A 45,634-nucleotide genomic window follows, 5' to 3' on the forward strand; every position below is an offset into this window, starting at 1 on the left:
GATGCGGTCGGTGCGCGGCTTGGGCTTCGGGGCCGGGGCGGCGGTGGCGGCCGGCTTCGGCTGCGCGGCCTGCTTCACGCCCTTGCGGATGGCCTGCTGGCGGAAGACCACCACCGGCTCCGGCAGCTCGACGGTCTCGGGAACCCGGCCGGAGATGAAGACCACCAGCCCCAACAGCCCCGCGTGCACGCCGATGGAGACCCATGCGCCCGTGCCGAACCGTCCCGAGCGCAACCCTCGCTGTTCGATGACCGACTCAAACATCTGCCCGCCTCCTGGTTGGGATGGACGCTCCAGGCGTCCTGCCCCCACAGGAAGCAACCTACGGAGTCGCCACCCCCGAAGGGCGGCCGTGGCTCCATGCCTTCGTCATGGTTGCGTCATGACGGGCCGGCACCCGGCACCTCCATGCGGTAGCCCACGCCGCGCAGGGTGTGGATGGTGAAGCCGGAGGTGCTCGTCCACCCGAGCTTCTTCTTCAGGTTCGACACGAAGTTGTCCACCGTGCGCGGATCCACGATGACGTCGCGGCCCCACACCGCGTCCAATATCTCTCCCCGGGGCAGGGCGCGGTCGCGGTGGCGCAGCAGGAAGGCCAGCAGGTCGAACTCCGTGCGCGTCAGGTCCACCTCGCTGCCATCCGCGCGCAGCACCGCGCGCCGGCCCAGGTCCAGCGTGAAGGCGCCGAAGGTCATCACCTGCGGCGGCGCCGTGCCGGCCCTGCGCACCAGCGCCCGCACGCGCGCGAGCAGCTCTCGCAGGCGGTACGGCTTGGTGAGGTAGTCCTGCGCGCCGGCCTCGAAGCCGCGCACCAGGTCGTCCTCCAGCGAGCGCGCGGTGAGCATCAGCACCATGCTCTTGACGCCCTCCGAGCGGAGCCTGCGGCAGAAGCTGTAGCCGTCCTCGCCCGGCAGCATCACGTCCAGGATGAGCAGGTCGAACGCGCGCTGCTGCAGGTGCGGCCCGGCCTCCTTCGCGGACGGGGCCTCCGTCACGTCGTAGCCCTCGTCGCGCAGGTTGTCGCGCAGGCCCAGGCGCAGGTTGGCGTCGTCCTCGACGATGAGGATGGAGGGGCGGGTGGAGGGGGGCGTCGTCGTCGTCGTCATCGGCGCGGCTCGGAGAAGGTCAGGGCGAAGGTGGTGCCCTCCGGGCTGGAGGAGGCGATCTGGATGCTGCCCTGGTGCATGCCCATGATTCTGCGGCACAGCGCCAGCCCCAGGCCACTTCCGTGCACCTCCGGGCCGGACGTCGTCAGCCGGTAGAAGTCGTCGAAGACGCGCTCCCACTCCTCCGGGGGGATGCCCATGCCGTTGTCGCTGAAGAGCACCGTGACGCCGAAGCCCGGCTGCGGGTACGCGCGCACGGTGAGCACCACGGGGCTGCGCTGGTTGTAGAGGCACGCGTTGCGGCCCAGGTTGGCGAACAGCATCCGCACGAGCGACGCGTCCGCGTCCAGCTCCACGTCGTCCACCTCCGAGCGCAGCTCCACCGGCACCGTGACGGCGTCCTGCAGGTCATCGCGCAGCGTGCCCACCGCCTCCTCCAGCCGCACGCGCGAGGGCCTCAGCGCCCAGCGCCCCTTGTCGATGCGGTTGAAGGACAGGATGTTCTCCACGAGGAAGTGGAGCCCCTCCGCCGCGCGCACGATGCGGGTGGGGTAGTCCCCGGCCTCGGGGCTCTTGCCCAGCCTTCGCTCCAGCGTCTCGCCCAGCAGGCGGATGGAGGCCAGCGGCGTGCGCAGCTCGTGCGAGACGGTGGAGACGAAGTCGCTCTTGAGCTCCACGAAGCGGTACTTGCGCTGCTGGGCCACCACCGCCAGCGCCGCGATGGCGGACGCGAGCGCGCCGCACGCCATCACCAGCAGCGTCTTCAGGCCATAGCGCGCTTCAATATCCGCCTCCGCCGCCGCCCACCCGGGCATGGCCACCTCCAGCCCCGGGTCGGACAGGTGCCGCACCACGCCCGCGGGCCGCAGCCGCACCTCTCCGTCCTTCGTGATGAGCTCGCGGGCCCGCAGCTCCTTCGTCAGGTCCGCGAGCAGCGTCCGCATGTCCACGGCGAGCCCACGGACCTGTTCGGCGCCCGGCTCCACGTACCACTGCTCGCCCAGGAGGAACGGCCCCCCCAGGGCGTCGGGCATCACCAGCGCTCCGGCGCCAGCCTCCCGCACCCGGGCCTGGAAGGCGTCGGTGGGCTCCGACAGCTCCTGGCTCAGCGCCACGATGCGCGCCTGGAGGAAGTCGAAGTCCGCGCGGGTGAGCCGCGTCCTCGCGCGCAGCAGATCCCGCTGCAGGCCCGCGCCCCGGGCCATGCCGCCCAGCTCCTCCGGGAGCCCCTCGCGCACCAGGGCGCGGATCAACGGAGGCGTCTCGTCCCCGCGTCGCAGGTGCTCCACCACCCGCAGCATGAAGGGCAGCTCCTGGTGTGCCGGCAGCGGATGCGCCGCGTGGTAGCGCAGCAGCGCGTCCACCGCCGCGTTCGTGCGGGCTTCACGCCCGGTGGCCATGGCCGCCTCCACCGCGCGCAGCCGCGCCAGCCGCTCCTGCCAGGATGCGGGAACGGTGCCCTCCTCGAGCGCCCGGGTCAGCTCCTCGTAGGTGGCCTTCGCGGGGGTCTCATCCCCGTCCCGGGGCCAGTCCACGCGCGGCAGGAACTGATGGCCGCGGAACACGAGGTAGAGGCCCTCGCCGGGAAGCAGCGGATCCCCCATGGCCGCGTTCAGGGCGGTCACCTGATCCTTGAGCCGCTGGGCGAGCGTGGTGCGCAGGGCCTCCGCCGCGAGCAATTCCAGGGCCTCGCGCCGTGAGCGCACCTGGCCCCGGGCGTCCTCCCGCTCCTGGGTGAAGATGCGCTGGAGGGTCACCAGCCCCCATCCGAGGGCCAGCAGTCCACAACCCAGGGCGAGCAACGTGGGGAGGAGTCGGCGCAGCATTCGCGTCAGTGCGGACTCTAGCAGTCAGGGTGGAAGGGAGTACGGCCCCGGGCCCGGAGGATGAATAAATACGGGAAGTCCCGCGTCCCCTCGGGGGCTGGAGATCGGAGACGAAGGCATGGGTTCTCGATGGTGGTTCTGTTTGATGGTCGGCCTGGCCTCCCAGGGAGCATTCGCGCAGACCGCGCCGGTCGCCGCGGATGACTGGGGGGATGAAGCGTACGTCGAGCCGTCCAACGCGGACGACTCCGGGCCCATCGCGCCGACCGCGCCTCCGGACATGCCCGCCGAGACGCCGAGCGCCCGGCCCTTCGCCGGGGCGGTGTGGACGTCCGGCCATTGGTACTGGGACGGCGACCAGTGGCAGTTCAAGTCCGGCGGCTGGGTGGAGCGCATGCCGGGCTACCAGTACGTCAACGGTTACTGGGCCCAGGACGGCGACGTGTGGCGCTGGGTGTCCGGAGGCTGGGCGAAGCAGGGCTCCGACGAGGTGGAGATCCCGGTGGAGGTCGCCAGCGAGGACGTGACGGCCACCCAGGCGCCGCCGGCCCTGCGCATCGAAACGCCGCCCCCCGCGCCGGCCCCTGCCTACACGTGGGCTCCGGGCTACTGGTACTGGGGCGTCAACGGCTACGAGTGGGTTGAGGGCTCCTGGATGGAGCCGCCGCGTCCGGGCTTCGTGTTCGTGTCGCCGCGGTGGATCCGCCGCGGGCCTTCCTACGTGTTCATCGGCGGTGGTTGGTCGATGCATGGCTCGGTCCACGTCATCGTCCCGGTGTACCGCCACGCGAGCATCGCCTTCTCCTTCGGCCGTCCGAATCCGTTCCTGCGCACCTGGTACCGGTACCCGGGCGTGTCGTGGCGCTACTACGGCTACGGCCACCACCGCTATCGCCCGGGCTACCACCACCGGTCCGGGTACGGGTATGGGCGCTCGAACTACTACGGGCCCCGCTCGCATCAGGCGTCCCCCGGTTCGCGCTACAACGGCGGCAGGGGCAACGGTCGTCCCGGCAGCTACCGCGAGTCGAGCGGCGCTTGGGGCGGCGGCAACTCCAGCGGTCGCCCCCAGCAGAGCGGCGGCGGCAACGGCAGCTGGGGTGGCGGTTCCGGCGGGCGTCCGGGCGGCAACTCCAGCGGCCATCACCAGCAGGGCGGCAGCAACGGCAGCTGGGGTGGCGGCTCCGGCGGGCGTCCGGGCGGCAACTCCAGTGGCCATCACCAGCAGGGCGGTGGCAACGGCAGTTGGGGTGGCAGCTCCGGCGGGCGTCCTTCGGGCGGCAACTCCAGCGGTCGTCCCCAGCAGAGCGGTGGCGGCTCCAGCGGTTGGGGCGGCGGCTCCGGTGGGCGTCCTTCGGGCGGCGGCTCCAGCGGTCATCACCAGCAGAGCGGCGGCGGCTCCAGCGGTTGGGGTGGCGGCTCCGGCGGTGGGCGCTCCTCGGGCGGCGGCTCCAGCATCCAGCAGACGAGCGGTTCGCGTTCCTCGGGCGGCTCCAGCGGTTGGGGTGGTGGCTCCGGCGGCGGGCGCTCCTCTTCGGGCGGTAGCGGACGCTCGAGTGGTGGCAACGGCGGCGGTTCCCGCGGGGGCGGGAACGGCGGCGGCAACGGCGGCTGGGGTGGCGGTCACCGCTGAAGCGGCCTGAGGGGCCGGGTCAGACCTCGACCTGGCCCATCAACCACGCTTCCAGTTCGCCCAGCTCCCGCTCCTGCGCCTCATGGCGGGAGCGGATGGCCCCCACGGCCTGCTGCATCCCTTCGCGGCTGTAGGGCTTGCCGACCAGCGCGGCCTGCAGGTCTTGCACGAGGTCCGGGTAGAGCGCATCCGAGAAGACCTGCGCGCGCGTGATGTGTCCGTTCTCCGCGTCGACGTGGACCTCGAAGAAGCCCCAGGACAGGTACTCCACCATCTGGTGGTTGAAGCGGGGCGCGTTGCCGAAGCGCCAGTCCCACGACGCGTAGTGCTCGAAGGTGCGCTTGAGCGACGGCTGGCTTTCGAGGAACGAAGGCTCCAGCACCTGCGGCTCCGCGCTTGCTCCGTGGAAGTCGCAGAACGCGCCCATCATCGCCTTCACCAGCGACTCGTGCGTCACCTCCGCCTGGAGGTCGCGGATGTTCATCACCCGCGAGCGCACCGACGCGCTGCCCTTGGACTCCAGCTTCTTCGGGTGCGGCGTGAGGTAGTTGGACAGCCGCGTGAGGTTCGCGCCGATGAGGAACGTGCCGTGGTGGAAGGCGCGGTCCTTCGTCTCGCGGTACGCGCTGCCGCTGATCTTCCGGGGCCCGTCCTCCAGCGGAATCACCAGGTCGTTGCGTCCGGAGGCCTGCGCCTTCACGCCCAGCCGCGACAGCGCATCCAGGAGGATCGTGATGTTGGCCGTCTTGTTGTAGCCCTCCTTCGCGGACAGGAAGGTGAAGCAGGTGTTGCCCAGGTCGTGGAACACCGCGCCGCCGCCGCTCGTGCGCCGCGCGAGGAAGACCTTGTCCTCGTCCATGCGCGTGAGGTTGCACTCGGACCAGGGGTTCTGGTTGCGGCCGATGACGACCGTGTTGTCGTTGCGCCACAGGAAGAGCGTCTGCGTGCTGGGGTCCAGCTCGCGGAAGATCCAGTCCTCGGTCGCGAGGTTGAACCAGGGGTTGTAGGTCTCCGACAGGAGGATGCGGACGCGCGGTGCTTGAGACATGGGCGCGGAGCATAGCCGCGCGCCGTCCACCACGGGACATCCGCCGGGGCCCGGGGGCGATGGTGCTTCCAGAGGCCGCCCTGGACACTCGCTGTCCGTCGGGGCGCGGGCCGGTGACGCGCCGGGAGGGCCGACCATGCGTCATTCGTTTTCCCTGTCACGCCCCCGGGCGGACGGGCCGGTGGTGCTGTGGGGTGGGGCGCTCCCGTCTGGAAGCCTCAAGTACCTGACCTTCGCGCGCTACCTGGCCGCGATGCCGCCGGGCTCACAGGGGCTGGTGGAGCTGTCCGGCGCCTCCAGCGCGCTCGCCCTGGATGTCCTGGGCCGCGAGCGGGGCCTGCCCACGGTGGCGCTGACGGACGCCGCGGGGGAGTCCTACCTGCGGGCCCACGGCTTCAGGGGACAGGTGCACCACGCGGACTCGCTCGCGAAGCTGTGGGAACTCGCGCTGGCGTACGAGCGCAAAGGCTGGTGTTGGCCCCGCCAGCTCTCCAACAGCGCGATGGTGGCGTGCGTGGAGTCCTGGGCCTCGGGCCTGCGGGCGCACGTGCGCGAGCGCTTCCCCCTGGTGCGGCGGGTGGTCTGCGGCTTCGGCACGGGCGCGACGCTGGTGGGCCTGACGCGCGTGTTCTCCACCGGGGGCTTCACCATCACCGGCCTGCAGCCCGCGCCCGGTCAACCGCTGCCCGGCTGGCGGACCTGGGAGGGCCAGAACCTGGGAGCCGAGGACCTGTTCTTCGCGCACCACCAGCGCATCCCCTTGGACACGGCGGCGCCCGCGCCCGACTGCTTCACCGCGCTCCTGGACTGGGCCCGGCGGCAGGAGCGCCCGGAGCAGGTGCTCGTCATCGCGCACAACGCCCAGGAACAGGAACAGGCGTTCGTCGCCATGGCCTGACAGGGCGCCTATCCGTGCAGGGCCTGGAGCCGCGCCTCCACGGCGGCCACGCCCGCGCGCGGGAAGGCGGGCACGTGGGACAGCTCACGCGCGGCGAGCCGCAGCAGCGCCCGCGCGAGCCCCGGCGAGTCGCCCTCCAGCGCGCGGGCCAGCTCGCCGCCCGTCGCCGGGTACACGCGCTCCACGCGCCGCAGCGGATCCAACCCGTCCAGCAGCGAGGCCTCCGGGGCAGGGACGTGACGGGCCAGCAGCAGGCAGAACAGGCGCACGGCGTCGTCGAGCCGCGCGCGTCCGCTCAGCACCTCCCCGCGCGCGTGGCGCCCCAGCCCCACCAGCACCTGCGTGAGCCATTGACCGAAAAGCCACGCATCGTCCGATGCCGTGCGCTGGACTTCCTGCGTCGTCATGCGGGACTGCTCCTCCAACCGCGCCGCCACGCCGCCCCGGTCCAACAACACGCGGTAGCGATTGACGCGCGCGAAGGACAGCTCTTCCAGCGTGAACACCGCGAACTCCAGCAGGTGCCCGTCCCGGTACACCACCTTCACGCCATGCGCTGTCTCACGGAAGGCCAGGGCGATGTCGTCCGCGCGTGGCAACCAGCCGCGCTCCTGTCTCAATGTTTCAGCGTGCTCAGGCTCCACGACGGCGAAGAAGTCATGGTCGCTGAAGTCATCTGGCAGGTAGTCCCGCGCCGCCATCGACCCCAGTGCCACCAACCCCCGGAAACGACCGTCCGCGTCAGCCCTGCGCGTCAATTCCGTGGTGAAGGCCTGATAGGCGGCGGCGTCCATGGTGCGCTCCTCTGGAGATGGGGTTGAGCATCTATTGCGCAATGCGTCTCAATTCTTAACGCAGGGCGTCGCCGGGGAGAAGTGGACAATCCGCCGCGTCGGGCCTGACCCTGGGCTGACATGCTTTTCGGCTAAATCGGACGTTGACTTGCTTTTTCTCAGTGTCTCGCTTTATGGGCTGATTCGCGGGTCAATCCCCTGGTTGCCCGCTCTCCCACCAGGAGCCTGTATGCGAATCGCCGTCCGGACCCTCGTTCTGACCGTCGCCGTTCTTGCCCTCTGGGCGCAGCCTGCCCGCGCGGATACGTACACGCAGACGAAGCACCCCATCGTGCTGGCGCATGGCATGGCGGGCTTTGATTCGTTGTTTGGCGTGCTGGACTACTTCTACGGCATCGAGTCGAACCTGCGGTCGGGCGGCGCGCGCGTCTACATCACGCACGTTCCGCAGTTCAACACGAGCGAGGCGCGCGGAGAGGCGCTGCTCGCGCAGGTGCAGGACGTGCTCGCGCGCACCGGGGCCACGAAGGTGAACCTCATCGGCCACAGCCACGGCGGCCTGGACGTGCGCTACGTGGCGGCGGTGCGGCCGGACCTGGTCGCGTCGGTGACGACGGTGGGCACGCCGCACAAGGGCGCGGAGCTGGCGGACTACCTGCGCGCTCGCATCGTGGGCGGCTCGTTCACGGAGAGCGTGCTGGGCTACTTCGCCGGCAGCCTGGGCACGGTGCTGGGCCTGCTGTCGGGCCACACCCAGCCGCAGAACGCGATCGCCGCCCTGGGCGCGCTCACGAAGACGGGCACCTCGGCGTTCACCGCGAAGTTCCCCGCGGGCATCCCCACCACGTCCTGCGGCGGCGGCGCGGCGACGGGCCCCCAGGGCCAGCGCTACTACTCCTGGTCCGGCACCGACCCCTTCACCAACCTGCTGGACGCGTCCGACTACGCGATGAAGCTGTCGTCGTTCTTCTACTACGACTCGAACGACGGCCTCGTGGGCCGCTGCAGCTCGCACTTCGGCACGGTGCTGCGTGACAACTACGACATGAACCACCTGGACGAGGTGAACCAGGTGCTCGGCCTCACCGCCTTCTTCACGGATCCGAAGTCCGTGTTCCGCAGCCAGGCGAACCGGCTGAAGAACGCGGGCCTGTAGTCCCGGAGCGCCCCGCCATGAAGAGCCGCGCCGTCATGCTCGTGGTCGCGCTGTGCGCCCTGCTGGGGGCCGGCGTCTTCTCGTGGTGGAAGGTCCGGGCGGAGGACGCGCCCGGGCCTGAGGTCCCCCCGTCTTCCGTCCCCGTCGCGCGCGCAGCCCTCCCGGGCGCGACGCCCACTGGCACGCCCGTGCCCGGCGTGGCGGGAGGCCCGGCGCAGTCGCCCGCCGGCTCCGCGCTGCCGCCGCTGCCGACCTCGCTCCAGGACACCGAGGAGGACGGCGCCGTGTTCGTGGACGCCTCCGGGCACCTGGTGCCGAACGCGGACCTGCGGCGCTTCTTCAACTACTACCTGTCCGCGACGGGCGAGGAGTCCGCGTCACTCATCCGCGAGCGCATCCTCGCGGCGCTGCGGGCGAAGAAGCTGCCCCCGGCCGCGATGGATGAGGCCGTGCAGGTGCTGGACGACTACCTGGCCTACCTCGACGCGGCGCGGTCGCTCGCGTCGACGCAGGGGGCCACCACGCTGGACACCGCCGAGCGCCTGGAGGCCCTGCGCAAGCTGCGCCGCGAACACCTGGGCGGCGCCGCGGAGGGGCTTTTCGGCGAGGAGGAGGCGGTGGACGCGGTGGCCGTGGAGCGGCTGAAGCTGCAGAAGGACGCGTCGCTGACGGCCGACGAGCGCGAGCGCCGCATCGCCGCGCTGGAGGAGCGGCTTCCCCCGGACGTGCGCCAGGGCCGCGAGGAGGCCGTGCGTCCCTTGCGCCAGCGGGCCGTGGAGCAGGAGATTCTGGCGGCGGGCGCGACGGCGGAGGACCTGCGCCAGCACCGGCTCTCCACGGTGGGCCCGGAGGCCACCGAGCGCCTGGAGGCGCTGGACCGCGAGCGTGCGCAGTGGAAGCAGCGGCTGGAGGACTTCCGCGCGAAGCGCGAGGCGCTGGGCCGCACCCAACCGGATGCGGCGGCGCGACAGGCCGCGGTGCAGCGGCTGCTCTACGACTCCTTCACCCCGGAGGAGCGCCTCCGGGTGGAGGCCGCGGATGCCATCAACGCGGCCTCCGGAGGCGGGTGAGGGCGCTTCAGGAGATCTTGAACGGCTTCAGCTCGGAGACCTCTTCGAGCAGCAGCGGGGCCGCGTGGAGGTAGGCGGTGGTGCGGCGCTTCTGGTCGATGTCGTCGAAGACGCGCTGCACCTGCTGCGGCGTGAGCCCCATCTCGCCGGAGACCTCCTCGGGGGAGATGCCGTGGTTCTTCGCCCAGAGGATGAGGTCCAACTGGGAGTAGTGGACGGAGAAGTAGAAGTCCTCCTGTGACTGCTCCAGGCTGAACGTGTCCGTGGTGGGCTCGCGGTTGAGGATGCCGTCGATGACGCCCAGGTGACGCGCCAGCTTGTACGTCTGGGTCTTGTAGAGGCCGGCGATGGGCTTCACGTCCGCGGCGCCGTCGCCCAGCTTCACGAAGAAGCCCTGATCATACTCCAGCCGGTTGGGCGTGCCGGACGCGGCGAAGTTCAGCCGGTCCGCGTGGAAGTACTCCATCATCTTGCGCACGCGCTGCTTGAAGTTGGTGGCGGCGACGACCTGCACGTAGGCCTGGGGCGTGAGGCGGAAGCGCTGCTCCTGGCCGTTCACCTGCACGACGACGTAGAAGACGTTGAGGGCGTCCGTGTTCAGCCGGTCGCCGTGCATGACGATCTTCCACTTCATGTCCGGCTGGAAGTCGGGGAACACCGAGCGCACCGCCGCGTCGCGCTGCGCGTAGCACCCGGCGGCCTCCAGCACGGGCGCGATGTCGTGCAGCGTGTACTGGATGCCCAGCTTCTCGCAGAGCTCGCGGCCCAGCTGCGAGGACAGGCCGCTGGAGTCGCGCTCCGGCAAGAGGAGGCCGAAGACGCGGTCCGGCCCCAGCGCGCGCACCGCCAGCGCCGCCACGCACGCGGAGTCGATGCCGCCAGAGACGGCGACCACCAGCCCGCGCTTGCGCAGCTTCTTGAGCACCGCCTCCTTCAGCCCGGCCGACAGCGACGCGGCCTTGGTCTCCCAGTCCAGTTCCAGCACCTGCTTGGAGAACTTCATCGTCACGACCTCGGATCAGGGGAAGAAAGGATGGACAGCATGCGCGTGCGCAGGTCGGCCTTGAGCACCTTGCCCGTGGGCCCGCGTGGCAGCGCTTCGATGAACAGCACGTGGCGCGGCACCTTGTAGGCCGGCAGGGCTTCGCGGCAGAAGCGGCGCAGGTCGTCCTCGTGGGGCGTGGTGCCCGGCTTGCGCACCACCGCCGCGCACGCGGCCTCCGCGCCCAGGTCGTCCGGCACGCCCACCACCGCGACCTCCAGCACGGCCGGGTGGCGCGCGAGCACGTGCTCCATCTCCGCGGGGCTCACCCGGTGGCCGCCCACCTTGAGGATCTCCTTCGCGCGGCCCACGAGGAAGAAGAAGCCGTCCGCGTCGCGCCACGCGAGGTCCCCGGTCCACAGCCAGCCGTCGTGGAGGATGGCGGCGGTCTCCTCGGGAGCGCCCAGGTAGCCGGGCGTCACGTTCGCGCCCCGGGCGACGAGCTGCCCCACCTCTCCGTCGGGCAGCGGGGTTCCGTCGTCCGCGACCACCGCCAGCGTCACGCCGGGGATGCCCTGGCCGATGGAGCCCGCCTTGTCGGTGGCGCGCGCGGGCGGCAGGTAGCTCAGCCGCGCGGTGGCCTCCGTCTGGCCGTACATGACGAACAGCTCCGCCGGGTGGAACACTTCGCGCGTCCAGCGCACCGTGTCCGGGGACATGCCGCCGCCAGCCTGGGTGAGATAGCGCAGGGGGAGCTTCGCGAGCGACTCCGGGGCCGCCTGTCGGCGCAGCAGCTCGAACGTCAGCGGCACGCCCGCGAAGCCGGTGCAGGACTCGGTGGCCATGGCCTCCAGCACCACCTGCGGGTACATGAAGCGCGGATCCAGGAACACGGAGCCGCCCGCGAGCAGGTGCGTCTGGAGCACGCTCTTCCCGTAGCAGTAGTGCAAGGGAAGGATGAGCATGGCGCGGTCGCGCGCCGTCAGGCCCAGGTACTCCACGATGGAGCGCGTGTTCGCCGCGATGTTGGCGGACGTCTGGATGACGCCCCGGGGCGCGCCCGTGCTCCCGGACGTGTAGACGATGGAGGCGGGCGCGTCCGGCGCCAGCGCGGGCAGGGCGGTGAGCGGCTCTGATGCGACCTCCGGATCCACCGCGCCGTCCTCCTGCAACCACGTGCATGCCGCGGGCGCGAGGAGCGCGCGCAGGCGCTCCGGGGGGCGGGAGCCGTGGACGACGAAGCAGTGGGTGAGCGCGGAGCGGCCCGTCCAGCGGCGGGCGTCCTGGCCGAAGAGGACCGCATGCCGAGCGCCCGTCTGCGCGAGGATGCTGTCGAGCGACTCCGCGCCGGTCTCCCGGTCCAGCTCCACCGCGCAGGCGCCCAGGGCCTGGACCGCGAGCCCCGCGACGGCCGCCGCGCAGCCCAGGGGCAGGGCGATGAGGACACTCGCACCGGGCCCCACGCCCGCGTCCCGCAGGTGCCCCGCGAGCGCCAGCATCCGCGCTTCAAGCTGGCCGTACGTGAGCCGGCCCCAGGGCGAGTCCACCGCCGGGGCGTCTGGCGTTGCACACGCGTGGGCACGCACCCACGCGGGAGCGGTGTCCCCGATGGGGCTCACGCGGCCTCCAACTGCACGGCGTCCACGTCCGTCTGCGGCACCGGACGCGGGGGAAGGAAGTGGTGGGCCAACAGCTGCGTGGAGGCCACGGCGAACAGGGCCATGGTGTCCGCCTCGCTCTCCGCGGCGTTCGGCGCGCGCAGCTTCGCCACCAGCCGCTCCACCTTGCGCGCATCGAAGACGCCGGTGGCGGCCACGGCCTCCGGGGCAAGCAGCTCCCGGGCCCACGCGGGGGCTTCCGGGCCCACCAGTGCGCCCGCGATGGGGGCCCGGTAGGGGAACTTGCTGCGCTCCAGGATGGAGGGGGGCACCCGACCGCGCGCGAAGCGCTTGAGCAGGTGCTTCTCATCCAGGCCCCGCAGGCGCAGGCGCTCCGGCACGCGCGCGGCGAACTCCATCACCCCGGTGTCCAGGAACGGGAAGCGCCCCTCCACCGCGTTGCCCAGCAGCATGCGGTCGCCCTGCGCGGACAGCAGGTAGCCCGACAGCAGCGTGCGCGCCTCCAGGTACTGCGCCCGCGCCAGCGGCCGCCACCCGGCGACCGCCCCGGGCACCGTCGCGAGCACCGAGGCCACCGGATCCTCGTCCGCCACCTTCGCGGCGAACTCCGGCGCGAGGAAGCGCAGGATGCGGCCACTGTTGCCCCACCGCACGAGGTGCGAGAAGGCCAGCGCGTCCGGCGACTCCAGCCCCTGGCCGAAGAACTCGCGCAGCAGCTCCACGCTCTGCTGGCTCACCGAAAGGGTGGGGTAGAGCCGGCGCAGGAGCATCGGGCGGTACTTCGACGCCGGCTGACGCGCCCAGAACTGGCGCACCTGCGTCTCCTTGAACAGGTCGTAGCCCAGGAACATCTCGTCCGAGCCTTCACCCGTCAGCACGACCTTGATGCCGTGGTCGCGCACCCAGCCGCTCAGCCGCAGGAAGGGCGCGGGCGCGGAGCGCATCATCGCCTGCTCCGCGTGGAAGATGACGCCCGGCACCAGCGCGCCAATGTCCCCGTCGCGCAGCTCCACCACGCGGTGCTCGGTGCGCAGTTGCTCGGCCACCGTCGCCTGATGTGTGCGCTCGTCGAACTTCGCGTGCGCGAAGCCCACGGAGAAGGTGCGCAGCGTGCCACCCAGCTGCTCCTGCGCCAGCGCGCACAGGAGGCTCGAGTCCAGCCCGCCCGACAGGTACGCCGCCACCGGCACGTCCGCGCGCAGCCGCAGCCGCACGGCGCGGTCCAGGACAGCGCCCAGCTCCTCCAGCAGCCGAGGCGCATCCGGCGCATCCGGCGTCACGCCGAAGTCCAGGTCCCAGTAGCGCTGGAGCGTCAGCGCCCCGTCGCGCCACTTCGCGGTGTGCGCGGGCGGCAGGAGGGACACCCCCTGGAACGACGTGCGCGGCGCCACCGGGGCCCAGAGCTGGAAGGTCTGCTTGAGTCCCCGGGCGTCCAGCGCCGGGGTGACGAGCCCGCTCGCGAAGAGCGCCTTCGCCTCCGACGCGAAGGCCAGGTGTCCGCCCGGAAGCGTCGCGTAGAACAGCGGGCAGATGCCCACCCGGTCGCGCGACATCCAGAGCGTGCGGTCGCGCGGATCCCACAGCGCGAAGGCCCACTGGCCCTCGAAGCGGCGCACGCAGTCGATGCCCCACGTGAGGAACGCCGCGAGGATGACCTCCGTGTCGGAGCGCGTGCGGAAGGCATACGCACCGGCCAGCTGCTCGCGCAGCTCCACGTGGTTGAAGATCTCCCCGTTGAAGACGACCGTGAGGCCGGTGGCCTCGTCGCGCATCGGCTGGTGGCCGGAGGCCAGGTCGACGATGGACAGGCGCGCGTGCCCCAGCGCGGCGCCCGCCAGCAGCAGCGCCCGCTGCGCGTCCGGGCCCCGGTGCTTGAGGCTGGCCGTCATTCGGCGCAGCCGGTCGGCGTGGAGGGCCGGAGCGGTGTCCGCGCCCGCCGGGAAGGTGAACCCCGCGATGCCGCACATGGCGGGGTCAGCTCGCCTTCGACAGGGACTGCTTGCGCGTGACGAACGCCACCACGCGCGAAAGCGAGTCCAGGTTCTCCGGCACCAGCTCCTTGTCGTCGAGCTTGATGTGGAACTCGGTCTCGATGAAGGCCACCAGCTCCATCATGCCGGTGGAGTCGATGAGGCCCTTGCGCAGGAACGAATCGTCGTCGCCGAAGTCGTCCACGAAGAACGTGTCGACGATGAAGGCGCGGAGGGTTTCACGGGGGCTCATGGCGTGTCCTGGGTCTGGAAGGTCTGGAAAGGAAATGGGGCAGGGCTTCAGGAACCCGTGGCCTCGCGGGCCACCAGGTCCAGGCTCATGCTGCGCGCCGGGTTGCCCATGGCGAGTGAGTCCGGGGGCACGTCCTGGGAGACAATGCTGCCGGCGGACACCACCGACCGCGCGCCGATGCGCACGCCCGGCAGCAGGATGGCGCCGTGGGCCACCCAGACGTCGTCCTCGATGATGATGGGTGCGATGCGCTGGCCGTCCCGGTCGCTCACGCGCACGAACGACGCGAACATGCACCGGGCGCCAATCTGCACCGACTCCCAGGCCTCCAGCGACACGCCGTAGTTGAAATGGCACTCATTGCCCACCAGCAGCCGCGCGCCCTCGTAGCAGGCCACCGACGTGGGCATCATGCCGCCCAGGAACGTCAGCCTGTCGCCCAGCTCCGCGTGGCCGTCGTTGCGCGCGGACACCGGGCCGTAGGCCGCCACGCCCTGGCCCCGGCGGAAGGCGCGGAAGAGCCAGCGCGCCCGCGCGATGCCCACGGCCCGCTCGGCGCGGGGAAGGACCTCCGCGCGCACCACCTGGATGCCCGAGCGGACCGCCTGGGCGGTCTCCGCCACCGAAGGAAGGCCGTGGCTCATCGTGCCTCCCCACGTCGCAGGACCCGGGCCGGCGAGCCGCCCACCGACACGCCCGCGGGGATGCGGCGGGAGATGACCGTGCCCGGGGCCACGCTCACGCCCCGCTGCAGGTGTGTGCCCGGCAGCAGGATGGAGCGGCTGCCCACCGTGACGCCTTCTTCCAACACGAGGGGCACCGACTGGGGGCGCGAGTGCCGGTTGCCCCGGAGCGGGTGGTACATGTTGTCCAGCACCTTGCACCACATCCCCAGGCGGCTGCGCGCGCCCACCGTGATGGAGGACTGCGCTTCAATGGAGCTGCCCCCTTCGATGGTGACGTCATCCTCGAGGACGATGCGCGCGCCCTTTTGCGCGTGCAGTTCGATGGGGGCCATCCGCGCGTCGAACACCACGCGGTGGCCCACCCGGATCTCTCCCCCGCCGTGAATCCAGACGCGCCCCCAGACGGTGGGAATCAAACCCACGCTCTCGCAGCGGCGCAACTTCAGACGCGCGACGGTCGGCCCCAGGCCGAGCATCATCATCAGGGGAATGCTCATATGTCAGGGCAGAGCCTTCGCGGAGGCAGGAGCCTCGCGCGTGGGTTCGGGCAGGGCGCCCAGGAAGGTGACGAGCGCGGCGGCGACATGCGCCTGCCCCCGGGCGTTGAGGTGACCGCCATCATCCGAGTACGCGGGCACCATCGCCGGGTAGGCGCGACCGTTCAATTCATACGTCTCGCGGGTGCCGTCGGGCTGGGTCGACTCCAACTCGGCGAGGTCGAACAGGGGCTCGCTGCCGGCGTAGGTCTGACGCATCAGCGCGTTGAACGCCTCGCGCGACCTGTTCTCCCCCACGCCGAAGACAGGCTTGCCGCGCAACTCATTGAACCAGGCGCGGGCCCCACGCTGCACCGTCGTCAGCGGCGCGGTGACGTGCACGAAGGTGACGCCCGGGTGCCGTGCCTTCAGGCCCGCGAGCGTGGCGCGGTACTCCTCGAAGAGGGCCTTCGCGTCGGTGCCGCCGTGGAAGTCGATGTAGCAGAACTTCAGCAGCGCCACGTCCACCTGCCGCGCCAGGCCCCCGTCCAGCAGTCGCTCGAAGTGCGCGAGCTTCGTCTCCGGCTGCTCGTTCTGTCCCACGAGCGCGTGCGCCAGCGTGCCGGGCGCGAGCGTCGCGCCCGCGTCCTTCACCTCCACCACGGAGGGCGTCGGCGTCAGGCCTCGCACCCCGTCCAGGATGTTGCCGCCCACGGACTGGTGGCCGAAGAACACGCGGCGCTGCGACAGCCGCTCCAGGCTCGCGCGCGTCACGTCTGTCTTTACCGGCGGTGCCGTGGCCGCCGCGTCCTGGGGCAGGACCATCAGCAGCACGCCAGGAAGGAGCAGGGCAGCGAATCGCGCGGGGAAGCCACGGACGGATTGCATGTGTGAACGTTTAAACCCTTCTCACTCCAAGCGTCAAAGGCCCGGGCCCCCCGGTCGGATGCATGCTGCCCAGCCCACCGCGTCAGGCTGACTGTCCATGCGCGGCGGGTCTGGTTTGCCCCGGAGTGCTACCGGGAAACCACTACTCGTGCTTCAGGCCAAAGAGCTGGCGCAGCCGCCCGAGGATGCGTCCCGCCTCCGGGGTGTGATCCGCGCCGCCGCCCGCGGCCTGGGCCACGGCGCGCAGCTGGGTGCGGCGCTGGGCCAGGAGCGCGGAGAGCTGCCGCGCGAGACCCGGATAGTCCGTGAACAGGCGCGCGAAGGTGGGCCGGTCCAGCTCCAGCAACACCGAATCCTGGAGGGCCACCACCGTGGCGGCGCGGCGCTCGCCGGTGAGCAGGGACATCTCCCCGATGTAGTGGCCCGGACCCAGGCGCGTGATCTCCGCCTGGAGCGTGCCGGCGCGCACGCTGACCTCGCCGGAGGCCACGACGTAGAAGGTGCCGCCCTCGTCGCCCTCCTGGATGATCCGCTCTCCCTGGCCGAAGCGGCGCACCACCACCTCGCGGTGCAGGCGCTCCAGCTCTTCCGGGCCCAGCGGTGAGAAGAGGTCCACCTGGCGCAGCAGTTCGCGCACCGTGTTGTCCGCCACCTCCCGCCGCTTCGCGCCCCCCTCGCGGCGCACGTGCACCGTGCGCTGGGCGTGGGGCAGCTCCAGGCCCTCGCGGCGCAGCCGGTACCACAGCCGCGTGTGCAGCTCCTCCCGTACGGCGTCCGACAGCGCGAAGTCGTTGAGGAAGACGCGCACCATGTACTGCACGTTGGAGTCGCTGAAGGACACCGTGCGGGCAAGGGGCGGTGGCTGCACGAGGATCTGCGGAATCTCCCGGGCCACGTCCAGCAGGGCCTGCTTCACCTGGTTGGGCGGCGCGTCCAGCGCCACCCCCAGCTGCACCTCGATGCCCACGGGCTCGCGGTGCTGGGTGAAGTTCTTCACGTGCTCCTTGGCCACCATGCTGTTGGGCAGGGTGATGAGCTCGCGCCGGAAGTTGGCGATGCGGATGGAGCGCCACCCGATGTGCACCACGCGCCCGGTGTGCTCGCCAATGCGGATGAAGTCATCCACCTCGAAGGGGCGGTCCAGTTGCAGCGACAGGCCCGCGAACAGGTTGCCCAGCGTCTCCTGGAGCGCGAGGCCGATGACCACCGTCAGCACCGCGGACGTGGCCAGCAGGCCCGCCAGGTCCAGGTTGAGCTGGCTCTGGAGGATGGGCACCGTGGCGAGCGCGTAGAGCGTGAAGTCGATGACGTCGCGCAGGATCTTGGGCGTCGACACCGGCGAGCGCATCCGCACGAGCTTCAGCGTGAACGCCACCGCGGCGCGGATGACGCCGTAGGCGAACGTGAGCATCCAGCCCACGCTCACGGCCTTGCGCAGGCCGTCCGACGTCGTCGCCGGCAGGAAGTGCGACACCAGCCGCAGCACGAGGAACGCGAGGAGCATCCTCACCGCGCCCCGGAGGTCGTCGCGCAGGTCCGGGTCGCGGGTGCTGCCGCGGATGCCCAGCAGGAGCACCATGAGGATGGCGCCCGCCAACAGGGGGAGATGGCCTTCGAGGAAGTTCAGCACGTCCGGGCAATCTGACCGGCCCCGCGCACGGGGGTCAAGGCGGCGGTTGACGGGTGCCCTCCGAGCGGAGATACACGCCCCCATGACGCTCGCTTCGGTGCAGGGACAGCCCCGCGCGGTGGACGCGCTGCAAGCGGCCTTGCGGACGGGCTCGGTGCACCACGCCTACCTGTTCGCCGGCCCGGAGGGGGTGGGCAAGGAGCTGGCCGCGGTGGGCCTGGCCCAGGCCCTCACGTGCCCCGAGGCCCCGGAGGTGGGCTGCGGCACCTGCGCCAGCTGCACGCGCATCGCCCGCGGGCTGCACCCGGACGTCACCTGGGTGATGCCGGATGACGAGCGCGTGTCCCGGGGGCTGGCCGGCCGCTCGGACTTCACCGGCACGCCCAGCCGCGAGCTGCGCGTGGAGCAGATAAGGCAGCTCCAGGAGCGACTGGCGCTGCGCGGCCTGGAGTCGAAGCGCAAGGTGGCCATCCTGGTCAGCGCCGAACAGATGAACGTCCAGGCGCAGAACGCCTTCCTCAAGACGCTGGAGGAGCCGCCCTCGGAGACCACCCTCATCCTGGTGGCGTCCGCCATGGACCGTCTGCTGCCCACCATCCGCAGCCGGTGCAGCAAGGTGCACTTCAGCCCGCTGCCGGTGGAGCTGGTCGCCCAGCACGTCCAGAAGGAGCGCAAGCTGGACGCGGACACCGCCGCCCTCGCCGCGGTGATGTCCGGCGGCAGCCTGGGCCGCGCGCTGGCGCTGGACGTGAAGGCGCTGGCGCAGCGCAAGGAGGTCATCACCGCGTTCGAGTCCCTGCGCGGCAACGACATCCCGGGCCTGCTGCGCTTCGCGGAGGCCCACGGGGGCTCGCGCGAGGACGCGGACGCGGCGCTGGAGCTGCTGCTCTTGTGGACGCGCGACGTGTCGCTCATGAAGGCGGAGGCGGAAGGCGGGATGGCGAACCGGGACCTGAAGGCGCTGGCGGCGGAGGTGGCGGCGCGCACGTCGGAGGTGTCGCTGCACCGGCGCAACGCGCTGCTGGAGTCGGCGCGCACGGCCATCGGGACGCGCAACGGCGCCCCCCGGTTGCAACTGGAGCGCCTGCTCATCGAGCTGTGCGTGGAGGGCCGATGAGCGCGGACATGGATGAGGTGCTGGCGGAGGTGAAGGGCGGCAAGGTGTGGCCGCTGTACCTCTTGTGGGGCGAGGAGTTCCTCGTCCGCAAGGGCGCCGACGAGCTGGTGAAGACGCTGGTGCCGGATGCCTCCATGGGGCTGAACCTCGCGGTGCTGGACGCGGCCTCCCCGCGTGAAGTGGCCCAGGAGCTGGCCACGCTGCCGCTGTTCCCCGGCCGCAAGGTGGTGCTCGTCCGGGACCCGGAGTTCCTCGCCCCCAAGAAGGGCAAGGGCGACGCGTTGGCCAAGGCGCGCGACGCGTGGAAGGCGGGCAAGCGCAAGGAGGGCGCGCGGCGGCTGCTGGCGCTCGCGGGCCGCGCGGGCTGGGGCGTGGATCAGCTGGATCCCCGCGTGCCCGGCGCGCCCACCGTGGAGCAGTGGAAGGACGAGCTGAACGTGGACCTGGCGGAGGCGGACCTCACCTTCCTCCAGGAGGCGGCGGCCTTCTGCCGCGAGGAGCGCATCAGCGCCCCCGAGGGCGACGCGTCCGCGCTGCTGGAGCTGCTCCAGAAGGGCGTGCCTGCCGGCCATGCGCTGGTGCTGGCGGCCACGGACGTGGACTCGCGCAGCCCGCTCTTGAAGTTCGCGCAGGACAAGGGCCGCCTCTTCGAGCGCAAGGTGGCCGCGCGCCACAAGGACCTGGACCTCACGGAGATTTCCCGCGAGTTCCTCGCCCCCCTGAAGAAGAAGCTGGGGCCGGGCGCGCTGGAGGGCCTGAAGGAGCGCATCGGCGGCAACATCCGGCTGCTCCAGTCGGAGCTGGAGAAGCTGGCCGTCTACGCGGAAGGGCCCACCATCGAAGCGGCGCACGTGACGCTGCTGGTGCACCACGCGCGCGAGGAGGAGTTCTTCGAATTGACGGAGTCCCTCCAGAAGCGCGAGCTGCGGGACGCGCTGTCCTACGCCGAGGACGCGATGGGGCAGGGGACACACGCGTTGCAGCTGCTGGGCGCGGTGGCGTCCATCGTCCGCTCGCTCCTGGAGAACCACGCGTGGCTGGAGCGGTACGCCAACGGCCAGCCGCCCAAGAACGGCCGCGACGTGGAGACGCGCATCCTCCCCAAGCTGGAGGCGGAGCTGAAGGCGGCCAAGCGCAAGACACCCAACGCATGGGCGCTCGCGTTCGGCATGCAGGCCGCCGCGCGCTACGAGCGCCGCGAGCTGCTCAACGCCCTGGTGGCGTGCGCGGACGCGGACCTGGCGCTGAAGTCGTCCGCCAGCGGGAAGCTCGTCATCGAACGGCTGCTCTGGACGGTCTGCACCCGCGCCTGAGCACCGGCCTGAGCACCGGGCGGCGCAGCGCCGGGACGTGCGCGCCGCGAAGGCCTGGGGTAGAGGAAGGCCATGGCGGACAAGCGACGCTTCGACCTCTTCGCGGACCTCCTCGTCACGCGCTTCCCCCAGGCCACCCGCGTCTATGACGTGGCCGGCGGCATGGGGAAGCTGAACGAGGCGCTCACCCAGCGCGGGCGCACCGTCACCACCTTCGACCTGCGCCACAAGCACCTGCCGGTGAAGTACGCCCAGCGGCCCTTCACCCTGGACGAGCCGTGCGAAGCGGAGCTGGTGGTGGGCATGCACCCCGACGGCGCCACCCGCATCATCATCGAGTACGCCGCGCGCCACGGCCTGGGCTTCGCCGTCGTGCCGTGCTGCTCCGACAACGGCATGCCCTACAAGCCGTGGATGCGCCACCTGGCCGACGTCGCCCGCGAGGCTGGCATCACCACCGTGGAAGAGGCGGCCCTCCCCATGGAAGGCCGCGCGCGCGTGCTGCTGGGCCTGCCCCGCTGACCCGAAACCCGGCGGTACTTGGGTCACCAAGAAAAAACCGTCAGCCTGGGATTGCTTGAATGGAGGACACATCCCGCGTGCACTGTCACGGTTCAGGACAGGTGCGAGGAGATGCCTTCAGTCCGAGTAAAATCAGCAGCTTGGTTTGTGTGGTGTAACGCTGCGTTGCGAATGCCCGGAGCGTTCCAGCGCGCGGATGTGCCAGCGCTGTGACGGCGTTTTCAAGTACTGCCAGCTATTCCGGGCACTTAATGAGTTGGCCTGAAGAATGCTCAGAGGAGCGCTGCCACGGCGACACCCTTGTCGCCGGGCAGGAGGAACCACCTTGGTTCGCACCACCCGCTTCGTCACCGCCCTGCTCGCCACCCTCCCTCTCGCCGCCTGCGGCGTCGGGGAAACGGATACCAACTCTTCGAACGACCTCCAGAAGCCGGATGAGGTCGCGGATGTGCAGAGCGCTCTGAGCGTGATTCCTGGCGCCCAGATTGTCGGAACGAACGATGACGGGACGCCTCACACCATCCAGGGCCGCCTGGGCCACGCCGACCGCCCCCTGACGGGCTTCGCGGCGGCGGACGTGCACTCGGCCATCGCCGGCTCCATGCCCGGCATCGCTTCGCTGTTCCGCCTGAACGCCTCGGACCTGCAGGTCCGCAAGATCTCGGTGGACGAGCAGGGCGTCTCGCACGTGCGCTACGCGCAGACGCTGAACGGCCTGCCGGTGGTGGGCGAGGAGTTGGTGGTGCACGTGGACCGCTCCGGCGCCATCTACGGCGCGAACGGTTCCGCGCGCAGCGGCGGGCAGGTCTCCGCGCGTCCCGTGGTCGCCGCCGAGGCGGCGCAGACCGCGGCGCTGCGTGACACGCAGGGCTCGGGCCTGGCCGTCACCGGCACGCGCCTGGTCTACGTCCGTTCGCAGGACGACCAGCGGCTGCGCCTCACCCACGAGGTGACGGTGACGGGCGAGGGCGCCGGGATTCCCATCCGCGACCGCGTCTATGTGGACGCCCTCAACGGCGCCATCGTGACGCGCACGCCGGAGATCCACACGGCGCTCAACCGCCGGCTGTACAGCGCGAACAACGGCACGAGCACGCCGGGTACGCTGAAGCGCAGCGAGGGCCAGGCGGCCATCGGTGACTCGCACGTCGACACCAACTACGACCTGCTGGGCTACACCTACAACTGCTACAAGACGCTCTTCAACCGCGACTCGCTCAACAACGCGGGCGCCACGCTCATCAGCACGGTGCACTACAGCACCAACTACGTGAACGCCTACTGGGACGGCACCCAGATGGTGTACGGCGACGGCGACGGCGTGAACTCCATCGAACTGGGCAAGGACGCGGACGTCACGGTCCACGAGCTGACCCACGCGGTGACGTCGAACGAGTCCAACCTCACGTACTCCGGTCAGTCCGGCGGCCTCAACGAGGCCATGTCCGACACGTTCGGCGCGGTCTGCGAGAGCTGGAACACCGGCTGGGCCACCGGCGCGGACATCTGGAAGGTCGGCGAGGACGTGTGGACCCCCGGCACGGCCGGCGACGCCCTGCGCTACATGGATGACCCGGCGAAGGACGGCGTGTCCAAGGACTGGGCGGCCAACGTGACGTCCGGCACGGACGTGCACTACAGCTCCGGCGTGCCCAACCTGGCGTTCGCGCTCTTGTCCAAGGGTGGCGTGCACCCGCGCGGCCGCTCCACCATCAACGTGCCGGCCATCGGCGTCGAGAAGGCCGCCCGCATCTGGTACAAGGCCAACACGGACATCTTCACGGCGAGCACCACGTTCGCCCAGGCGAAGACCTGGACGGTCCAGGCCGCCGTCGCGCTGGGCTACGACGCGGCGACGCAGGCTGCCGTGACGGCCGCCTGGGAAGCGGTGGGCGTGGGCGGCACGGTGACGCCTCCGACCTGCATCACGCTGACCAACGGCGTCGCGAAGACGGGCCTGTCGGGCGCTTCCGGCTCCGCGACGAACTACTGCATCGACCTGCCCACCGGCCGCGCTTCCAGCTACGTGCTGAGCGGTGGCACGGGTGACGCGGACATGTACATCAAGTTCGGCTCCGCGCCGACCACGACGTCCTACGACTGCCGTCCGTACCTCTCGGGCAACAACGAGACGTGCAACGCGGCGGCGAAGACGTCGGCGGGCAAGATGTACATCATGCTCCGCGGCTACTCGGCGTACAGCGGCACGTCGCTGAAGGCCACGTACTAAGCCCTTCCACGCGCCCGGCGTGACACCACGCCGGGCACCGTGAAGGTTCACCTTCCGCCTCTGGGACCCCGTGTCCCGGGGGCGGTCGTGTTTTGACGGGCAGGGGGGCGGCCCGGCGGGCAGGCGACGTGGGGCCCGTCGTGCGGGAACGGGGTAGGGTGCCGCGCTTCCCTCACAGGAGGACGCATGGGGCGGCGGCTGGGTGTCGTATTGCTGGCGCTGGTGGTGGGCCTGGGTGGCGTGTCGTGCCGGCGCGGTGTGCGCGGGACGGCCTCGCGCACCTGCGTGGTGCTGTCGGTGGGCGGCACCAAGGGACTCGCGCACGTGGGCGCGCTGGATGCGCTGGCGGCCCGGGGCATCCCCATCGACTGCGTGGTGGGCAACAGCATGGGCGCGGTGGTGGGCGGGCTCTACGCCTCCGAACCCCGGGGCAACCTGCGCCAGCGCTACCGGGACTTCTTCGCCGCCTACGAGCAGGAGACGCGCAGGACGACGGGCGTGCGCGGCGCGGTGGGCGCGGCCGTGGGCCTGCTCGCGGTGCTGGTGACGGGCGGCACGCTGACCCCGGCCCTCGCGGTGGGAGCGCTGGGCGCGGCGGGCGCGGCCGTCACGGCGCCCCGCTTGAGCCACGAGCGCTTCGCCCAGGTGCTGGAGCGCTACTACGACGGCGCGCGCGTGGAGGCACTGCCCGTGCCGTTCGTCACCTTCCACCAGGCGCCCACGGAGCAGGGACTGCGGCTCATCACCGTGACCGAGGGGCCGCTGTCGGAGGCCGTCGCCGCGAGCGCCGCCAACCCGCTCCTGTTCGAGGACGCGAAGCTGGAGCGCATCGACCCGGGAGCGGACCGCGTCTCCGCGACGCCCATCCACGACGCCTGCCAGCAGTTCCCCGGCGCACGGCTCATCGCCATCAACGTCACCGGGGAGCCGGCCTTCTACCGGGGCGACCTGGACTGCGACGTGCGGGAGATCCGCGTGGACGTGCCCGCGCCGCCCGTGGAGGCCTTCACCGGCCGGGGGCCCGCCTTCGAAGACGCGTACGACGCGGGCCGGGACGCGGTGATGCGCGCGCGGCTGGACTGAGTCCCAGTCAAGGGGTGGCGAGCAGCCCCGTCACGTCGCGCCAGCCGCCCTGGCAGGGCGCCGTGTCCGTGGCCAGGTAGTGCCCCACGCGTCCGGGCGCCAGCGCGACGATGGCGGACGAGCGCGTCCCGTACGCCTGCGTGTGGATGCACAGCGCCTGGAGCTGCTGGAGGAAGTCCGCCGGCAGGTCGTTCTCCATCAACGGCCCCGTCGCGGCCTCCCGGGGCGGCAGCGCATGGTCCGACAGGGCCGCCTGGAGCCCCGTCACCAGCTCCGGCCACGGGCGCCGGGCCGCGGCTTCCGCCAGCGCATGGGCCCGCGCCACCTTGGGCAGCGCGAGGTTGTCCAGGTTGTCGTTGGGGAGCACGTGGACGCCGGGCGGCACGTCTTCATGCAACAGGCGCGGATGGCCCGGCCGCGCGTAGGCCACCCGCAGGACGCGCGCGTCGCCGTAGAGCAGGTTGAAGGGCAGGAACTCCGGGGCGGGCAGGGTGCCGAGGTAGCGCTCGATGGCCTCCACCGAACCGGCCTGGAGGGCGCGCAGGACGACCTCGCCCCGCGAGCGGGGGGCCGGGCCCAGGCCTCGGGCGCCGCGCTGGTTCGTCAGGCCGACGAACACGCCCTCGTGGGTGACTCCCATCCACGTTCCGCCCCGCTCCACGTCCTGGCCGCCCACGGCGCGCGGGGAGTCGGAGAGGATCCGCGGCCCGTGGGCCGGACGCGCGTACAGCTCATCCCGGTTGGCGGCGAGGACCAGCGGCCACTCGGGGTGGACGTTACGGAGGATGAGGACGGTGCACATGCGGAGGGGTCGATAACATCCACCCGCGTGCCATGCACCTTCGCGCGCAGATGTTGAACGATGACCTCGTTTCCCCGAGCGGCTATGGTCCGCCGCCCTCAGGAGAGTTCATGGCGGAGAGAATCCTCGTCACCAGCGCCCTTCCGTATGCGAACGGCGCCATCCACCTCGGCCACGTCGTCGAGTACGTCCAGACGGACATCTACGTCCGCTTCCTCCGCTCGTGCGGCCAGGACGTCGTCTATTTCTGCGCGGACGACACCCACGGCACACCCATCGAGCTCAACGCCGCGAAACAGGGCATCCCCCCGGAGCAGTTCGTCGCGCGCTTCCACGACGAGCACCAGCGCGACTTCCAGGACCTGGACGTCCGCTTCGACTACTTCCACTCCACCAACTCCCCGGAGAACCGCCAGTACGCGGAGCTCATCTACGGGCGCTTGAAGGACGCGGGCGACATCGACCGCCGCGACATCGAGCAGACCTACTGCGAGAAGGACAAGCGCTTCCTGCCGGACCGCTTCATCCGGGGCACCTGTCCCAACTGCAAGTCGGCGGACCAGTACGGCGACGCGTGCGAGAAGTGCGGCAAGACGTACAACCCCACGGACCTCATCGACGCGCGCTGTGCCCTGTGCGGCACGCCGCCCGTGCGCCGCAACTCCGTGCACCTGTTCTTCAAGCTGTCGCGCCACGAGGCCTTCCTGCAGGAGGTCCTCAAACGCCCCGGCTTCCTCCACCCGGGCCTCGCCACCCAGCTCCAGGGCTTCTTCGAGAAGGGCCTCGCGGACTGGGACATCAGCCGCGACGGGCCCTACTTCGGCTTCGCCATCCCGGGGGAGACGGACAAGTTCTTCTACGTCTGGCTGGACGCGCCCATCGGCTACATCGCGACCACTGAGAAGTGGGCGAAGGAGACCGGCAAGCAGAAGGACGCGCTGGCGTACTGGGACAAGGACGCGCCCACGCGCATCATCCACTTCATCGGCAAGGACATCGTCTACTTCCACGCGCTGTTCTGGCCCGCGGTGCTGAAGGTCGCCGGCTTCCACGTCCCCAATGAGATCAAGGTGCACGGGCACCTGACCGTGAACGGGGAGAAGATGTCCAAGAGCCGCGGCACCATGGTGGCCGCGCGGGACTACCTGGACCTCCTGGACCCCAGCTACCTGCGCTACTTCTACGCGGCCAACCTGGGCGCGGGCGTGGAGGACCTGGACCTCAACCTCAAGGACTTCCGCCTGCGGGTGAACGGCGAGCTCGTCAACAACGTGGGCAACCTGGCCAACCGCGCGCTGTCGATGCTGGCGGGCCCGCTGGAGAAGAAGCTCGCGCCGGGCCGCGAGGCAGGGCCGGGGCGCACGCTGGTGGAGCAGGCCCTGGCCCGCGTGCCGGAGGTGCGCGAAGCGTTCGAGAAGCTGGAGTACCGCGCCGCCATCAAGATCATCACCGACATCGCCTCCACCGCGAACGCCTTCCTCCAGACGCAGGCGCCGTGGGCGCTGGTGAAGAAGGACGCGGAGGCCGCTCGCGCCGACCTGTCGGACGCCGCGGACGTGGCGTACCTGCTGGGCGCGCTGCTGGCCCCGGTGATACCGCGCGTGTCGGAGCGCCTGTTCGCGCAGCTCAACGCACCTGCACTGACGTTCCAGGCGCTCGCCACCGCGAAGTATCCACTCCTCGACCGCAGCCGCCCGCTGGGCACCCCGGAACCGCTCCTGCCGCGTCTGGAAGAGGAGCGGGTGAACGCCATCATCAAAAACCCCGTGGCCGATATTCCGCCCCCCGGGTCTGGGGGCAAGGACAAGAAGTCGGAGAAGAAGCCCATGGACGCGAAGTCGCCCGAAGCACAGGCCGCGGCACCCACCCCGCAGGCGTCACCTGGCGCCGGCGCGGGGACCGTGGAACCCGTGCCCGCGGCGGACATCGAGTACGCGGACTTCGCCAAGGTGGTGCTGAAGGCGGGACGCATCGTGGCCGCGGAGAAGGTGAAGGGCGCGGACAAGCTGCTCAAGCTGGAGGTGGACCTGGGCGAGGGCTCGCCGCGCACCATCGTCTCCGGCATCGCGGAGGCCTACACGGCGGAGGCGCTGGCGGGCCGCCGCGTGGTGGTGGTGGCGAACCTCAAGCCGCGCAAGCTCAAGGGCATCGAGTCGCGCGGCATGCTGCTGACGGCTGGCCCGGGCGGCAAGGACCTGTCCCTGTTGGAGCCGGGCGACGTGCCGCCCGGCAGTGAGATCAAATAGTTCGAAGTCGCTCGAAACAGGTTTGAGGGGACGCCGGGTGGCCACGTCGCCACCCGGCAGCGAGGTGACGAGACGTGGTGGATTGGCGTGCCGAACGGGACCGCGCACTGGTGACCCTGGAGCGGGAGAAGCGCCCCGCGATCCGGGCCGAGGCGGCGAACCTGCTGTTCCACCTGGCCTCCGAGGAGCCCGTACACGCGGGGGAGTTCACGGACGTGCTGGTGCGGATGCTCGCGGATGCGCAGCCGGACGTGCGCCGCTCCGGGGTGAGCCTCGCGTCGGTGGTGCTGCCGTCGGAGCAACTGCCGGAGACGCTGCTGCCCCGCCTGCGCGACGAGGACACGCGGGTGCGGCTGGAGGCCACCGGAAGGCTGGCGGACCTCGCGCTGCCCCATGCGCGCGGGGCGCTGGCGGGCATGCTGGAGGACCCCACACCGGAGGTGCGCTTCGAGGCCGCGCGCGGCATCGCCGCCCTCAAACACCCGGCGGGCCTGGAGATACTGCTGGCCGCGCTGGACGTGGACACGCTGCGCTTCCGGGCGCTGGGCGCGCTGGCGGAGCTGGAGGACCCCCGTGCGCTGCCGGCGGTGAAGCGCCTCTTCGGCAAGTGGCTGCTGCCCGCGTTCGACAAGACGCAGGCGGCGGGCGTGCTGATGAAGCTGGGGGACCCGGCGGGCGCGGACTGGCTGATGCAGCGCACGCGCAAGAAGTGGAGCGCGGACCGCGCGCTCGCGGTGGAGCTGTGCGGCGAGCTGAAGGTGCCAGGAGCGCTGGCGCGGCTGAAGGAGATCCTCCAGGACATGAAGGACCCGTGCCGGGGCGCCGCTGCGCGGGGCCTGGGACGGCTGGGGGATGCCCAGGCGCTGCCCTGGCTGCTCTCCGTGCTGGAGGACCGCGCCGCGCCGGAGGACGATCGGCTGGACGCGGCGGATGGCCTGTGGCGCCTGGGTGTCCCCGAGGGAATGGAGCGCGTGCGCGCTTCCATGCCCACCTTCGCCTCGGAAGAGGCGAGACTGGAGCTGGAAGAGCTGTTTAGAGAGGGCCCATGAGACTCGTTGACGCGCACTGCCACCTGGAGCCGAAGGACTACGCGGAGGTGGGGCCGGTGCTGGAGCGCGCCCGGGCCGCGGGGCTCGTGCACGCGGTGCTGGTGGGCCAGTTCCACGGCCCCGGGGACTGGGGCCACGCGCTGGAGGTGGCGGCCCGGCACCCGGACTTCCTGTCGCCCACGTTGGGCATCCACCCGCACGAGGCCGCCCGCGCCACGGAGGCGGACTTCGAGATGCTGGAGCGCACCTGCGCCCGCCCGGAGCTGCGCGCGGTGGGCGAGGCCGGGCTGGACTACTACTACGACCGCTCGCCGCGCGAGGTGCAGGCCACCGTCTTCCGGCGCCAGGGCGCGCTCGCGAAGCGGCTGTCCAAGCCGCTGGTGGTGCACGTGCGCGACGCGCATGAGGACTGCGACGCGGCGCTCGGGGCGGAGGACGTCACCAGCGGCGTCATCCACTGCTTCACCGGCGACACGGCCGCGGCGCGGCGCTACCTGGACCGGGGCTTCTTCATCTCGCTGTCCGGCGTCATCACCTACAAGAAGACGGAGGCCCTCCAGGACGCGGTGCGCTTCGCGCCCCTGGAGCGCCTGATGGTGGAGACGGACAGCCCCTACCTGGCGCCGGTGCCACACCGCGGACGCAAGAACGAGCCCGCGCACGTGCTGGAGACGGCGAAGAAGGTGGCGGAGCTGAAGGGCGTCACGCTGGAGGAGGTGGCGGCCGTCACCACCGCCAACGCTGTTCGCCTCTTCAACCTCACGCTGCGGTGACGGCTCCGGCCAGGGCTTCCAGGTCCTGGTCGAGCTGCGGCATGTCCAGCAGCAGCGCGTCCGGGTCGTAGACGAAGTCCGCCTGCTTCAGCTTGAGCAGGGCCTGCAGCGCGGGTTCGCCCGCGTGTCCGCCGAAGGATGCGTAGACGACGCGGCCCCGCTCCAGGTGCAGGTAGCCCTCCAGCGTGTGGTGGCGCAGCTGGAGCCGTCCGCTCTTGCGGCCTCCGCCCAGCGTGCGCAGCAGGTCGCGCGGGGGCAATTCGTCGAAGCTGCCGCGCACCACCCGGCCCGGGCCGTTGTGCTGCACCCGGTCCAGGAAGAGGGTGTGCACCGTGCGCGCGACCTCCGCCTTGTCGCCCGGGGACAGCACCGCCGTCGCGCCCGCGAGCAGCAGCCGCTCGCGCGCCTGCGCATCCGGCTCGCCCACCACTGCGATGGGCAGGCCGGCGCTCTCCGGCGAGGAGCGCGTCGCTTCCAGCAGCTCCAGCACCTCCTGCTGCCCCAGCCGAAGCCCCACCACCAGCACGTCGCAGTCCTGCCGCGCCAGGCCGTCCAGCGCGCCGTCCAGCGTGGACAGCGCGTGCGCCACCAGCTCCTGCTTGAGCACCGCCTCCAGCAGCTCGCTGCGCGTGGCCTCGTCCGGTTCGGCGATGAGCACCTGGCGGCCCTCGCTGGCCAGCCGGTGGAGGAGGAGTTCCCCGCTCTGGAGCTGGCCGACGATGTCCGCCACCACCGGGTCGTAGAGGATGCCCGCGTGCTGGCGCAGGTGCTCCAGCGCCTGCTGCTTGGTGAAGACCTTCCCGTGCGCGTTGCCCGGGTTCTTGGTCAGCTCCAGGAAGCTGTCCACCGCGGCCAGGATGCGCGCGCCCAGGGTGATGTCCTCGCCCTTGGCGCCCTGGGGCGTGCCGGAGCCGTCCCAGGCCTCGTAGAGCTGCGCGAGGATGGTGTTCACCTGCGTGGGCAGGTGCACGGTTTCAAAGAGCTTCGTGGGCGCGCGGCAGCACGCCTTCGCCTGGGCCTTCCACTCCGCGTTGGCCGCGTTGCTCGCCAGCGAGTAGTGGCGCTCCGCGGGCTTGCCCAGGTCGTGCAGGTACGCGGCGATGGACAGCGCCGCCAGCTCCTTGTGCGGCATGCCCATGCGCTGGCCGACGATGCCCGCCTGCCGCGCGAGCTGCGCCGAGTGCCCCCGGTGCCGGGGCCGGTCCTGCTCCATCAGCCCCACCATCAGGCTCAGCGTCTCCACGTAGTCCGTGTCGCTGATGAGGCCGCGCGGGCCGCCCGGCTCTCTCCGCTGCGTGGCGCGCGCCGCGTGGGTGCCGCTGCCGCCCCGCTGCAGCCGCATCCGCGCGTCCGTCTCCAGGCGCATCTGCAGGCTGGTGGCGCTGCGCCCGACGGAGGTGCCGCTGCGCCCGGACTCGGAGCTCCCGTTGCTGCTCGCGGGTGCGTCCGGACGCCGGGGCCCGCCGCCATGCGGGCCCTCCAGCAGCGCGGTGAAGGCGGTGGGGTCGCCGTAGTAGTGCTTGCGGATGGCGGCGGAGATGGCGCTGCGCAGGCCGATGTACGCGTAGACCTCCGACATGCCGGTGACGAGCGCGATCTCGTCCAGCAGCGACTTGTTCTGCGGCTCGGCGGCCACCACCGACAACAGCTTGCGCTCCGGATCGATGGCCAGCGGGAGCACGTTCTGCGCCTCCGCCAGCCGCACCGGCAGCTTGTCCAACACCTTCGTGTCGATGCGGACCTTCGCCAGCTTGTCCGCGGTGACGAAGCGGGTCTGGAACTCGTTGGCCAGCAGGCGCAGGAGCGCGGCCTCCTGGAGCAGGCCCAGCTCCACCAGACAGTCCCCCAGCTTGTGGCCGGTGATCTTCTGGTGCTCCAGCCCCTGCTCCACGGCCCCGGGTGTCACGAGGCCGGCTTCAATCAACCGCTCTCCCAGCCGCTTCGCCATGGACTTCAGCCCTCCGAGGAGCCCTCGCCTTCACCACCGGACTTCCCGGGCGCGGGCGGCGCCAGCGCGCTGAACGGCTTGAAGGTCAGCTCTCCGGGCAGGCTCTTGGGGTCGCGCGCCGGACGCTCCTCGCGCGGCGGCCGGGCCGGACGCTCCTCGCGGGGAGCGCGCTCCTCACGGGGCGGACGCTCCGCACGGGGCTCGCGCGGCGGGCGGGGCGGACGCTCCGGGCGGGACTCCTGCGCGGACGCGGGGGCTGCGCTGCCCTCGGCTCCGGCGGGGGCCTGCGACGGCGGGCCCTTGTCGGCCCGGGCCTTGCGCTTCTCCTCGCGGTGCTTGCGACGGCCGCTGCCGCCACCCTCCACCGGGGCCCGGCCGCGGCCGGTGGGCACGGAGCCCTTCCAGAGCGGACGGTCGTAGGCGCGCAGGTGATCCGTCCAGCGGTCGTTCGGATCGCGCTGCATGGCCTCCACCCACGAGGAGATGCGCGCATCGAGCGCACCCAGCGCGTCGACGATCTGCGCCTCCAGCGTCATCGGCGGCTTCGCCGTGCCGGCCCCGGCCTGTCCCTGCTGGGAGATCGCCAGGTGCGTCAGGTGCTGCTCCAGCAGCGGCGGGAAGCCGGGGATGGAGAGCGTCTTCTCGCGGATCTTCTGCGCCGCCAGCACCGCGTGGCCCACGAGCCGACCTTCGTCGGTGTTCTCGAAGCCCTTGTCGGACGAGCCCTCGCCCGCCTTCATCACGTCGTGCAGGAACGCGCCGGCCAGGAGCAGATCGCGGTCCGCCATGGGGTAGTGGTCCGACACGCGCAGCGTCAGGCGCATCACCGACAGGACGTGCTCGGCCAGCCCTCCGCGCCACGCGTGGTGCACGCCCTTGGCCGCCGGAGCGACGGGCAGGCCCGCCGCCACCTGCGCGTCATCCAGGAACGCCACCAGGAGCTGCTTCACGTACGGGTCGTTGACGCGCTCGTTGATGAGCTCGCGGATCTGTCCCACGGCGCGCGGGCCACCGCCGCCCTCGTGGCGGGCCTCCGGCTTGCCGTCCGCCTTCGGCTCGCGGGGCTCCTTCGCGTCACCGGACTTCGCGTCGCCAGACTTCGCTTCGCCGGCCTTCGCGTCACCGGACTTCGCTTCGCGGGGCTCCTTCGCCTCGTTCGCGGGCTTCGCCTCGGCGGGCGGGGCAGGGGGCGGCTCGAACTCCTTGGGGTCGAGCGGCTCCGGATCCAGCCGCTCCACGGCCTCCACGACCACCTGGGTGCGTCCGTGGAAGACGATGACGCCGCCCTGCACGAGGACGTAGTCACCGGTCTGGAACGTGGGCTCGAGCGCGTCCACCTTGTCGAAGACGCGGGCGTCCACCGTGCCGCTCTTGTCGGCCAGGGACAGGGAGAGGAACACCTTGCCGCTCCGCGCGTTCACCTTCTCCTTCTTGGTGACGCGGAAGACGGTGTTGACGCGGTCCTTCTCGCGCAGATCGACCGCGTACACCTTGCGGACGGTCTCGACGGAAGCCTCCGGGGTGGAAGTCGCGGCCTGGGACTCATTTTCGGTTGTCATCGCGGCCGCGGACACTACCACCGAGGAGGCCCGTCAAGGCGAGCAAGTCGTGAGGCTGTTCACGCGTCCGCTCAGCTGATTTCGAGCGCCACCGCCTCCAGGTACTCGGCCCCCGGGGAACCGACCGGCGCCGGGTGGTCCGGCGGCAGGCCCATCCGCACCAGCCGGAAGGCGATGCGCGCCTCCTGTTCACAGGCCGTGGCCACCGCTTCGTTGAACGACCCCAGCCCGAGCGGGGGGTGGTAGCCCACCACCAGCAGCCGCCCGCCATGGCGGGTCCGCCGCAGCGCCAGCCGCACCTGTTCGATGAAGTCCTCCTCGGACGCCACGCCCTGCGTGTCCAGCAGCACCAGGTCGAACGTGTCCTTCAGGGCCCGGAGCACCGCCAGGGCCTCCCCCTGCTCCACCGTCACCCGGCCGAGCAGTCCGTTCGCCTCCGCGTTCTCACGCGCCAGGTCCGCGGAGTCCGCGTTGCCGTCGAAGGCGATGATCTGCTTCGCCCCGTGGCGCCCCGCGTGCACGAAGAGGCCGCCCACGTTGCAGGCCACGTCCAGCACCCGGTCGCCGTTGCCGGTGCGCCCGAGGAAGCGGCGCAGCTCGCGGTGATCATACTGGTAGCCCGTGCCCTTCCCGTAGGTGAGGTCCACGGTGAAGCGCGCCCCCATCTCCAGGAGCCGGCACCAGCGCGGCGGTGTGCCGTACATGACATGCGGCCGCTGCGCGGGCAGGCCCAGCGCCTTGCGCCGGAACGTGTCGTTGCGCAGCAGCACGGACGCCGCCCCCGTCACCTCGACCAGCGTGCGGGTGATCTCCTCCTTGCGCGCGTCCATGGAGCGCGTGAGCGTCTGCACGACGAAGTGCGTGTCGTAGCGGTCCACGATGAGGCCCGGCAGCCCGTCCCCGTCATCGTTCACGATGCGGCAGAAGCGCGGATCATCCACCAGCCGCGCGCGCCGCTCGAACGCATGGCGGACGTGGCGGGGGATGAGCCCTTCCACGGCTTCGTCCGGCAGGCCCAGGCGGCGCACGGCATAGGACGCCTGCAGGTCCACGTCCCCCAGGCCCAGGACCTGACCGTCCTCGTCCCTGAGCTGCATGGGCGTGCCGGGTTCGGGCTCGCCCTCCATGGAGACGATGTCCTCACGGCGCAGCCAGGGCGCGCCATGACGCAGCTTCCGGGCGGCTTCTCGGGACAGGTAGGTGCTGAGCAAGGTGTGGCCCTCCTCCGGCGCGGTAAAGGGCACCCCGTGGGGTGCCCTCATCAAAGATGCGCTGTGTGGGGCCTGCTGGCGGCAGGGGCCGCGCCGCCACCCTGGAGGGCAGGGGAGGAGGCGTCGCTAGAGGACGGTCGGCGGCCGCTTGTACGCCTTGAACGTCACCCGCGTGAGCATTCCGCTGACCACCAGGGCCAGCGCGATGCCCATCATGCGCACATTCCAGGAGTGGCCCAGGATGATGAGCCCGAGCGCGAGCAGGCCCACGGCCACCGCGCCCACCACCGTGAGCGTCTGGGAGCGCGAGTCCTTGTGGGCCTGGGGCCTGCGCGCCTGGGCGAGCGCCGGCAGCGAGGACGCCTTGCGCCACTTCTCCGTGCCGTCCTCGCGGACCTCGTCGTCGGGGTCCACCAGGCCCTGCACGTAGGCCCGCTCGATGTCTCCCAGCGAGGGGAACATCAGCTCTCCGTCAGGGCTGCGCACGCGGTACGCCATGGGTTTTCTCCCTCCCCGGCCACCCTGCCCGGACCGGGAGGGGACCTCAAGTCAGCTCGGTGGCAATCTGCTCAGCGATGCGCAGTCCATCAATGGCGGAGGACACGATGCCGCCCGCGTACCCGCAGCCCTCGCCGGCCGGGTACAGGCCGCGCATGGACACCGACTGCAAGTCATTGCCCCGGGTGATGCGCACCGGGGAGGACGTCCGGCTCTCGATGCCGATGAGCTTCCCCTCCTCGCTGATGAACCCGCGCATCTTCCGGTCGAACGTGCGCAGCGCCGCCTTGAGCGACTGCGTCAGCCGCTCCGGGAACAGCTGGTTCAGGTCCGTGTGCGCCAGGCCCGGGCGGTAGCTGGTGTCGCCCGGGTCCTTCTTCACGCGGCCGGCCAGGTAGTCCGGGATGGTCTGCGCGGGCGCGTAGAAGCGGCCTCCGCCCAGCTTGTAGGCCTCCTGCTCCCAGTGCCGCTGGAACTCCAGGCCCGCGAGCGGACCCCGGAAGCCCTCCCGCTCGAAGTCGGCCACGGACACCGACACGACGATGCCCGCGTTGGCGAACTTCGCGTTGCGCCGCGAGTTGCTCATGCCGTTGGTGCACTGCAGCCCCTCCTGCGTGGGCGTGGGCACCACGATGCCGCCGGGGCACATGCAGAACGAGTAGACGCCGCGCACCTCGCCGTCCACGTCCAGGTTCTCCGCCAGCTTGTAGTCCGCGGGCGGCAGCTTCGCGTGCTTCGCGGCGGCGCCGTACTGGATGCCGTTGATGAGCGACTGCGGGTGCTCCGCGCGGAAGCCCAGCGCGAAGGGCTTGGCCTCCACGCTCACGCGGCCGTCGGCGGCGAAGCGCTCGTACAGCTCGCGCGCGGAGTTGCCCGGCGCGAGAATCACGCGGTCGCTCTCCAGCGTGCGCCCGTCCGCCATCTTCACGCCCGCGATGTGGCCGTCGCGGTAGAGCAGGTCGTCCACGCGCTGCTCGAACATCACCTGGCAGCCACCGGCGATGAGTTCGTCGCGCAGCTTCGCCACCGCGCCGGGCAGCAGGTCCGAGCCGATGTGCGGCTTGCCCTCGATGAGGATGTGGTCCGGCGCCCCGTAGCGCGCGAACGCCTCAATCACCTTGCGCACCATGGGGTGGTTGATGCGCGTGGACAGCTTGCCGTCGGTGTACGCGCCCGCGCCGCCCTCGCCGAAGTTCATGTTGCTCTCCGGGTCCAGCGACCCGTCGCGCATCAGCTTCGCCACGTCCTTGCGGCGCGTCACGACCTCGCGGCCCCGCTCCAGCAGGATGCTGCGCACGCCGCGCTCCAAGAGGCCCAGCGCGCAGAACAGCCCCGCGGGGCCGGTGCCGATGATGAGCGGCAGCCGCTCCGGCTCCTTCACGCGCGGAAGGGTCTCCGGCGGGGGCGGGGCCTCGCTGACGTCCGGGGGCAGGCGCGGCGCCTTCCTGCCCGGGGCCAGCTCCACCTCCAGTGTGTAGATGTAGCGCGGGCTGCCCTTCTTGCGCGCATCCAGCACCGAGCGCACCACGCGCACGGAGGCGAGGTCACTCCGCGTGACGCCCAGCTTCTCCGCGGCGCGCTGGCCGAGCAGCTCCTCCGGCTCGTCCAGCCACAGCCCGATGTTGTTCACCCGGTACGCCATCTTGATTGAGCTCCTCAGTGGGGGCGCGTATGTGCTCCAGCCCCCGCAGGGAATGCAAGCACTTGAAAAGACGAGACGCTCATCTGCCAGGAAGGGGGTGGGTGCGTACCCGCTGATGCACCCGGCCCCCGGCTCCGGGCGGCGGGGAGGCTTGAGGTGCGTAACCCCCTTCGCACCTTCCATTTCCCGTGCCGTCCAGTTTCTGCCCTCAACCCCTGGGGACTGCTGGAGAATCCGTTTGGAAGAGAACGACTGGCACGGGGGTTGAAGCTGGCAGCCGAGTGATGACGCGGCGCCCGCTGGTACGGCGCCGATTCCGGAGGCAATTCCTGTGAGCACCGACCAAAAGGGCACCCGCATCCTCGCGCGCACCTTCTTCAATCAGCTGCGCGCAAGCGGTTACACGCCGCACCAGGTCATCGGCATCGCGACGGAGCTGCTGGAGTTGGTCACCACCGACCTGCGGGAGGGCGACAAGGCCGTTGCCACCCAGCCAACATCGGAGCCTGTACCCGAGTGGCAGCAGCGCGCCTGAGCCATTAGGCTCCGGTGACAGACCCTCGCGGGTGAGCGGGCTCCGGACCGGTTCCGGGGTCCCCGCCCGCAAGGTGGAGGAAGCGAACCGGCGGCCGCCGGTTTTTTGTTGTCCCCTGCTTCCGATGTCGCGGTGGCCTCCAGGGGCTTCGACGCGCCGGGCCTTCAGGGCTGGGGGTGGCGCCTGCGCTCGCGGGCGGCCGCGCCGGCGATGAAGAGCAGCGCGGCGGTGAGCACGGTGAAGACGAGGCTCGCGGAGGTGGGCGCCGTCAGCGCGAGCAGCCCGCAGCCCGCGAGGAACGCGAGCACGTCGACGACGACGGGCCGGGGCTGGGGCAGCACGAGGATGGTGGCGCACCCGGCCAGGGGCAGGCCCAGCGCGACCTGCCGGAAGATGGCGTCGGTGCTGGTGCGCACCGTCTCCCAGTAGTTCACGAGGATGGCGGCGAAGATGACCACCGTGCCTCCGGCGAGCACGAGCACGCCCGCGGCGGCCGCGTCCTTGGTGAGCCGGGCCTTCTCGTCGAACTGCTGCACGGCCAGGTCCACCAGTTGCTCCAGCGCGCTGTTGAGGATCTCCGCGAAGAAGATGAGCAGCACGCAGAAGATGAGCGTCACCTTCTCCGCGAGCCCCAGCGGGATGCCGCTGCCCACCAGCCCCACGAGCACGCCGGAGATGAGGTGGATGCGCATGTTGCGCTGCCAGGCGACGGTGTGGATGAGCCCCGCCCACGCGTGACCGAACGAGGCGAACAGCCCGTTGCTGCGGCGGGAGGGGAACTGGGGACGGGAGGGTGCAGGAACGGTCATCGGAGAGTGAAGGGTGCGGCAGGCTAGCACCCGCGGGTTCGATTGCCGCGTCTGTGTGAACAGGTAAGGTCGGCCGCGTGATGCGAACGTCCTTGTCGTCCTGGCCGCGCGTGCTGGCGCTGGCCCTGTGGTGCACCGGTGTCCTCGCGCATGCGCAGGAGACCCCTACAAGCTTTGAAGGAGATGACCTGGGCCTGGAGCCCCCCGGTGTCCAGTATCTCCCAGCCCCGGGCCCGCGAGCCCACGAGCAGCACCGGCTGTCCGCCTCTGAACCTCCCGTGGTGCGCCGCGAGGCCCGAGGCCCGGCGAGGGGCGTGAAGGCGGCCGGCGTGCCGCAGACGCGCCTGGGCGAGGGCGCGCTCTCTGGCAAGGTCATCTACCTGAGCCCCGGGCACGGCTTCTACCGCGACAGCGGGCTGAAGCGCTGGGCCACGCAGCGGCCCAACACCTGGGGCGTGGTGGAGGACTTCATCTCCGTGGAGGTGGTGTCCCAGGAGCTGCTGCCCCAGCTCGTGGCCGCCGGGGCCACGGTGGTGCCGGTGCGTGAGACGGACCTGAACCCGCTCATCGCCACCGTGGATGACCTGGAGACGGGCTACACGCAGGGCGGGGACCTCGGGCGCTTCCACCCCTCCGAACAGAAGGGCTGGAGCGCCCCGCCCGTGCCCATGGGCAACAGCGTGGAGCCGTTCTCGGTGGGCACCACGCGCACGCTGGACACGGCGGCCACCGTCACCGCGAGCGCCACGTGGACCCCCAACGTGCCGGCGGACGCGGCGTACCACGTCTACGTCTCGTACGGCTCGGACCCCACGCGCGCGACGGACGCGCACTACGTGGTGAAGCACGCGGGAGGGGAGAGCCACTTCCGGGTGAACCAGCGCCGCCACGGTGGAACGTGGGTGCTGCTGGGCCGCTTCTACTTCAAGGCCGGGAAGCACCCGGACTCGGGCGCGGTGGTGCTCCAGAACGACTCCGCGGCGGGCGCGGGCGCGACGCTGTCGGTGGACGCGGTGCGGCTGGGCGGCGGCCGGGGCCTGATGGGAGACGCGGCGCAGGGGCCGCTGCCGCGTCCGCGCTTCGAGGAGAGCGCGCGCTACCACGTGCAGTACAGCGGGGCGCCCTTCAGCGTGTACGCGCCGACGGGGGCCAACGCGCTCTCCAACGAGCGCACCGCGGACGTGCAGTCCCGCCCGCGCTTCGCCGCGTGGCTGCACGAGGAGGGCGAGGACGCCGTCTACGTGGCCTGGCACACCAACGCGTCCACGTCCGGCAACGTGATGGGCACGGAGGCGTACGTCTACGGGCCGCACCCGGTGGACGGCACGCTCAACTTCACCGGCGTGAAGGACAGCGACGTGATGGCGCGGGCGCTGCTTGCGCAGATTGAAAAGGACTTCAAGCGCGAGGTGGATCCGAACTGGCGGGTGCGCGGCCTGCGCTCGGGGAACCTGGGCGAGGTGAACCCCACGCACAACCCGGAGATGCCCAGCGTGCTCCTGGAGATGGGCTACCACGACAACACGACGGACGCGGGCAGGCTCAAGGAGCCGCGCCTGCGCCACGTGGCCGCGCGCGCCATCGTGCAGGGCCTCATCAAGTACTTCGCGGCCCGCGACGGCGTGGCGGTGCACCTGCCCCCGGAGGCGCCGGGCGCGGTGCTGGCGCGCAACGCGACGCCGCCGGGAGCGGTGGAGGTGAAGTGGGCAGCGCCGCCGCTGGTCGCATCCGAGGAGGGCCGCGACGCCCCGACGGGCTACCGCCTCTACCAGAGCGCGGACGGGCTGGGCTGGGATGAGGGCACCCCGGTGCAGAGCACCGAGGCCACCGTCACGCTGGCCGCCGGCACGCTGCGCTACTTCCGCGTCGCCGCGGTGAACGCGGGCGGCGAGTCGTTCCCGTCCGCCACCGTGGGCGTGCGCGTCGGAGCGGCGCCCCCGGTGCTGCTCGTCAATGCGTACGAGCGGCTGGACGCCACGGTGGCCTGCGGCGAGACCCTGAATCCCTATGATCTGGACGCCCCGCTGCGCGTCTACCTGGAGGCGATGAACGACGGCAGCTACCTGCGCCAGCACGGCGCGGCGTTCGCAGCGTCGGCGCTGCCCTTCGACAGCGCGACCGGCACCGCGGTGGCTGCGGGGCTGGTGGTGCCCGGTGGCTACCGGCTGGTGGACTGGTCCGCTGGACGCGGAGGCGTGGGCGGCGCGGGTCTGTCCCGGGCGGAGCAGGATGCCCTGCGCGCGTTCGTCACCGGGGGCGGAAATCTCATGCTGTCGGGCGGTCGCACCGTGTCCACGCTCGCCAGTGGCAGCGCGGAGGACAAGCTCTTCCTCGCGGACATCCTGCGGGCGTCCACCGCCGTGGGGACGCCGCTCTTCCAGGTGGAGGGCTCGGCGGGTGGCTTCCTCTCGGGCCTGCCCGCCACGCCGCTGGACGACGGGACGCTCGGGGGCTATCCCGTCGGCGTCATCGACCTGCTCGCGGCGACGGGGGGCGGCGCGGAGGTGCTGCGCCTTCCCGGCACGACGTCCAGCACGGGCGTGGTGTCCGGGACGGGGCCCTCGGGGCAGGTGCTGGTGCTGGGCTTCCCCTTCGAGGGCCTGGCCTCGAACCAGGCGCGGTCGCGGCTGGTGGGCGCGTTCCTGGTGAAGACAGAGCTGCTCATGCAGGCGCCGCCCCTGCCCGACGCAGACGTGACGCCCCCGGTGAGCCCCCGGCCGCTGACGTCGTGCGTGGCGGTGCGGGAGCGCAACCCGCATCCGCCCGTGGATCCCCCGCCGGTGGACCCTCCGCCGCAGCCGAAGGTCGTCCAGGTGATGCCGGACCTGTATTACGGCAAAGCGGACACCGGCTGCGGCTGCGGGGCGGGGGAAGCGGGAACGGCCTCCGCGCTCTGGGTGTTGGTCGGGGTGATTGTTCAGCTCCGACGTTCTCGCTCGAGAGCGGCCCACGCGAAGCGTTGACTCGGCGGGGGCGCCTGCCTACGGTCGCCCGCCTTCTTTACGAGACTCATGACGGTGGGCCGTGAAGGCCCACTCCTACTTCAAGGAGATACGGACATCATGGCCACCAAGATCGCCATCAACGGCTTCGGACGCATCGGTCGCTGCATCCTGCGCGCCGCGCTCAGCCGCAAGGAAGACCTCGAGATCGTCGCCATCAACGACCTCGACAAGCCGTCGGCGCTGGCCCACCTCTTCAAGTACGACTCCGTGCACCGCACGTGGCCGGGCGAGGTGAAGGCCACGGACAAGGGCATCGTGGTGGATGGCCGGGAGATCGCCGTCACCGCGGAGAAGGACCCCACGGCGCTGCCCTGGAAGTCCATGAACGTGGACGTGGTGCTGGAGTGCACCGGCCGCTTCACCGGCCGCGAGGGCGCCGAGAAGCACCTCAAGGCGGGCGCGCGCAAGGTGCTCATCTCCGCGCCGGCCAAGGGCCCGGACATGACCCTCGCGTTCGGCATCAACCATGAGCAGTACGACCCGTCCAAGCACCACATCGTGTCCAACGCGTCGTGCACCACCAACTGCCTGGCGCCCATCGCCAAGGTGCTGGTGGACAACTTCGGCATCGAGCACGGCCTGATGACGACGGTGCACAGCTACACCAACGACCAGCGCATCCTGGACCTCACCCACGAGGACATGCGCCGTGCCCGCGCCGCCGCGCTCTCCATGATCCCCACCAGCACCGGCGCCGCGAAGGCCATCGGTGAGGTCATCCCGGCGCTCAAGGGCAAGATGCACGGCCTGGCCGTGCGCGTGCCCACTCCGAACGTGTCGCTGGTGGACCTCACGGTGAACACCACCAAGAAGGTCACCGCGGAGGCGGTCATCGAGGCGTACCGCAAGGCCGCCGCCGGTCCGCTCAAGGGCGTGCTGGAGTTCAGCGACGCGCAGACGGTGTCGGTGGACTACAACGGCAACCCGCACTCGGCCATCTTCGACTCCACCAACTGCTTCGTGATGGGCGACAACATGCTCAAGGTCATGGCCTGGTACGACAACGAGTGGGGCTTCTCCAACCGCATGGTCGACACGGCGAAGTACCTCGTGTCGAAGGGCCTGTAGTCCTTCGTTTCTTCAAGGACGCAGGCACGCATTCCGGCACCGTTGGGCTGACCGAGACAGGGCAAGGGGCACCAAAAGATGATCCGCTACATCGATGACCTGCAGTTGACCGGCAAGCGCGTCTTCATCCGCGTGGACTTCAACGTCCCCATGGACGGCCGCCGCATCACCGACGACACCCGCATCCGCGAAGCGCTGCCGACCATCAAGCGCGCGCTGGAGATGGGCGGCAAGGTCATCCTGGCGTCCCACCTCGGTCGGCCCAAGGGCCCGGACCCCAAGCTGTCGCTGGAGCCCGTCGCCGCGAAGCTCGTGGGGCTGCTCGGCGGCAAGCACGAGGTCATCCTCACGGATGACAGCGTGGGCGACGGCGTGAAGAAGCAGGTGAAGGAGCTGAAGGAGGGGCAGGTCGTCCTCCTGGAGAACCTGCGCTTCCACAAGGAGGAGGAGGCGAACGACGAGGCCTTCTCGCGCGAGCTGGCGGCGCTGGCGGACGTCTACGTCAACGACGCGTTCGGCACCGCGCACCGCGCGCACGCGTCGACGGCCGGCATGGTGCCCTTCGTGAAGGAGAAGGCCGCCGGCTTCCTGATGAAGAAGGAGATCGAGTACCTGGGCAAGGTGCTCAAGAACCCGGAGAAGCCCTTCGTGGCCATCCTGGGCGGCTCCAAGGTGAGCGACAAGATCAAGGTCATCGAGAGCTTGCTGCCCAAGGTGGACGCGCTGCTCGTGGGCGGCGCGATGGCGTACACCTTCCTCAAGGCGCAGGGCATTGAAGTGGGCAAGAGCCGGGTGGAGGAGGGCGACAAGCTGGCCCTCGCCGCCAAGCTGCTGGACACGGCGAAGCGGCTGAAGACGCCGCTGGTGCTGCCCATCGACCACATCGTGGGCACGGAGCCGTCGGAGAAGAGCATCGCGAAGGAGACGCCGGACCAGGTCATCCCGCCGGACATGATGGGCCTGGACATCGGGCCCAAGACGCGCGCGATGTTCACGCAGCGCATCCGCGACGCGAAGACGGTGGTGTGGAACGGGCCCGTGGGCCTCTTCGAGGTCTCCAAGTTCGCGGAGGGCACGCGGTCGGTGGCCGCGGCCATGTCCATCAACACGCAGGCCACGACGGTCATCGGCGGTGGCGACAGCGCCGCGGCGGTGGAGCAGATGGGCTACGCGGACAAGATGAGCCACGTGTCCACGGGTGGCGGCGCGTCGCTGGAGTTCCTGGAGGGCCGGGAGCTGCCCGGCATCAAGGCGCTGGAAACCAAGTAGGTCAACGCGCGGTACCTCGGGGGAGACACCATGGCGGCCCAGGCTCGTCGGAAGATCATCGCTGGCAACTGGAAGATGAACAAGGCGGTGCCGGAGGCGCTCGCGCTGGTGCGGGAGCTTCGCGGCGCGGTGGCGGCGCTGGGCGACAAGGTGGAGGTGGTGATCGCGCCTCCCTTCGTGGCGTTGCAGCCCGTGCACGTCGCGCTGGAGGGCGCGCCCCTCCAGCTGGCGGCGCAGAACTGTCACTGGGAGGCCTCCGGCGCGTTCACCGGGGAGATCTCCGCGCCCATGCTGGTGGAGCTGGGGTGCGCCTACGTCATCGTGGGGCACTCGGAGCGCCGGCAGTTCTTCGGGGAGACGGACGCCACGGTGAACAAGCGGGCCAAGGCCGTGAAGGCCGCGGGCATGACGCCCATCATCTGCGTGGGTGAGACGCTGGCGGAACGCGAGGCGAACCAGACCCTGGCGGTGGTGGAGCGCCAGGTGCGGGGCGCGCTGGAGGGGTTCTCCGGCGCGGACGTGGCGACGTTCGTGATGGCCTACGAGCCGGTGTGGGCGATTGGGACGGGCCGGACGGCGACGACGGCGCAGGCCCAGGAGGTCCACGCGGCCATCCGGGGGCTGCTCTCCCGGCTGTACGACGAGGGGACGGCGGGGCGGGTGCGCATCCAGTACGGCGGCAGCGTGAAGCCGGACAACGCGGCGGAATTGCTGGGCCAGCCGGACGTGGACGGGGCGCTCGTCGGGGGAGCGAGCCTCAAGGCGGCCGACTTCGTGGCCATCGTGAAGGCGGCGGGCTAGAGGAAGTTATCCCAGTTGGAAGTTGTCACCCGTTGACCACTTTGTGTAGGGTGCGCCCTCTTCTCACGGAGCGTCTGGAAGCCCCATGCTGACCTTCTTCACGATCGTGCACGTTCTTCTCTGCGTGTTCATGATCTTCGTCATCTTGCTACAGCCGGGGAAGGACGCCGGCATGGGTTCCGCCCTGGGTGGCGGCGCCGCGACGAGTGCCTTCGGTGGGCGCGGAGCGGTGACCTTCCTGAGCAAGCTGACGGGCATCTGCGCCGGCTTGTTCTTCCTGACGTCGCTGGGCCTGTCGTTCGTGGGCCTGCGCGGTTCCGTGGCGGCGGGGGGCTCGGTTGCATCGCCTCCTCCGGCGGCCACGGCGCCCGCGACGCCGGGTGCGGCACCCACGACGGGTGCGGCTCCGGCGACGACTCCCGCGCCCGCGGCTCCGGGCAGTGTCGAGCAGGAGCGCACGGCGACCCCGCCGGCCGAGGGCCAGCCGGCTCCCGCGCCGACGACGCCCGCGCCGTAATCGTCAGTCCGCAGCAGCCTCGCGCGTCGGTGATTTAGTCGTTGCGCGAGTCAGCGGGGTTCGATAAATGAGCCCCGCGAGCAGGCCCAGGTGGTGGAATTGGTAGACACACCATCTTGAGGTGGTGGCGCCGTGAGGCGTGCGGGTTCGAGTCCCGCCCTGGGCACTCCGAAAAAGAGCCTCCGAGTCGAAAGACTCGGGGGCTTTTTTCGTTTCAGGGCGGCTGGGGATGAGTCGCCTTGGCCGTTCGCTTGTTGGGCGCGTTAGCGTGGTGCGGGTGGCGTTCGCGTTCCCTGGGCCTCCACATCCCAGATCCAGAAGCTGCCAGCCTCCGCCCACTCGTTCTGGTTCCACGTCGTTCCGAACCCTGGCTGCCTGCCTGTTCAGCGCCCCCAGTTGTACCGGTGGCCATTGCGAAACCAGCTGACCATCGCGGCCGGCCCCTGGAAGAAGGCCTTGAATGCCAACGCGGCCACGGTGAGGCGCTTGGGCTCGAATGCTGATACTCGCTGGGCTCTCTTCAGCCGAGGACGAGCCTTTCGGCCCGGAGCGGCCCGGGCCAGATGCGGCCCTCGCCATGCCGCTCTGGCATGACTTGCACGCGCCTGTCCCCGCTGATCTCAAGGGCGCCCTGCGGGCCGCCGCCCAGGCATGGCAGCTGACACCCCAACCCCACACAAGTTTCCGTGCCTGCCCTCCAGAACGCAGAGTCCTGGCTGGCGGTATTCCTCCCGGAGCAAGCCAGGCCAGGGTGAGCGATACGAGAAGGCGCTGGGGGAGAAACGAAGCCGGTGCTCATCACTCCTCAACCTGGCGGTCTCAAGCGGTGAACGCACCACGTGGGTGCTCACCATGGCACCCTGCTTGACGGGAGGCACTGGGTGCGAGGCCGAGGGAAAGCAGCAAGGCTGACGGGTGAGGACAGGCTGGAGATTCGGCGTCGTGTCATCGCTGGCGAGACCTTCGAGCAAGCGGCGCTGGCCATCGGCTGCTCGAAGAAATCCATTCAGCGGCTCCTGGCGAAGACAGGCGGAGTGGCGCCGCGCGCGCGCCCGCGCTCGCCCTTGCGCCTGTCGCTGCAGGAGCGCGAGGAAGTCTCGCGCGGCGTACAGGCGGGCGAGTCGATGCGCGCCATCGCGCGTCGTTTGGGACGCTCCGCGTCCACCGTGTCGCGCGACGTGGCCGCGACGGGCGGCAGGAGGAAGTACCGGGCGTGGCGTGCCGAGTGTTGGCGGTCATCGGGGAGCGCGGAAATCTGGTCATCGGGAGCAGTCCGCTGAGGGACGAGGTGGAGCAAGGCCTGGCCCGGCGCTGGAGCCCCCAGCAGATTGCCGCCAGACTGCACTCGGACTTTCCCGAGCAGCCCCACATGCGCGTGTCGCACGAAACCATTGACCGCTCACTCTTCGTGCAGGCGCGAGGCGCGCTACGCAAAGAGCTCACCGCCTGCCTGCGTACGGGCCGGACCCACGGAGCCTGTCAACGTGAATGAGACAGTGGATTCGAGAGATTACTGCGCAGCCTGATGTGAAGAGGCAAGCCGCGCGGGGTTGTTGATCCAGACGGCGTTCGGAAGGGCCTGCGGCTTCGGTGGGCCGTGGG

38 protein-coding genes, 1 tRNA gene and 1 pseudogene are annotated in these 45,634 nt (G+C 70.9%); 20 read left to right on the forward strand and 20 right to left on the reverse strand.

Going from position 1 to position 45,634, the window contains the following annotated elements:
• The 3 genes and pseudogenes from D7X12_RS08715 to D7X12_RS08725 all read right to left on the reverse strand — a co-directional run.
• Positions 1 to 264, reverse strand: a pseudogene (locus D7X12_RS08715) (energy transducer TonB); the annotation flags it as partial.
• Between the two features lie 116 nt (positions 265 to 380).
• Entirely contained in the window at positions 381 to 1,106 is a 726-nt protein-coding gene (locus D7X12_RS08720; RefSeq protein WP_120624807.1) for a response regulator transcription factor, read from the reverse strand.
• Positions 1,103 to 2,932 carry a sensor histidine kinase gene (locus D7X12_RS08725; RefSeq protein ID WP_120624808.1) on the reverse strand — a complete coding sequence of 610 codons (1,830 nt, stop codon included), beginning with the start codon at positions 2,930 to 2,932 and terminating at the stop codon, positions 1,103 to 1,105. Before D7X12_RS08725 ends, D7X12_RS08720 begins: the two co-directional genes overlap by 4 nt.
• A 118-nt stretch (positions 2,933 to 3,050) precedes the next feature.
• Here D7X12_RS08725 and D7X12_RS44155 point away from each other — a divergent pair, with 118 nt between their 5' ends.
• Positions 3,051 to 4,565: a hypothetical protein gene (locus D7X12_RS44155; protein WP_244224441.1), complete on the forward strand. Its 1,515-nt coding sequence runs from the start codon at positions 3,051 to 3,053 to the stop codon at positions 4,563 to 4,565.
• Between the two features lie 19 nt (positions 4,566 to 4,584).
• On the opposite strand, the gene lplA is transcribed toward D7X12_RS44155, so the two are convergent.
• A complete protein-coding gene (gene lplA / locus D7X12_RS08745) occupies positions 4,585 to 5,613 on the reverse strand; it encodes a lipoate--protein ligase (RefSeq protein WP_120624842.1) in 1,029 nt (342 codons plus the stop codon).
• A gap of 136 nt (positions 5,614 to 5,749) precedes the next feature.
• On the opposite strand from lplA, the gene D7X12_RS08750 reads away from it, so the two are divergent.
• The gene (locus D7X12_RS08750; protein WP_120624809.1) at positions 5,750 to 6,511 is read left to right on the forward strand and encodes a PALP domain-containing protein; all 762 of its coding nucleotides are present in this window, start codon (positions 5,750 to 5,752) and stop codon (positions 6,509 to 6,511) included.
• Positions 6,512 to 6,519: 8 nt separating this feature from the next.
• On the opposite strand, the gene D7X12_RS08755 is transcribed toward D7X12_RS08750, so the two are convergent.
• Positions 6,520 to 7,305, reverse strand: coding sequence for a hypothetical protein (locus D7X12_RS08755; RefSeq protein WP_120624810.1), 786 nt, complete (start codon positions 7,303 to 7,305; stop codon positions 6,520 to 6,522).
• Between the two features lie 229 nt (positions 7,306 to 7,534).
• Between D7X12_RS08755 and D7X12_RS08760 the strand changes: the two genes are divergently transcribed.
• Both D7X12_RS08760 and D7X12_RS08765 read left to right on the forward strand, forming a co-directional pair.
• Positions 7,535 to 8,461 carry a lipase family alpha/beta hydrolase gene (locus D7X12_RS08760; protein ID WP_120624811.1) on the forward strand — a complete coding sequence of 309 codons (927 nt, stop codon included), beginning with the start codon at positions 7,535 to 7,537 and terminating at the stop codon, positions 8,459 to 8,461.
• A 17-nt stretch (positions 8,462 to 8,478) separates the two neighbouring features.
• The gene (locus D7X12_RS08765; protein WP_120624812.1) at positions 8,479 to 9,531 is read left to right on the forward strand and encodes a lipase secretion chaperone; all 1,053 of its coding nucleotides are present in this window, start codon (positions 8,479 to 8,481) and stop codon (positions 9,529 to 9,531) included.
• 7 nt (positions 9,532 to 9,538) lie between these two features.
• On the opposite strand, the gene nadE is transcribed toward D7X12_RS08765, so the two are convergent.
• From nadE to D7X12_RS08805, 8 genes are all read right to left on the reverse strand, one after another.
• Positions 9,539 to 10,534: an NAD(+) synthase gene (gene nadE, locus D7X12_RS08770; RefSeq protein ID WP_120624813.1), complete on the reverse strand. Its 996-nt coding sequence runs from the start codon at positions 10,532 to 10,534 to the stop codon at positions 9,539 to 9,541.
• A 2-nt stretch (positions 10,535 to 10,536) separates the two neighbouring features.
• Positions 10,537 to 12,132, reverse strand: coding sequence for a class I adenylate-forming enzyme family protein (locus tag D7X12_RS08775; RefSeq protein ID WP_120624814.1), 1,596 nt, complete (start codon positions 12,130 to 12,132; stop codon positions 10,537 to 10,539).
• Entirely contained in the window at positions 12,129 to 14,099 is a 1,971-nt protein-coding gene (gene asnB / locus D7X12_RS08780; RefSeq protein WP_120624815.1) for an asparagine synthase (glutamine-hydrolyzing), read from the reverse strand. Before asnB ends, D7X12_RS08775 begins: the two co-directional genes overlap by 4 nt.
• Before the next feature lie 7 nt (positions 14,100 to 14,106).
• The gene (locus tag D7X12_RS08785) at positions 14,107 to 14,355 is read right to left on the reverse strand and encodes an acyl carrier protein (RefSeq protein ID WP_120624816.1); all 249 of its coding nucleotides are present in this window, start codon (positions 14,353 to 14,355) and stop codon (positions 14,107 to 14,109) included.
• Between the two features lie 47 nt (positions 14,356 to 14,402).
• Positions 14,403 to 14,999 (reverse strand): acyltransferase, encoded by a 597-nt coding sequence (locus tag D7X12_RS08790; RefSeq protein WP_120624817.1) that lies wholly within the window; start codon positions 14,997 to 14,999, stop codon positions 14,403 to 14,405.
• Positions 14,996 to 15,538 (reverse strand): acyltransferase, encoded by a 543-nt coding sequence (locus tag D7X12_RS08795; protein WP_120624818.1) that lies wholly within the window; start codon positions 15,536 to 15,538, stop codon positions 14,996 to 14,998. The genes D7X12_RS08790 and D7X12_RS08795 overlap by 4 nt, the downstream gene beginning before the upstream one ends.
• 3 nt (positions 15,539 to 15,541) lie before the next feature.
• Positions 15,542 to 16,405 carry an SGNH/GDSL hydrolase family protein gene (locus D7X12_RS08800; protein ID WP_120624819.1) on the reverse strand — a complete coding sequence of 288 codons (864 nt, stop codon included), beginning with the start codon at positions 16,403 to 16,405 and terminating at the stop codon, positions 15,542 to 15,544.
• A 142-nt stretch (positions 16,406 to 16,547) separates the two neighbouring features.
• Positions 16,548 to 18,035 carry a mechanosensitive ion channel family protein gene (locus D7X12_RS08805; RefSeq protein ID WP_244224442.1) on the reverse strand — a complete coding sequence of 496 codons (1,488 nt, stop codon included), beginning with the start codon at positions 18,033 to 18,035 and terminating at the stop codon, positions 16,548 to 16,550.
• 82 nt (positions 18,036 to 18,117) lie between these two features.
• On the opposite strand from D7X12_RS08805, the gene holB reads away from it, so the two are divergent.
• From holB to D7X12_RS08830, 5 genes are all read left to right on the forward strand, one after another.
• Positions 18,118 to 19,152, forward strand: coding sequence for a DNA polymerase III subunit delta' (gene holB / locus D7X12_RS08810; RefSeq protein WP_120624821.1), 1,035 nt, complete (start codon positions 18,118 to 18,120; stop codon positions 19,150 to 19,152).
• The gene (locus D7X12_RS08815) at positions 19,149 to 20,465 is read left to right on the forward strand and encodes a DNA polymerase III subunit delta (protein ID WP_120624822.1); all 1,317 of its coding nucleotides are present in this window, start codon (positions 19,149 to 19,151) and stop codon (positions 20,463 to 20,465) included. The genes holB and D7X12_RS08815 overlap by 4 nt, the downstream gene beginning before the upstream one ends.
• A gap of 72 nt (positions 20,466 to 20,537) precedes the next feature.
• The gene (locus D7X12_RS08820; RefSeq protein WP_120624823.1) at positions 20,538 to 20,987 is read left to right on the forward strand and encodes a hypothetical protein; all 450 of its coding nucleotides are present in this window, start codon (positions 20,538 to 20,540) and stop codon (positions 20,985 to 20,987) included.
• A gap of 325 nt (positions 20,988 to 21,312) precedes the next feature.
• The gene (locus tag D7X12_RS08825; RefSeq protein WP_120624824.1) at positions 21,313 to 23,217 is read left to right on the forward strand and encodes a M4 family metallopeptidase; all 1,905 of its coding nucleotides are present in this window, start codon (positions 21,313 to 21,315) and stop codon (positions 23,215 to 23,217) included.
• A 186-nt stretch (positions 23,218 to 23,403) separates the two neighbouring features.
• The gene (locus tag D7X12_RS08830; RefSeq protein WP_120624825.1) at positions 23,404 to 24,300 is read left to right on the forward strand and encodes a patatin-like phospholipase family protein; all 897 of its coding nucleotides are present in this window, start codon (positions 23,404 to 23,406) and stop codon (positions 24,298 to 24,300) included.
• Positions 24,301 to 24,307: 7 nt separating this feature from the next.
• On the opposite strand, the gene D7X12_RS08835 is transcribed toward D7X12_RS08830, so the two are convergent.
• Positions 24,308 to 25,102 (reverse strand): NRDE family protein, encoded by a 795-nt coding sequence (locus tag D7X12_RS08835; protein WP_120624826.1) that lies wholly within the window; start codon positions 25,100 to 25,102, stop codon positions 24,308 to 24,310.
• A 110-nt stretch (positions 25,103 to 25,212) separates the two neighbouring features.
• Here D7X12_RS08835 and metG point away from each other — a divergent pair, with 110 nt between their 5' ends.
• From metG to D7X12_RS08850, 3 genes are all read left to right on the forward strand, one after another.
• Positions 25,213 to 27,348 (forward strand): methionine--tRNA ligase, encoded by a 2,136-nt coding sequence (gene metG, locus D7X12_RS08840; RefSeq protein ID WP_120624827.1) that lies wholly within the window; start codon positions 25,213 to 25,215, stop codon positions 27,346 to 27,348.
• A gap of 74 nt (positions 27,349 to 27,422) precedes the next feature.
• On the forward strand, positions 27,423 to 28,397 hold the full coding sequence (locus tag D7X12_RS08845) for a HEAT repeat domain-containing protein (protein WP_208718895.1): 975 nt from the start codon (positions 27,423 to 27,425) through the stop codon (positions 28,395 to 28,397).
• Positions 28,394 to 29,170 (forward strand): TatD family hydrolase, encoded by a 777-nt coding sequence (locus D7X12_RS08850; RefSeq protein ID WP_120624828.1) that lies wholly within the window; start codon positions 28,394 to 28,396, stop codon positions 29,168 to 29,170. The genes D7X12_RS08845 and D7X12_RS08850 overlap by 4 nt, the downstream gene beginning before the upstream one ends.
• Here D7X12_RS08850 and D7X12_RS08855 read toward each other — a convergent pair.
• The 5 genes from D7X12_RS08855 to D7X12_RS08875 all read right to left on the reverse strand — a co-directional run bounded on the left by D7X12_RS08855 (position 29,157) and on the right by D7X12_RS08875 (position 36,028).
• The gene (locus tag D7X12_RS08855) at positions 29,157 to 31,118 is read right to left on the reverse strand and encodes an HD domain-containing phosphohydrolase (protein WP_120624829.1); all 1,962 of its coding nucleotides are present in this window, start codon (positions 31,116 to 31,118) and stop codon (positions 29,157 to 29,159) included. The two genes, D7X12_RS08850 and D7X12_RS08855, sit on opposite strands and share 14 nt — an antisense overlap.
• A 5-nt stretch (positions 31,119 to 31,123) precedes the next feature.
• Entirely contained in the window at positions 31,124 to 32,677 is a 1,554-nt protein-coding gene (locus D7X12_RS08860; RefSeq protein WP_120624830.1) for a 3'-5' exoribonuclease YhaM family protein, read from the reverse strand.
• A 71-nt stretch (positions 32,678 to 32,748) separates the two neighbouring features.
• Positions 32,749 to 33,888: a class I SAM-dependent rRNA methyltransferase gene (locus tag D7X12_RS08865; protein WP_208718897.1), complete on the reverse strand. Its 1,140-nt coding sequence runs from the start codon at positions 33,886 to 33,888 to the stop codon at positions 32,749 to 32,751.
• Positions 33,889 to 34,014: 126 nt separating this feature from the next.
• The gene (locus D7X12_RS08870; protein ID WP_120624832.1) at positions 34,015 to 34,386 is read right to left on the reverse strand and encodes a hypothetical protein; all 372 of its coding nucleotides are present in this window, start codon (positions 34,384 to 34,386) and stop codon (positions 34,015 to 34,017) included.
• A 46-nt stretch (positions 34,387 to 34,432) separates the two neighbouring features.
• Positions 34,433 to 36,028 (reverse strand): NAD(P)/FAD-dependent oxidoreductase, encoded by a 1,596-nt coding sequence (locus tag D7X12_RS08875; RefSeq protein ID WP_120624833.1) that lies wholly within the window; start codon positions 36,026 to 36,028, stop codon positions 34,433 to 34,435.
• A 331-nt stretch (positions 36,029 to 36,359) separates the two neighbouring features.
• On the opposite strand from D7X12_RS08875, the gene D7X12_RS08880 reads away from it, so the two are divergent.
• Positions 36,360 to 36,563 (forward strand): hypothetical protein, encoded by a 204-nt coding sequence (locus D7X12_RS08880; RefSeq protein ID WP_244224443.1) that lies wholly within the window; start codon positions 36,360 to 36,362, stop codon positions 36,561 to 36,563.
• Positions 36,564 to 36,727: 164 nt separating this feature from the next.
• Here D7X12_RS08880 and D7X12_RS08885 read toward each other — a convergent pair whose 3' ends face one another.
• Positions 36,728 to 37,372 carry a diacylglycerol kinase family protein gene (locus D7X12_RS08885; RefSeq protein ID WP_120624835.1) on the reverse strand — a complete coding sequence of 215 codons (645 nt, stop codon included), beginning with the start codon at positions 37,370 to 37,372 and terminating at the stop codon, positions 36,728 to 36,730.
• Positions 37,373 to 37,452: 80 nt separating this feature from the next.
• On the opposite strand from D7X12_RS08885, the gene D7X12_RS08890 reads away from it, so the two are divergent.
• The 7 genes from D7X12_RS08890 (at position 37,453) to D7X12_RS44160 (ending at position 45,312) form a co-directional block, all read left to right on the forward strand.
• Complete coding sequence (locus tag D7X12_RS08890) at positions 37,453 to 40,335, forward strand: golvesin C-terminal-like domain-containing protein (RefSeq protein ID WP_120624836.1); 2,883 nt, start codon at positions 37,453 to 37,455, stop codon at positions 40,333 to 40,335.
• Between the two features lie 99 nt (positions 40,336 to 40,434).
• Entirely contained in the window at positions 40,435 to 41,445 is a 1,011-nt protein-coding gene (gap, locus tag D7X12_RS08895; protein ID WP_120624837.1) for a type I glyceraldehyde-3-phosphate dehydrogenase, read from the forward strand.
• A gap of 78 nt (positions 41,446 to 41,523) precedes the next feature.
• The gene (locus D7X12_RS08900) at positions 41,524 to 42,714 is read left to right on the forward strand and encodes a phosphoglycerate kinase (RefSeq protein WP_120624838.1); all 1,191 of its coding nucleotides are present in this window, start codon (positions 41,524 to 41,526) and stop codon (positions 42,712 to 42,714) included.
• Positions 42,715 to 42,744: 30 nt separating this feature from the next.
• Positions 42,745 to 43,515: a triose-phosphate isomerase gene (tpiA, locus tag D7X12_RS08905; protein ID WP_120624839.1), complete on the forward strand. Its 771-nt coding sequence runs from the start codon at positions 42,745 to 42,747 to the stop codon at positions 43,513 to 43,515.
• A gap of 85 nt (positions 43,516 to 43,600) precedes the next feature.
• Entirely contained in the window at positions 43,601 to 44,032 is a 432-nt protein-coding gene (secG, locus tag D7X12_RS08910; protein ID WP_120624840.1) for a preprotein translocase subunit SecG, read from the forward strand.
• 84 nt (positions 44,033 to 44,116) lie between these two features.
• A tRNA-Leu gene (locus D7X12_RS08915) sits at positions 44,117 to 44,198 on the forward strand.
• Between the two features lie 868 nt (positions 44,199 to 45,066).
• Positions 45,067 to 45,312, forward strand: a complete 246-nt coding sequence (locus tag D7X12_RS44160) for a helix-turn-helix domain-containing protein (RefSeq protein WP_244224444.1) — start codon at positions 45,067 to 45,069, stop codon at positions 45,310 to 45,312.
• The last annotated feature ends 322 nt before the right edge of the window (positions 45,313 to 45,634 follow it).

The sequence above is a fragment of the Corallococcus sicarius genome (genome assembly GCF_003611735.1).
Taxonomy (GTDB): domain Bacteria; phylum Myxococcota; class Myxococcia; order Myxococcales; family Myxococcaceae; genus Corallococcus; species Corallococcus sicarius.

Excerpts from the sequence above, each read along its gene's own strand:
- metG (WP_120624827.1), top strand. The coding sequence starts at position 25,213 with ATGGCGGAGAGAATCCTCGTCACCAGCGCCCTTCCGTATGCGAACGGC.
- secG (WP_120624840.1), top strand. The coding sequence starts at position 43,601 with ATGCTGACCTTCTTCACGATCGTGCACGTTCTTCTCTGCGTGTTCATG.
- D7X12_RS08725 (WP_120624808.1), bottom strand. The coding sequence starts at position 2,932 with ATGCTGCGCCGACTCCTCCCCACGTTGCTCGCCCTGGGTTGTGGACTG.
- D7X12_RS08835 (WP_120624826.1), bottom strand. The coding sequence starts at position 25,102 with ATGTGCACCGTCCTCATCCTCCGTAACGTCCACCCCGAGTGGCCGCTG.
- D7X12_RS08815 (WP_120624822.1), top strand. The coding sequence starts at position 19,149 with ATGAGCGCGGACATGGATGAGGTGCTGGCGGAGGTGAAGGGCGGCAAG.
- D7X12_RS08870 (WP_120624832.1), bottom strand. The coding sequence starts at position 34,386 with ATGGCGTACCGCGTGCGCAGCCCTGACGGAGAGCTGATGTTCCCCTCG.
- gap (WP_120624837.1), top strand. The coding sequence starts at position 40,435 with ATGGCCACCAAGATCGCCATCAACGGCTTCGGACGCATCGGTCGCTGC.
- tpiA (WP_120624839.1), top strand. The coding sequence starts at position 42,745 with ATGGCGGCCCAGGCTCGTCGGAAGATCATCGCTGGCAACTGGAAGATG.
- nadE (WP_120624813.1), bottom strand. The coding sequence starts at position 10,534 with ATGAAGTTCTCCAAGCAGGTGCTGGAACTGGACTGGGAGACCAAGGCC.
- D7X12_RS08830 (WP_120624825.1), top strand. The coding sequence starts at position 23,404 with ATGGGGCGGCGGCTGGGTGTCGTATTGCTGGCGCTGGTGGTGGGCCTG.
- D7X12_RS08795 (WP_120624818.1), bottom strand. The coding sequence starts at position 15,538 with ATGAGCATTCCCCTGATGATGATGCTCGGCCTGGGGCCGACCGTCGCG.
- D7X12_RS08875 (WP_120624833.1), bottom strand. The coding sequence starts at position 36,028 with ATGGCGTACCGGGTGAACAACATCGGGCTGTGGCTGGACGAGCCGGAG.
- asnB (WP_120624815.1), bottom strand. The coding sequence starts at position 14,099 with ATGTGCGGCATCGCGGGGTTCACCTTCCCGGCGGGCGCGGACACCGCT.
- D7X12_RS08850 (WP_120624828.1), top strand. The coding sequence starts at position 28,394 with ATGAGACTCGTTGACGCGCACTGCCACCTGGAGCCGAAGGACTACGCG.
- D7X12_RS08855 (WP_120624829.1), bottom strand. The coding sequence starts at position 31,118 with ATGGCGAAGCGGCTGGGAGAGCGGTTGATTGAAGCCGGCCTCGTGACA.
- D7X12_RS08885 (WP_120624835.1), bottom strand. The coding sequence starts at position 37,372 with ATGACCGTTCCTGCACCCTCCCGTCCCCAGTTCCCCTCCCGCCGCAGC.
- holB (WP_120624821.1), top strand. The coding sequence starts at position 18,118 with ATGACGCTCGCTTCGGTGCAGGGACAGCCCCGCGCGGTGGACGCGCTG.
- D7X12_RS08860 (WP_120624830.1), bottom strand. The coding sequence starts at position 32,677 with ATGACAACCGAAAATGAGTCCCAGGCCGCGACTTCCACCCCGGAGGCT.
- D7X12_RS08790 (WP_120624817.1), bottom strand. The coding sequence starts at position 14,999 with ATGAGCCACGGCCTTCCTTCGGTGGCGGAGACCGCCCAGGCGGTCCGC.
- D7X12_RS08720 (WP_120624807.1), bottom strand. The coding sequence starts at position 1,106 with ATGACGACGACGACGACGCCCCCCTCCACCCGCCCCTCCATCCTCATC.
- lplA (WP_120624842.1), bottom strand. The coding sequence starts at position 5,613 with ATGTCTCAAGCACCGCGCGTCCGCATCCTCCTGTCGGAGACCTACAAC.
- D7X12_RS08785 (WP_120624816.1), bottom strand. The coding sequence starts at position 14,355 with ATGAGCCCCCGTGAAACCCTCCGCGCCTTCATCGTCGACACGTTCTTC.
- D7X12_RS08820 (WP_120624823.1), top strand. The coding sequence starts at position 20,538 with ATGGCGGACAAGCGACGCTTCGACCTCTTCGCGGACCTCCTCGTCACG.
- D7X12_RS08890 (WP_120624836.1), top strand. The coding sequence starts at position 37,453 with ATGCGAACGTCCTTGTCGTCCTGGCCGCGCGTGCTGGCGCTGGCCCTG.
- D7X12_RS44155 (WP_244224441.1), top strand. The coding sequence starts at position 3,051 with ATGGGTTCTCGATGGTGGTTCTGTTTGATGGTCGGCCTGGCCTCCCAG.
- D7X12_RS08800 (WP_120624819.1), bottom strand. The coding sequence starts at position 16,405 with ATGCAATCCGTCCGTGGCTTCCCCGCGCGATTCGCTGCCCTGCTCCTT.
- D7X12_RS08765 (WP_120624812.1), top strand. The coding sequence starts at position 8,479 with ATGAAGAGCCGCGCCGTCATGCTCGTGGTCGCGCTGTGCGCCCTGCTG.
- D7X12_RS08900 (WP_120624838.1), top strand. The coding sequence starts at position 41,524 with ATGATCCGCTACATCGATGACCTGCAGTTGACCGGCAAGCGCGTCTTC.
- D7X12_RS08755 (WP_120624810.1), bottom strand. The coding sequence starts at position 7,305 with ATGGACGCCGCCGCCTATCAGGCCTTCACCACGGAATTGACGCGCAGG.
- D7X12_RS08750 (WP_120624809.1), top strand. The coding sequence starts at position 5,750 with ATGCGTCATTCGTTTTCCCTGTCACGCCCCCGGGCGGACGGGCCGGTG.
- D7X12_RS08760 (WP_120624811.1), top strand. The coding sequence starts at position 7,535 with ATGCGAATCGCCGTCCGGACCCTCGTTCTGACCGTCGCCGTTCTTGCC.